General features: G+C 38.6%; 43 protein-coding genes and 4 pseudogenes. 8 read left to right on the top strand and 39 right to left on the bottom strand.

All coding sequences use genetic code 11. The features are described from left to right. Nucleotides 1–106: outer membrane beta-barrel protein (locus H7O61_RS05635; RefSeq protein ID WP_120966095.1), on the top strand; the 106-nt coding region annotated here is incomplete at its 5' end. A 140-nt stretch (nucleotides 107–246) separates the two neighbouring features. Here H7O61_RS05635 and H7O61_RS05630 read toward each other — a convergent pair. The 26 genes and pseudogenes from H7O61_RS05630 to H7O61_RS05510 all read right to left on the bottom strand — a co-directional run bounded on the left by H7O61_RS05630 (nucleotide 247) and on the right by H7O61_RS05510 (nucleotide 23,994). Continuing rightward, a complete protein-coding gene (locus H7O61_RS05630) occupies nucleotides 247–975 on the bottom strand; it encodes a TerC family protein (RefSeq protein WP_187875406.1) in 729 nt (242 codons plus the stop codon). Nucleotides 976–981: 6 nt separating this feature from the next. Further along, nucleotides 982–1,938 (bottom strand): magnesium/cobalt transporter CorA, encoded by a 957-nt coding sequence (corA, locus tag H7O61_RS05625; protein WP_000248507.1) that lies wholly within the window; start codon nucleotides 1,936–1,938, stop codon nucleotides 982–984. 15 nt (nucleotides 1,939–1,953) lie between these two features. After that, a complete protein-coding gene (locus H7O61_RS05620; protein ID WP_187875405.1) occupies nucleotides 1,954–3,162 on the bottom strand; it encodes a phosphoglycerate kinase in 1,209 nt (402 codons plus the stop codon). Between the two features lie 15 nt (nucleotides 3,163–3,177). After that, nucleotides 3,178–4,170, bottom strand: a complete 993-nt coding sequence (gap, locus tag H7O61_RS05615; RefSeq protein WP_187875404.1) for a type I glyceraldehyde-3-phosphate dehydrogenase — start codon at nucleotides 4,168–4,170, stop codon at nucleotides 3,178–3,180. 88 nt (nucleotides 4,171–4,258) lie between these two features. Then, nucleotides 4,259–4,960, bottom strand: a complete 702-nt coding sequence (gene ung, locus H7O61_RS05610; protein WP_187875403.1) for a uracil-DNA glycosylase — start codon at nucleotides 4,958–4,960, stop codon at nucleotides 4,259–4,261. Continuing rightward, nucleotides 4,957–5,679 (bottom strand): 1-acyl-sn-glycerol-3-phosphate acyltransferase, encoded by a 723-nt coding sequence (locus H7O61_RS05605; RefSeq protein WP_187875402.1) that lies wholly within the window; start codon nucleotides 5,677–5,679, stop codon nucleotides 4,957–4,959. Before H7O61_RS05605 ends, ung begins: the two co-directional genes overlap by 4 nt. Continuing rightward, nucleotides 5,666–6,829, bottom strand: coding sequence for an SH3 domain-containing protein (locus H7O61_RS05600; protein WP_187875401.1), 1,164 nt, complete (start codon nucleotides 6,827–6,829; stop codon nucleotides 5,666–5,668). The genes H7O61_RS05605 and H7O61_RS05600 overlap by 14 nt, the downstream gene beginning before the upstream one ends. A 6-nt stretch (nucleotides 6,830–6,835) precedes the next feature. Next, complete coding sequence (locus H7O61_RS05595; RefSeq protein ID WP_187875400.1) at nucleotides 6,836–8,200, bottom strand: S41 family peptidase; 1,365 nt, start codon at nucleotides 8,198–8,200, stop codon at nucleotides 6,836–6,838. Nucleotides 8,201–8,309: 109 nt separating this feature from the next. Beyond that, nucleotides 8,310–8,435 (bottom strand): annotated as a pseudogene (locus H7O61_RS07895) (DNA methyltransferase); the annotation flags it as partial. Next, entirely contained in the window at nucleotides 8,425–9,297 is an 873-nt protein-coding gene (locus H7O61_RS05590; RefSeq protein ID WP_187875399.1) for an HpyAIV family type II restriction enzyme, read from the bottom strand. The gene H7O61_RS05590 and the pseudogene H7O61_RS07895, both read right to left, overlap by 11 nt. Next, complete coding sequence (locus H7O61_RS05585; protein ID WP_187875398.1) at nucleotides 9,297–10,376, bottom strand: DNA-methyltransferase; 1,080 nt, start codon at nucleotides 10,374–10,376, stop codon at nucleotides 9,297–9,299. The genes H7O61_RS05590 and H7O61_RS05585 overlap by 1 nt, the downstream gene beginning before the upstream one ends. A 206-nt stretch (nucleotides 10,377–10,582) precedes the next feature. Further along, nucleotides 10,583–11,404: a carboxylating nicotinate-nucleotide diphosphorylase gene (gene nadC / locus H7O61_RS05580; protein ID WP_187875397.1), complete on the bottom strand. Its 822-nt coding sequence runs from the start codon at nucleotides 11,402–11,404 to the stop codon at nucleotides 10,583–10,585. Beyond that, on the bottom strand, nucleotides 11,404–12,414 hold the full coding sequence (gene nadA, locus H7O61_RS05575; RefSeq protein WP_187875396.1) for a quinolinate synthase NadA: 1,011 nt from the start codon (nucleotides 12,412–12,414) through the stop codon (nucleotides 11,404–11,406). The genes nadC and nadA overlap by 1 nt, the downstream gene beginning before the upstream one ends. Continuing rightward, a complete protein-coding gene (locus tag H7O61_RS05570; protein ID WP_021173514.1) occupies nucleotides 12,404–13,207 on the bottom strand; it encodes a phosphatidylserine decarboxylase in 804 nt (267 codons plus the stop codon). Before H7O61_RS05570 ends, nadA begins: the two co-directional genes overlap by 11 nt. After that, nucleotides 13,201–13,707, bottom strand: a complete 507-nt coding sequence (locus tag H7O61_RS05565) for a DUF6115 domain-containing protein (protein WP_000953120.1) — start codon at nucleotides 13,705–13,707, stop codon at nucleotides 13,201–13,203. Before H7O61_RS05565 ends, H7O61_RS05570 begins: the two co-directional genes overlap by 7 nt. Before the next feature lie 12 nt (nucleotides 13,708–13,719). After that, the gene (locus H7O61_RS05560) at nucleotides 13,720–14,214 is read right to left on the bottom strand and encodes a hypothetical protein (RefSeq protein ID WP_187875395.1); all 495 of its coding nucleotides are present in this window, start codon (nucleotides 14,212–14,214) and stop codon (nucleotides 13,720–13,722) included. After that, a complete protein-coding gene (gene mqnP / locus H7O61_RS05555) occupies nucleotides 14,207–15,049 on the bottom strand; it encodes a menaquinone biosynthesis prenyltransferase MqnP (RefSeq protein ID WP_231623800.1) in 843 nt (280 codons plus the stop codon). Before mqnP ends, H7O61_RS05560 begins: the two co-directional genes overlap by 8 nt. A gap of 70 nt (nucleotides 15,050–15,119) precedes the next feature. Further along, complete coding sequence (locus H7O61_RS05550; protein ID WP_187875393.1) at nucleotides 15,120–16,433, bottom strand: ComEC/Rec2 family competence protein; 1,314 nt, start codon at nucleotides 16,431–16,433, stop codon at nucleotides 15,120–15,122. Then, a complete protein-coding gene (locus tag H7O61_RS05545) occupies nucleotides 16,430–17,905 on the bottom strand; it encodes a replicative DNA helicase (RefSeq protein WP_187875392.1) in 1,476 nt (491 codons plus the stop codon). Before H7O61_RS05545 ends, H7O61_RS05550 begins: the two co-directional genes overlap by 4 nt. Nucleotides 17,906–17,915: 10 nt before the next feature. Beyond that, nucleotides 17,916–19,310, bottom strand: coding sequence for an NAD(P)H-hydrate dehydratase (locus H7O61_RS05540; protein WP_187875391.1), 1,395 nt, complete (start codon nucleotides 19,308–19,310; stop codon nucleotides 17,916–17,918). A gap of 2 nt (nucleotides 19,311–19,312) precedes the next feature. Further along, a complete protein-coding gene (gene crdS / locus H7O61_RS05535) occupies nucleotides 19,313–20,515 on the bottom strand; it encodes a copper-sensing histidine kinase CrdS (protein WP_187875408.1) in 1,203 nt (400 codons plus the stop codon). Beyond that, complete coding sequence (gene crdR, locus H7O61_RS05530; RefSeq protein ID WP_187875390.1) at nucleotides 20,481–21,122, bottom strand: copper response regulator transcription factor CrdR; 642 nt, start codon at nucleotides 21,120–21,122, stop codon at nucleotides 20,481–20,483. The genes crdS and crdR overlap by 35 nt, the downstream gene beginning before the upstream one ends. Nucleotides 21,123–21,285: 163 nt before the next feature. Beyond that, the gene (locus H7O61_RS05525) at nucleotides 21,286–22,017 is read right to left on the bottom strand and encodes a type II restriction endonuclease (protein WP_187875389.1); all 732 of its coding nucleotides are present in this window, start codon (nucleotides 22,015–22,017) and stop codon (nucleotides 21,286–21,288) included. After that, on the bottom strand, nucleotides 22,010–22,906 hold the full coding sequence (locus tag H7O61_RS05520; protein WP_187875388.1) for an SAM-dependent methyltransferase: 897 nt from the start codon (nucleotides 22,904–22,906) through the stop codon (nucleotides 22,010–22,012). Before H7O61_RS05520 ends, H7O61_RS05525 begins: the two co-directional genes overlap by 8 nt. Nucleotides 22,907–22,918: 12 nt before the next feature. Further along, nucleotides 22,919–23,122 (bottom strand): hypothetical protein, encoded by a 204-nt coding sequence (locus tag H7O61_RS05515; protein WP_001900028.1) that lies wholly within the window; start codon nucleotides 23,120–23,122, stop codon nucleotides 22,919–22,921. Beyond that, nucleotides 23,122–23,994, bottom strand: coding sequence for a class 1 fructose-bisphosphatase (locus tag H7O61_RS05510; RefSeq protein ID WP_187875387.1), 873 nt, complete (start codon nucleotides 23,992–23,994; stop codon nucleotides 23,122–23,124). Before H7O61_RS05510 ends, H7O61_RS05515 begins: the two co-directional genes overlap by 1 nt. A gap of 70 nt (nucleotides 23,995–24,064) precedes the next feature. Between H7O61_RS05510 and rpe the strand changes: the two genes are divergently transcribed. Both rpe and H7O61_RS05500 read left to right on the top strand, forming a co-directional pair. Further along, nucleotides 24,065–24,718: a ribulose-phosphate 3-epimerase gene (rpe, locus tag H7O61_RS05505; protein WP_139544604.1), complete on the top strand. Its 654-nt coding sequence runs from the start codon at nucleotides 24,065–24,067 to the stop codon at nucleotides 24,716–24,718. After that, nucleotides 24,696–25,559 (top strand): 3'-5' exonuclease, encoded by an 864-nt coding sequence (locus H7O61_RS05500; protein ID WP_187875386.1) that lies wholly within the window; start codon nucleotides 24,696–24,698, stop codon nucleotides 25,557–25,559. Before rpe ends, H7O61_RS05500 begins: the two co-directional genes overlap by 23 nt. On the opposite strand, the pseudogene H7O61_RS07890 reads toward H7O61_RS05500, so the two are convergent. From H7O61_RS07890 to H7O61_RS05465, 8 genes and pseudogenes are all read right to left on the bottom strand, one after another. Next, a pseudogene (locus H7O61_RS07890) lies at nucleotides 25,536–25,730 on the bottom strand (hypothetical protein); the annotation flags it as partial. The gene H7O61_RS05500 and the pseudogene H7O61_RS07890 overlap by 24 nt on opposite strands. A 103-nt stretch (nucleotides 25,731–25,833) precedes the next feature. Beyond that, nucleotides 25,834–26,209, bottom strand: a pseudogene (locus H7O61_RS05495) (hypothetical protein). Between the two features lie 198 nt (nucleotides 26,210–26,407). Then, nucleotides 26,408–26,994: pseudogene (locus tag H7O61_RS05490) on the bottom strand (hypothetical protein). Next, the gene (locus H7O61_RS05485) at nucleotides 26,984–27,439 is read right to left on the bottom strand and encodes a hypothetical protein (RefSeq protein ID WP_187875385.1); all 456 of its coding nucleotides are present in this window, start codon (nucleotides 27,437–27,439) and stop codon (nucleotides 26,984–26,986) included. The pseudogene H7O61_RS05490 and the gene H7O61_RS05485 overlap by 11 nt, the downstream one beginning before the upstream one ends. Before the next feature lie 326 nt (nucleotides 27,440–27,765). Then, a complete protein-coding gene (locus H7O61_RS05480) occupies nucleotides 27,766–28,062 on the bottom strand; it encodes a hypothetical protein (RefSeq protein ID WP_000539097.1) in 297 nt (98 codons plus the stop codon). A gap of 18 nt (nucleotides 28,063–28,080) precedes the next feature. Beyond that, entirely contained in the window at nucleotides 28,081–29,388 is a 1,308-nt protein-coding gene (locus H7O61_RS05475; protein WP_187875407.1) for an NFACT family protein, read from the bottom strand. Between the two features lie 2 nt (nucleotides 29,389–29,390). Beyond that, nucleotides 29,391–30,959, bottom strand: a complete 1,569-nt coding sequence (locus tag H7O61_RS05470; protein ID WP_187875384.1) for a DNA repair protein RecN — start codon at nucleotides 30,957–30,959, stop codon at nucleotides 29,391–29,393. A 21-nt stretch (nucleotides 30,960–30,980) separates the two neighbouring features. Then, on the bottom strand, nucleotides 30,981–31,865 hold the full coding sequence (locus H7O61_RS05465; protein ID WP_187875383.1) for an NAD(+)/NADH kinase: 885 nt from the start codon (nucleotides 31,863–31,865) through the stop codon (nucleotides 30,981–30,983). Between the two features lie 153 nt (nucleotides 31,866–32,018). On the opposite strand from H7O61_RS05465, the gene H7O61_RS05460 reads away from it, so the two are divergent. After that, a complete protein-coding gene (locus H7O61_RS05460; protein WP_187875382.1) occupies nucleotides 32,019–32,747 on the top strand; it encodes an outer membrane protein in 729 nt (242 codons plus the stop codon). Between the two features lie 10 nt (nucleotides 32,748–32,757). Here the strand turns inward: H7O61_RS05460 and H7O61_RS05455 are convergent, their stop codons facing one another. From H7O61_RS05455 to H7O61_RS05445, 3 genes are all read right to left on the bottom strand, one after another. After that, nucleotides 32,758–34,473, bottom strand: coding sequence for a DUF262 domain-containing protein (locus tag H7O61_RS05455; protein ID WP_187875381.1), 1,716 nt, complete (start codon nucleotides 34,471–34,473; stop codon nucleotides 32,758–32,760). A 140-nt stretch (nucleotides 34,474–34,613) separates the two neighbouring features. Then, complete coding sequence (locus tag H7O61_RS05450) at nucleotides 34,614–35,711, bottom strand: NAD(P)-dependent alcohol dehydrogenase (RefSeq protein ID WP_187875380.1); 1,098 nt, start codon at nucleotides 35,709–35,711, stop codon at nucleotides 34,614–34,616. A gap of 269 nt (nucleotides 35,712–35,980) precedes the next feature. Further along, nucleotides 35,981–37,123 carry an alanine dehydrogenase gene (locus tag H7O61_RS05445; protein ID WP_079339301.1) on the bottom strand — a complete coding sequence of 381 codons (1,143 nt, stop codon included), beginning with the start codon at nucleotides 37,121–37,123 and terminating at the stop codon, nucleotides 35,981–35,983. A gap of 203 nt (nucleotides 37,124–37,326) precedes the next feature. On the opposite strand from H7O61_RS05445, the gene rocF reads away from it, so the two are divergent. Together rocF and H7O61_RS05435 are read left to right on the top strand one after the other, a co-directional pair. Further along, entirely contained in the window at nucleotides 37,327–38,295 is a 969-nt protein-coding gene (rocF, locus tag H7O61_RS05440) for an arginase (RefSeq protein WP_187875379.1), read from the top strand. A 522-nt stretch (nucleotides 38,296–38,817) separates the two neighbouring features. After that, nucleotides 38,818–41,343: a TonB-dependent receptor family protein gene (locus H7O61_RS05435; RefSeq protein WP_187875378.1), complete on the top strand. Its 2,526-nt coding sequence runs from the start codon at nucleotides 38,818–38,820 to the stop codon at nucleotides 41,341–41,343. Nucleotides 41,344–41,441: 98 nt separating this feature from the next. Here the strand turns inward: H7O61_RS05435 and H7O61_RS05430 are convergent, their stop codons facing one another. Beyond that, on the bottom strand, nucleotides 41,442–42,149 hold the full coding sequence (locus H7O61_RS05430) for a YgjP family zinc-dependent metalloprotease (protein WP_000995262.1): 708 nt from the start codon (nucleotides 42,147–42,149) through the stop codon (nucleotides 41,442–41,444). Beyond that, the gene (locus H7O61_RS05425; RefSeq protein WP_331459577.1) at nucleotides 42,149–45,127 is read right to left on the bottom strand and encodes a type I restriction endonuclease subunit R; all 2,979 of its coding nucleotides are present in this window, start codon (nucleotides 45,125–45,127) and stop codon (nucleotides 42,149–42,151) included. The genes H7O61_RS05430 and H7O61_RS05425 overlap by 1 nt, the downstream gene beginning before the upstream one ends. A gap of 67 nt (nucleotides 45,128–45,194) precedes the next feature. On the opposite strand from H7O61_RS05425, the gene H7O61_RS05420 reads away from it, so the two are divergent. Both H7O61_RS05420 and H7O61_RS05415 read left to right on the top strand, forming a co-directional pair. Further along, the gene (locus H7O61_RS05420) at nucleotides 45,195–47,657 is read left to right on the top strand and encodes a type I restriction-modification system subunit M (RefSeq protein WP_187875376.1); all 2,463 of its coding nucleotides are present in this window, start codon (nucleotides 45,195–45,197) and stop codon (nucleotides 47,655–47,657) included. An 8-nt stretch (nucleotides 47,658–47,665) separates the two neighbouring features. Further along, nucleotides 47,666–48,865, top strand: a complete 1,200-nt coding sequence (locus tag H7O61_RS05415; protein ID WP_187875375.1) for a restriction endonuclease subunit S — start codon at nucleotides 47,666–47,668, stop codon at nucleotides 48,863–48,865. The last annotated feature ends 343 nt before the right edge of the window (nucleotides 48,866–49,208 follow it).

Below are 49,208 nucleotides of genomic sequence, written 5' to 3'. Positions count from 1 at the left end.
CTTTAAAATCCCCACAATCAACACAAGCTACTATTCTTTCATGGGCGCTAAACTAGAATACCGAAGGATGTATAGCCTTTTCCTCAATTATGTGTTTGCTTACTAGGTGGCGCAAACCCTCTTTAAAAAGGGGGCTTCATTGCGAAATGCCCCTATGCGCTTATGAGTTTTGATTAAAATTTAGTTACCGGCACTTAAAAAAAGCACAAAAACCTTTTATAAACCATTCATTCAATCTTAAAAGACCTAGCTTTTTTTCATTTTCTTTTCTATGAAAATGTTCAAGCATTCTATGAGCAAGGCAAAACCAATACCCGCATACAAATAATTTTTATCAACATGCAAATGCAAGCCTTCTAAAAACAAAAACACGCCCACAACGAGCAAAAAAACAAAGGCTAAAGTTTTGATGCGATAATGCCTTTCAATAAAATCGCCAACGATTTTGGAAAAAAACATCATCACGATTACAGATAAAATAATAGCAAGCGCCATGACTTCTAGGTGTTTAGCGATCCCAATAGCCGTGATCACGGAGTCTAAAGAAAAGACAATGTCTAAAAACATGATTTCTATTAAGGTGATGGAAAAGCCAAACGCTTTTTCTTGGCGTTTTTCTTTAGGGTAAATCTGCTCTTTTAGTTCCACTAACGCCTTAAAAGCCAAAAACGCCCCCCCTAAAAGCAGCACCACATCACGCCATGAAAAGCTCATGTCCGCTATAGCGAATAAAGATTTTTGCAAATGGCTGATGAAAAACAAACTCCCTAAAAGCCCTATACGAGCGATCATGGCTAATCCCAAGCCTAAAATCATGGCCTTATTTTGCTGGTGTTTGGGGAGTTTATAAACCATCACCGTGATAAAAATGATATTATCAATCCCTAGAACGATCTCTAAAAGCGTGAGCGTAGCCAAGGAGACTATGCCATGCGGTGTAGAAAGAGCGTCTAAGAGTGAGGATAAAAATTCCATGAAAGGCTACAACCAGCCTTTCTTTTTGAAATAAATCACCGGGAGGATCGTAGAAATCGCCATGATAATCAGCGCGAAAAGATACCCATACTGCCATTCTAACTCCGGCATGAATTTAAAATTCATGCCATAAATCGTGCCGATCAAAGTGGGGGGCATCATCGCCATGGTCGCCACAGTGAAGAGCTTGATGATTTTATTTTGCTCCACATTCACTTGAGAAGCGAACAGGTTTTGAATGTTATCAAGCGAGTTGAGATTGACCGTCGTAGACTCCACTAACGAGCTAAAATCGGTTAGAATGATATTTAAATTATTTTTAGTATCGCTATCCACTTTATTGCTCCTTAATAAAGCGGTGATAATGCGCCGTTTGTCAAAAAAGGAATCCCTTAAAGCCACATTAAATTCTTGCAAATTGGACAAGCGCACTAAAATATCATCATGCGTAGAAGTTTCTTTAAAAATGATGTTTTTACGCAACAGGCTCGTTTGTTTGTTGATCCACTCTAGGCATTCTACCCCTTTTTCAAAATACACTTCAAAGATTTTGGTTAGAATATCAAACCCGTCTTCAAATTTTTTAGGGCTAGCCAAAACCTTTTTTTGGATAGAATCAAAGATTTCTAAAGTCCCGTAATAGATCGTGAAAAGAATGTTATTAGACAAAATAAAGGTCGCCATTTCCGTGTGGAAAGTCTCATTTTCATCCTGGTTGGTGAAAAAAGCGTTGATCGTAACGCTGGAGCTGTCTTCCCAGTATTTGGTTACTGATGAGACTCGTTGGGAATGATCCGTGTTGTAGTGGATAGCGTATTCTTGGCTTAGAGTGGCTAATTCATTGGGCGTGGGGTTGATTAACTCAAACCACAACACTTCATTTTCCTCTATGTCAAAACCATTAAAGTCATTAAAGCGTTTTTTAATGACAAATTTTTGCTGCTTGAAAAACACGTTCACCATAAGCGATCCTTAGAGTTAATGACGTTTATCCAAAACCTCAAAACAAGGTAAAATTTTGCCCTCTAATAATTCCAAGCTCGCCCCCCCACCGGTAGAGATAAAGCTCATGTTATCCTTTTCGCCCGCGCGATTGATCGCATCAATGGTGTCGCCCCCACCAACGAGCGAGAAAGCGTAAGTGTCAGCGATTTTGTGGGCTAAAAAGGTTGTGCCTCTAGCGAATTCTTGCTTTTCATGCACGCCTAAGGGGCCATTCCATAAAATGGTGGGCGCACTCTCTATGACTTCAGAAAATAATTTCAGGCTCGCAGGCCCTATATCAGCGATCTTGTGTTTAGGCTCAATGTCTTGGACGGGTGAAATTTTGATGTGTTTGGGGTTGAGAATGTCATCAGTGGTAACAGCGTCTATAGGTAAATAGACTTTGACTTTTTTTTCTTTCGCGCTTTTTAATAATTCTAGGGCGTCATTGATTAGGGCGTCTTCCACAGAAGAATCCTGCACATCATAGCCCAAGGCTTTTAAGAAGGTGTTGCTCATCGCCCCGGCAATGATGAGCTTGTCTATGAGATCTAAAATGTTTTTTAATAAAGTGAGTTTGGAGCTGACCTTAGCCCCCCCCACAATCAACAATAAAGGGCGTAAAGGGTGGTTAAACGCTTGATAAAACGAATCAATTTCTTTTTTGAGTAAAAACCCGCTCACTTTTATGGGAGCGAATTTGGCGGTGCCATAAGTGCTGGCATGCTTTCTGTGGCTCGTGCCAAAAGCGTCATTCACAAACACATCGCACAAGCTCGCTAAATCTTTAGCCAGATTTTCATCATTTTCTTCTTCGCCTTTTAAAAAGCGGATATTTTCTAAAAGAAAAATCCTTGTGGGCGCGTTTTCGTTTAGGGCTTGCTTGAGTTGCACGATATTTTGAGAAAAAACCACTTCATGATTTAAGAGTCTTTCAAGGCGTTTTAAAAAAGGCTTTAAACTTAATTTTTCTTCAACCCCTTTAGGGCGGCCCAAGTGGCTCACTAAAATAATATCCTTAGCCTTGTTGTCAATACAAAATTGGATGGTGGGCAAGCTCTCTCTGATACGCGTATCATCAGTGATATTCAAATTTTCATCTAAAGGCACATTAAAATCCACCCTAATAAGCACCCTTTTATGGCTCACTTCCACTTCTTGAATGTTTTTAACGTTTTGCATAAACGACATTTTAGCTAACATGAAAAATCCTTTCTTTTAATTTTGCGCTATATATTGCGCCATGTCTATCAAGCGCTCGCTATAACCCATTTCATTATCATACCATGCCAATACTTTAGCATTTTTTTCGCCTATTGTCATGATTTGATCATCAATCACGATCGCGCTAAAAGGCGAAGAAATAAAATCGCTTGAAACAAGCCTTTCTTCATCAATGCTCACAACCCCTTTAAAGGCATGCTTACAAGCGTCTTTAAGCGCATGCTGAACGCTTGCTTTGCTCACAACTTTTTTAAAGCTCAAAGATAGATCCACTAAGCTCACATTAGGGGTAGGCACTCTAATCGCAAGGCCTGTAATCTTAGGGCCTAAATGCGGTAAGACTAGCGAAATGGCTTTGCTCACGCCGGTGCTTGTGGGGATAAGGTTTAAACCAGCCGCTCTAGCGCGGCGGATGTCTTTGTGCTTGGTGTCTAAAAGGTTTTGATCGTTAGTGTAGCTGTGGATGGTGGTTAAAAGCGCGTTTTCTACTTTAAAGGCTTCATCTAAGATTTTGAGTAAGGGAGCGGTAGCGTTAGTCGTGCAAGAGGCGTTAGAAATCACGCTTTCGTTATGGTAATTTTTATGATTCACCCCATAGACAAAGGTGGGGGCGTTTTGCGCAGGAGCGGAGATGATGACTTTTTTCACGCTGTTTTTAAGATGAGCGCTTGAAGCTTCTAGGGAATTGAATTTCCCGGTGCATTCTATGATGATTTCTGCGTTAGCGACAGAAAAATCAAGCTTGTTAATGTCTCGCTCGCTCAACACTAAAATATTTTTACTATGCCCGATATTTAAGGTTCTATTAGCGTTTAATTTGGCTTCAAAATGCCCATGCACGCTATCATGGCGTATCAAATGCAAAAGAGTTTCTAATTCAGCGGTAGAATTGATGGCTACGATTTCTACGTCTTTTCTTTGGCTGGCGACTCTTATAGCGCACAAACCGATGCGCCCGGTCCCATTGATAGCGATTCTAATTGGCATGTTTTCCCTTTATTTAAAAATTGATATTTTATCACAAATGCTTTTAAATCAAGGCATTCTTAAGGGGTTCTGCCTCATTAAGCATCAATCACAAACTGAAATCAAAATCCTTATGATAAACCTCTCTATAAGTTTTTTGAACGCTTGTAAAAACCCCACTCCCTAAAAACCCCCTAGATAATGGGCTAGGGTGAGGGGCTGTGATGATGATGTGTTTGTTTTTAGGGATTAGCGCGATCTTTTTTTGGGCGACTTTCCCTAATAACACCACGATTAAAGGGGAGATCGTTTCAAAAAGACGCATCAGTATCCTATCGCTAAAAGCTTCCCAACCAATATGCTTGTGCGAAGCGGCTTGGTTTTTTTCCACGCTTAAAATGGCGTTCAATAACAGCATGCCCCTTTTAGCCCATGCGCTCAAATCCCCACAACAAGGCATAGGCACGCCCAAATTCGCATGCAATTCTTTAAAAATATTCCTTAAACTTGGAGGAATGGGGGCGTTTTTTTCCACGCTAAAGCTCAACCCCATCGCCACCGGCAATTCTTGCTGATTTTCTAGGTAGGTGGAATGGTAGGGGTCTTGCCCTAAAAGGATGATTTTAACCGCACTAGGGGGCGTTAGATTGAGCGCATAAAACAGATTAGAGCTTCTAGGGAAAATGGTTTTAGGGCTTTTTAGGGCCTCTAAGTAGCGTTTTTCTATTTCTAAAAAATAAGGCTTTTTAAATTCGCTTTGCAAAAACTCCCGCCAAGCCAAACTCAAAGGAGCGCAGTCAAAAAGCTTCATGGTTCGCTAGGGTTTAATTCATGATAGTGTTTTAAATACTCTTTTTGCATGCGTTCTTGTAATTCTTCATACCAGGTGGGCGAGTTAAAATCAGGCGTATAGCTTTCTAGCATGACTAAACGGGTGCACGCTTTATAGGCTTCTAGGGGCTTGGAATTAAAGATTTTAATGGAATTGATTAACACCATGGGCTGGATTTTGAGCTGGAATTTTTCGGCGATGATTTTAGCCCCTTGCTTGAAAGGGAGGAATTTTTCTCCCCCTTTGCCTCTAGTGCCTTCAGGGAAAATCACTAAAGGGCGGTTTTGATCTAACTTTTCTTTACACGCTTTCAAAAGGCTCACAATCCCCTTTTTATCCTCTCTGTCAATTAAAATCATTCCGGTATCCGTTAAGGCATGCCCATAAAAAGGGATTTCACCTAGCTCTTTTTTAGCGATCCAGCAAATATTACTGGGGTGGTAGGCTTCTAAGTAAATAATGTCTAGTAAGCTTTGGTGGTTTAAGACAATGAGTTTAGCGTCCGTATCAAAAGCGCCTATTTTTTCTAAATGAACCCCGGTGAGCGTGAAAAAACATGCACAAGTTTTACGGCTAGAACGAGCGTTATTGTTTTTGCGGTTAAAGTAATTGAAAACAATGATAACAGCTAGTCCTATAGCGATCACTAAAGCCCTATAAATCGCTCTTAAACGATTGGACTTTTTATTTGACTTCATCTTTTTTGACCCATCCTATTTGTTCATGCGGCGTTAGGATTTTATAATAATCATCATGCGAACCTAAGATTTTAATCGGCATTTCATTTTTAGAAAGCCCTAAAATGGTGGAATTTTGCGTGGGCAGAATGCGGATTTTTTTATGAGCGAGCAAAATGGCTGATTTTTGCGTGAATAAAAGGTGATACAAAACAAACCCTAAGCACAAAATCCCAAGCCCTAAAAAAATGAGTTTGCGCCCAAAAATGAAGAACAGCACCAAGAAAAACACGCACAAAGCGAGCAGTGCCACGTTAGAAAAGACTAAAAAATTGTTTTTAGGAATAAGATCGCTTTGAATACCGGTAGTGTCTTGAGTGGGAATGGCTGAAAAAGATAAGGTTTTAAATTGCTTATTTGAAAGCGAGAAATAATCAAAAGAAAGGTTTTGAATAGTCTTAGGCAACACGCAATAATAAAAAACGCTCCCTTCTTTAGCCTTGATCTGGTTTAAAGAGGCATTATCAAACCCCTGTTTAATCGCTTCTTTGATGTGAAAATCTTCCCAAGTGGCTTCTTTGAACGCTATTTCCATCACCAAAATATTGTTTTTATCGTCATAATCTTTGGTTTTGTATTGCACAACTTGTAAATCTTTGGCCATGACATTCGCGTAACGAGGGTTTTTGGATAAATCCGTTACTTGCAAAGCAACTTTTGGGGCTATGGAATGATCGATGTATTTGTCTTTATTGGAAAATGCGCTCACTTCTAAGGACGGAATAATCGCTTTTACGCCCTTAATCTTGTAATAATAAGTCGCTCTGAAAAGCTCTTTTTCCACCTTTTTCCATTTAGGCATCTTGTTTAAAAGCTCAATTTGGGTTTTATCCAACCCGTCTTTGATTTTGGCTTCCAAAAACTCAGCGTCAAACAGCAATAAATCATAAGTTACGCCTATAATTTGACCGATATAAACCGGATTATTTTCCAAATCTTCTAATTGGGGGATTTTCACATAAGCCACTTTAGCCTTGATTTCTTCTGACTCAGAAGTGTTTTCAGCAACCAAAAAGCTTACCCAAAAGCTTAAAATCAAGCCAGCGACTTTAATGATTTTGATTGAGTGGGTGCAAAAACTCATTAACGATTTTTCAAATAAAAACCCCATGAGTTTTTATTTCTTCTTAGGCGCTTTTTCATCCATTTTCTCATCCACGATAGACCAGGTTTTCAAGCTGTCAATAGCGATTTTTAGCTGAATATCATCGTTGATCATTTTAGGAGTAACCTCTTTTTCCTCTTCGTTTTTCTTGTCTTTATCCGCCTCTTTGGAATTAGGGGTTTTATCATCAAGTTTTTTAAGCTCTTGCTCTAAATGGTGTTTTAAATCCGCTTCTTTCAAGCTGAATTTGTTTTCATTTTCTGGTGCTTTACCCGGATAAATCACAATATCAGGCGTGATCCCCTTAGCTTGAATGGTGCGCCCGCTCGGCAAATAGTAGCGCGCGGTCGTGATTTTAATGGCTTCGTCTTTATTGACAGGGAGTAACACTTGCACGCTTCCCTTACCAAAGGTTTTTTCACCGATAATCACGGCTCGTTTGTGATCTTGCAGTGCCCCTGCGACGATCTCGCTCGCGCTCGCTGAACCGCCATTGACTAACACCGCAACAGGCAAATTGGCATAAGGGGCTCTGCCATTAGCCTTGTATTCTAAATTTTCTTCTTTATTTTTGCCTTTTTGAGAGACTAAAACCCCCTCTTTAATGAAGAGGTTAGACAAGCCTACCGCCTGGTTTAATAACCCTCCAGGATTGCCCCTTAAATCCAACACGATCCCCTTAGCCTTAGGGTTAGCTTTTAAGCCGTCTAAAACCGATTTGGTAACATTCTTGTCAAAACCACTCACTCTCACATACAGATAAGGGGTTTTTTCAATCTTTTTCACATAGACAGAGGGGAGTTTAATGATGTCTCTAATGATGTTAAACACCAAGGGTTTTGGCTCGTTTTTTCTCACAATGGTGATCTGAATAGGGGTTTTTGGCTTGCCGCGCATGAGATTGATCGCATCATCAATGCTCATGCTCAGCGTGCTTTCGTTATTGATTTTTAAAATGTTATCGCCTGACTTAACCCCAGCCTTGTAAGCGGGAGTGCCTTCTAAGGGAGCAATAACGGTCAAAACGCCATCGCGCATGCCCACCGTGATTCCAAGCCCCCCAAATTCGCCCTCGGTTTGGGCTTGAAATTCCTTAAACTTCTTTTCATTCAAATACGCTGAATGCGCGTCCAAATTAGAGAGCAGGCCTTCAATCGCTTTAGTCATGATCTCAGAAATACTGATTTTATCCACATACTTTTTTTCAATTTCTGTAACCACATTGGAGAAACGACTGAACGCTTCCACCCTTTTAGCCGCTAATTCTTGCGGATCTTCTTTGACCGGCTTGACCGGCTTTTTTTCCTTAACTTCACCACCATGCAAACTCACCGCAAGAGAAATCGCTAACAACCCTTTAAAAAGTCGTTTTGTCATTGTTAATAGCACCACCCATTTTTGAGATTAGAAAGAATCACCTTTAAGGTTTTATTCAATTTTTGCGTTTATTCTATCTAAAATTTAGATAACATGCCCATTCATTCACTCATTTTGAGCCTAATCGGTATAATAAAAATGCGTAACTCCCCGATCCATTCACATGCAAATCGCAAAGCATGCCCGTTACAAAAAGATTAGAAATGGGGCTTACTTTAGAGCCTCTATCGCAAAGACAATAACTTTTGCGCTAACTTTGACGCTAATTGCTGATAGATTGTTTTATTTTGTTGTCTAAAATGCTCTACTAACATTTTTAAAACTTTTTGTTCTGGGAATAAAATTAACACAAGATTGAAAATTTCACCATTATCCAAAAGCTTTCTATAAATGCTTGGCGCTAAATCTTTGATTTCTTGAAAGCTCTCTGAAGGATTTTCATCAAAATTCAAACTGGGTAAATCAGGTAAGGTTTCACGCCATCGCGCTAAATGGTTTAAAACCTCATCCCAAACTTGCAAGATATTAAGATTTTCAAACAACTCCTTACCATAACACAAGCTCAAAGGCACGCCATAACCAACAGATAATTTTTGCAATTCTTCTTTATAATAATTTTGATTTTTATTCAAACTCTCATCTATAAAGTAAAAATAGCCTTGAATGTTTTTGCCATAATGATGGATTAAAGCCTCTAATTTTCTTTTAAAGTTATCTATTTGCCCTCTCTTTTTGGCGCTGTCATGGTCATCTCGCATTTTTTGTTCTATAAAATAATAGGTGTTATCTTTTTTAGCAAACTGATCTAATTCTAAAGATTCCATTTTTTCTTTACCCTTATTGTAATAAGGGATTTTTTTAGATAGAGGCGAAAAGTTATGCTCTTTTAAATACTCTTCTATTAAATATTCAAACGCATCGCCAAACTTAATCTCATGGGAAGTCAATAAATTTTGTAATAGTTTTGTTTTAGGCTTAGTGGGTCTAAAAATCCCCAAATAGCGTTCAGGATTTTCAGCAATATTTTCAAGTAATTTTGCTTTAGATGTTCCAAAGACAAAACGATTAAAAATCTCGTTAAAGGTTTGATAATCCATTAAAACTCCTTTTGGCAGATATAACGCAATTCATCTAGCAATAAAAATTGATTTTGATAATACGCATAAAAAAATTTCCAACCATTATGGTTGGTTTTATTCAAATATTTAGCGCTCATCTTATGAATAGAAGTTTCATAATTTTCATTATCCCTCACTTGTCCGTTTTCTAAAACTTGACAAATTTTTTCTTTGTTAGATGAGTATAAAAAATCTCCAATTTTTAATAATTGTCTAGAAATTAAAAGACTCATAGGGATTTTTGGGGGTTTAGTTTCTAAAACTAAATTAGTGATAAAATCGCTTTTATCCCTAGTGTTATTCAGGCGTTTTGCCGCTTCTTTGATATAAAAAGAATCTTTTTCAATGCCAATAAAATACCTATTCATAGATTTAGCCACAGCCCCCGTTGTGCCTGTGCCAAAAAAGGGATCTAAAATAATATCTTTAGGTTTAGTCGCGCTTAAAATGATTTTTTTTAAAAGCGCTTCTGGTTTTTGCGTGGAATGCACTTTCTTGCCTTGCGCGTCTTTTAATCTTTCGCTACCAATGCAAATAGGGATTTGCCAAACCGATTTTTCTTGTTTGTCATTATTAAGATACTTCATTGTTTTATAATTAAAGCTAACTTTGCTGTTTTTGTGTTTAGCACACCAAATAAGCGTTTCATGGGCGTTGCATAGTCTCTTGCCAGCAAAATTAGGCACCGGATTACTCTTGTGCCAAATAATATCATTGAGTATCCAAAACCCTAAATTTTGCAAATGAAAACCAATTCTAAAAATATTTTGAAAACTCCCTATCACACAAATACTGCCATTATCTTTTAAAACCCTTTGGCATTCTTTTAGCCAACCCAAACAAAAGGTATCGTATTCCTTAAAAGAGCCAAATTTATCCCAATGATCCTCAACGCCTTGAAATTTTGTGCCTTCAAAACGCTTCAATTCCCCCTCTGTTTGCATAAAATATGGGGGGTCAGCAAAGATAAAATCAACGCTTCTGCTAGGAAAATCTTTCAACTTTTCTAAACAATCCCCCTCTATGATAGTATTTAAGTTTTCTTTTAAAAAATCCATTATTAACTAACCTTTTATATCTGCTACTCTAATTATTTTAACACAAGCGTTTTAAGGCTATCTTAATGTTTGATCTCTGACTCTATCCTAACTGAATGCGGGTAAGACCTATTTGGTTTTAGCATTTTTTATATTTTTTCAGTCGTAAGATCTTTAATGCTTTCTAAATATTCTTTTAGCATGCTAATAACCCTTTTTTAAAGTCTTTAAGCCATTTTCATGTGCATGTCAATAAAAGTGGCTTGATGGATTAAAGCCCCTACGCTAATGGCATCTACGCCGCTTTTGGCGTAAGCGTTGATGCTCTCTAGTGAAATATTCCCGCTCGCTTCCAATAAAACAAAGGGATAATGCATATCTCTATAAGTGGCAATTTCTTTAGTCTCTAAAACGCTCAAATTATCGCACATCACAATATCCGCTCCCGCATTCATGGCGTTTTTGGCCTCTTCAAAGCTTTCGCATTCAATTTCAATTTTAGCCGTGAAAGGCAAATTTTTTCTGGCATGCGTTAAAAAACTTTTGAGATCTTTGACATGCTTTAAATGCGTGTCTTTAAGCATTAAAGCGTCATCTAGCCCTAAGCGGTGGTTGCTCGCTCCCCCATTAAGCACGGAATATTTTTCAAAGATCCTTAAAAGGGGTCTGGTTTTTCGTGTGTCCAACAAACGCACTTCATGGGAGTTTAAAGCTTCTACAAAACGACTCGTTAAAGTAGCGATCCCGCTGCTGTGTTGCAAAAGGTTTAAAAGGGTGCGCTCAACCTTTAAAAGCATGCTAAAATCCCCCCTAATCTCCATTAAAGTGTCTTTAGGCTTGAAGCGTTCTTTATCCTTAATCGTTTGAACGCATTCAATGCCAGTCATTTCCAACAACTCTAAAGCGTATTTTTCGCCTGAAAACACGCCCTCTTGTTTAGCCCTAACAAAGGCTGTGGCTTTAAAATCTTTTTCTAACACCCTTTCAAACAAATCCCCATGCCCTAAATCTTCTTTTAAAACGCATTCTAAAAAGGTTTTAATCTCCATTAGGACAACTCCATCATTTTAGTTAAAGCGAGTTTGGCCAAACGCGCCACCTCATCTTTTAATTCAATCATATTAAAAGCCCTGTGGTTTTTATAAGCCTTTAAGACTTCAAACAAATCTTTTAAAGTCGTTTCATTCATGGTAGGGCAAAGGGCGAGCGTGCTAGAAAGAATGAAAGTGTTTTGGTGGTTGCGCTTGGCTTTCAAGCGATTGACCAAATTGCTTTCAGTGCCTATGGCGACTTTTTGATGGGGGCTTAACTTTTCTACAAATTCTATGATTTGACTCGTTGATCCGCTAAAATCAGCATTTTGAACCACGCTAGGTTCGCACTCTGGATGGACAGCGATTAAAATATCCGGGTATTTTTGGCGGTAAAATTCAATGTCTTCTAATTTGAAAAGCTGATGCACCGAACAAAAGCCGTTATAACAAACCACATCAGCGTTTTTAATTTCTTCTTGGCTGTTTGCGCCTAAAATCGCGCTTTTTAAGCCATTTTCTAGGGCTAGATTTTCCCCCAAGCATTTATCCGGTAGGAAAAAGATTTTTTTATTTTGTTTTAAAGCGTGATTAAAGATCTTAGAAGCGTTGCGGCTCGTGCAAACCACGCCACCATCTTTAGCGACTTTGGCTTTCACTTCAGCGTTAGAATTGATATAAGTGATAGGGTAAAATTCTTTAACGCCGTATTCTTTTAATAAATGAACGCTTCTATCGTAGTAGTGGCTATCAATCATTCTCGCCATAGAACAGCATGAGAGTTTGGGCATGATCACTTGTTTGTTAAAGGCTAGGGCTTTGACGCTCTCCCCCATAAAATGCACCCCGCAAAACACGATGAGGTTTTTATCGCTTTGGCTTGCGATTTTGGCTAATTCCAAGCTATCGCCTGTGTGGTGGGCTAACTCTACAATCTCATCTTTTTGATAAAAGTGAGCCACTAAAAGCGCGTCTAAATCGTTCAATAATTCCACAATAGAAGTTTTTAAATCGTTATCAGTTGGCATGAAATTCCCCTATACTTTCCCCAAACTTCACGCTTTTTTCTTTCAAATCTTTAAAAGCGGTGTTTTGAATGAATAAAACGATCGTAGAGCCCATTTCAAAATTCCCTAAATTATCCCCCTTTTTAACCTTAATGGGGGGGTTATAAGAGTAGGTTTGCGTGAAACGGACTTTAGCGTTAGTTTGGATATTCTTATCAAAATTGAAACGCATTTTACCCACATTTAACGCCCCCACCGCTACAAAATACAACCTATTGCCTTGAATGTCTTTTGCAACAAGCACCACCCTTTCATTGCCCACAAACAGATTGTTGTTTTTGTTTAATGAGGGTTTATTGACCGGTAGTAATTTCCCCGCAAAATAACGAGCCTCTAAAATTTCTAAATCGCAAGGGGCGTGGTAGTGGTGGTAATCTTTGGGCGAAAGGTAAAAATTCACATAGAAAAAAGAAAGCCTTAAGGGGTTGATTTCGCCCACTAATTCATGCGCCTTATAGGGCATGCCTTTAATCTGTAGGGCGGTATCGTTGTCTAAAAAAGCGCATTCGGTGATCAAAGCGTCGCAAGGCGCAATGCAAACATTAGGGGCTTTGTCAAAGGGCCGTTCTTTTTTTAAGGAGCGCGTGAAAAGGGCGTTCAAGCTCTTGTAATTTTCCAAAGGCTCAAACTCGCTCAAATCAATTTTAAAGATCTTAACATAAAGGGCGTTGATGCCTTTTTGGATAAAAGAAGGGAATTCATAGCCAGCCACAGAGCCAAAAACCCTTGAAAGAGCGTTGCTTAAAGCTACCATTTTAACCCTGCCATGTTCAATATAAATTCCACCTCGCCCTTACTCACTTTAAACTCTTTAGAGATAGAATCCACGCTATAACCCTCTTGATACATTTTCAAAACCTGTTTTTCATTGATCTCATCGCTAGCGGCATAATGCCCCATGTCTTTGAATTTGTTTTCTAAAGTAATGATTTTTTCTTCTAAATAATCGCGCTCTTTGTCCATGGATTTTTGGATTTCTTGCAACTGGCTATAAAGGTGTGAAAGGGTCGTTTTTAATGAGCTATCCTCTTTAGCGCTTTTTTCTAAAGAAAGGCCTTCCAAACGCCCCTCTAATTCTTGCAAACGCTTAGAATAAATATAATTTTCTTGATAGGATTCGTCTAAGGTTTTTTCTAAACGCCTCATTTTATGGTAAAACTCTTTTTCTTTAAGATACAAATACCCCACCAAGCACACCAACACCAATAAAATCGCCCCTAAAACGACCATAAACAAATCATTAGAAGATAACATTACCGCTCCCGTTCATAATTTTAAGCCTTTTCTTTCGCTATGGACAATGAAAGAATCGTAACGCTTGATGTCTAAAGCGTGCATGCGCGTGATTTCTAAAAAATCTTTATCCCTAGCCACGCCAAAAAAGGCTAGGATTTTCCCCTCTAACACGCAACGCCCATAGTAAGTTTGAGGCGCTATCAGGCTTTGTTTTTTTAAGCAGATAAGCCCATGCCCTAAAGCGATGATGCGGTTATTTTGCTCCAATTCAAGCAGATTTTCTTTTAAAAGCAAGCTTTCTAATTTTTCTAGCTTGAAATACAGCGCTTTGAGCAATTCCAAAGTGTCATTTTCAACATTCAAGCGTGAAAAATCAAAGCCAGAATTTAACCAATCAAATTCTTCTAACACCGCTAAAGAATGTTTACTTTTAGAGATAAACCTTTCATAAGAGAACGACAAATCGCACTGGACTAAGCGCGTTTCAAACCCTAAAGCTTGGGATCTTAAAACCAACTCATGCATGCTTAAACCCCACATCAAGGACGATAAAAATAAAAAACACCACCCCCAAATAGCCATTACTCACAAAAAAGGCTTTAGGAATGTTTTTATAATCTCTAGCGACTAAAATCTGCTCATAGAGTAAAATCAAGGCTGAAACCCCTAATCCCAAATACGCAAAAAGCCCCCCATGATAGCATTTCACAAAACAAAGCCAACACACAAGTGCTGCAAGGTGTGAGAGCCTTGAAAGATTCAAGCACCATTTTTCCCCTAATTGGCTAGGAATAGAAAACAAACCCCTTTCTTTATCAAACTCCATATCCTGTAAAGAATAGAGCAAATCAAACCCAGCCACCCATAGCATCACCCCTAAAGCCAAAAAGACATTCCATAAAGGGATCGCTCCTAAAACCGCCACGCTTCCTGCAATGGGGGCCAAACCCAAAGCCAAACCCACGACAAAATGCGCCAAAGAAGAAAAGCGCTTGAAATACGAATACCCTCCTAAAATGATTAAAAAAGGTAACGAAAGCTTGAAAGCTAAAGGGTTAATGAAATAGCTCACCACCACGAACAAAAGAGCGTTTGAAACGCTAAAAATGACCATGCCTTTAACGCTGATTCTGCCATCCACGCTCGGGCGGTTTTTCGTCCTTGGGTTATCCTTATCAATATCCCTATCCACCAAGCGGTTAAACCCCATAGCGAAGTTTCTCGCCCCTAATAAGGCCAAAAAACAAAGGATTAAGGTTTCTAAGCCAAAAAAGAGCGTTTGATTTTTTTGATAGGAGCTTATGACCATAGCCATGAGTAAAAACATGCTAGAAAATATCGTATGCTCTAATGCGACCAACTCGCTTAAAGCTTTGATTTTGTGCGTGATTTTTTTAAGCAATTATTTGATCCCTAATAAAATGACTTTTCTAACCTACAATTAAGCTAGGCATTATAATATATTGATAGCAACAATACAAGAAAAAGCCCGCGCTTAAAACGTTCATGCTTAAATAAACTTTAAAAAAACGTGCACTTAGAATCGTTAAAAATAAATGCACCCCCAAAAGCCATAAAGGCGAAGGGATTGAAATCGTAGGGATGGTTAAAGGCATGCTTAGAACGTTATCCAACAAAGACCCTAAACCCACCGCATGCAAGAACAAACTCAAAGGGAAAAACACGATAAAAATCAAGCCTAAAGGAATGCTAAAGAGCTGGTAGGGCGAAAACATAGGGAAAAAGGCATGCGCGACAATGAGCATGTTCAAAAACACTAACACGCTTAAAGCGATCGCTTGAAACGATCGCACCAAAAAAGAAGAATCTTTAAAAAAAATTTGAGTGTGTTTTAAAAACAAAAAGATATACCACACCCCACAAACAGAAAGCAAAAACCCCACGCTAAAAAGCAATTTAGGGAGTAACGCTATTGCGATACAGCACGCTAAAATCAAAAGTTTAAAACTCAAAAGCCTTACCCCAAAAAAGCATGCCAAAAACCCTAATAAGCCCATTAAAAACGCCCTGAAAAAAGAGGGTAAAAAATCTAATAGCAATAAATACCCCAGCAAAAAAACCCACACCAAAGCCCCTATATCATAAAAAGCGTTCCTGTAAGGGAAATAGCGTTTTTGTAAGGGGGTATAAAAAAGAGAGAAAAGAAAATACACGCTCATGCTCAAAATCCCTAAATGAAACCCGCTAATGGCCAGTAAGTGGTTGATCCCTAGCGCGTTAGCCCTATCTCTTAAGTCTTTATTCAAGCTATCCCCTATAAAGAGCGCTCGATACAAATTGCCCACCAAAGCGTTGGAATGGGCGCTGTCAATGAAATGGCGCAAATGCGATTTGAAATTGTGTTTTCGCGTTAAAGAAAAAGAATAAGTTTGAAAAAAGCATGATTTTAGAGACTCTAAGAACGAGCAAGGCTTGATCTTGCCAAAAAATTGCGCGTGGCGGTATTGGAGGTTTTTTAAAGGCTCTTTAATGGTGGTGTAAAAGATCATGCCCTTAGATTGGAGTTTTAAGACAAAATAGGTTTTTTGATCTTTAGTTTTGGGGTATTGCAACAAGATTTGAGCGTTTAAGCTTGTAGGTTTTGAAAAATCAAGCTTTTGGTAATTCAAGCATTCTAAATAAAGATTGATTGCCAACAAAAGGCTTAAAAACACCCCACACCATAAGTATTCTTTGGGGGTTGAAAGAAGTTCAAACGCCCCCTGAAAAGTTTTGTCTTTCAAGTTGTAATTATATCATAATCCACTTTAGTTTCTTGCCCCTCTTCTAAATGGGAATCTATGGGCATGTCTTCATAGCGCGTGAAAGGAGCGTTAAAACGCGTATAAACCGTTCCTGTAGCCCCATTCCTGTTTTTAGCCACGATGATTTCAGCCTCTTCAATGCTGCCATTTTGCTTGTGGATACGCCTTTCTTCATTAACTTTTAAATGCAACTCTTGCGCCTCTTCAATTTTGCCTTCTTTTTTGAGTTTGTCTATTTTGTTGTCTTCAGCCCTCATTTGATAGATATAGCCTCTATATAAAAATAAAACAATATCAGCGTCTTGTTCAATCCCCCCGCTGTCTTTAATATCCGAAAGAATGGGCCGTTTATCGTCTCGGTTTTCCAGGCTGCGGTTGAGTTGCACTAACGCTATGATAGGGATTTCTAATTCCCTAGCCAAAGTTTTAAGCTCCCTTGAAATTTCAGCGATTTGCTCATGGCGCTCTTTAGTGGCTTTACTCCCTGACATGAGTTGCAAATAGTCAATAAAAGCGATACCCAATTCCTTGTGTTGGGATTTAAGCTTTCGTAGTTGCAAGCGGATTTGATCCATTCTCACGTAACTTTTATCGTAGAAAAAGAGTTTTTTTTGCGAAAGGTGATCAAAGCATTTGGCTAAATTTTCCCATTGATCATCATCAAGCCTTGCGCTCTCTAAATCATGCATGTTAATAGAAGTGAGATCCGATAGCGCCCTTAAGGCGAGTTGCTCTGCGGACATTTCCAAACTAAAAACCGCTACCCCCCTATCGTCATTGAGCGCAGCTAAGACCATGTTCATCATCAAACTGGTTTTACCCATAGACGGCCTTGCCCCTATAATGACCAAACTCCCTTGATTAAAACCGCTCGTATAATTATCCAATTGGACAAAGCCAGTCGGTATACCGGTAACTTTTAAACTCCCTTTTCTTTGGTTTTCTGTAATGAGATTCATTGCGCTTTCAAGCACTTCTTTAATACCCCTAAAGCCCTCAATCGTGCTGCCATTCAATAACGCATAGACTTCTCGCTCCACAGCGTTTAAAATATCGCTGGATTTTTGTGCGCTTTCTAGGGCTTGCTCTCTAATGGTGTTAGCCAAAGTGAAAAGCTTTCGTTTAATGGAAGCGTTTTTAATCTCTTCCACATAGGCTTCAATATTGTCTATGGGGCTTGCCGCAAAAATAGCGACTAGATCATCTTCGCTGATTTGCTTGTCTTTGGGCATTTTTTGGCGGATAAAATTCTCATCAATGGGGCAATCTTCTTCATGCAGTTTTAAAGCGATTTCAAAAAACAAGCCATGGGGCGGGTAGTAAAAGTCGCTAGGCTCTAAAACGCTGTGGATCTCTTCAATCTTATGATTGGCCAACACAATACCCGAAAGCACGATCCTTTCAATGTTTTGCAATTGTTGTAAATGCTGCAAATGCTTTAAATGATCCATTCTTATCCTTTTACAATCGTTTGATCTTTTCTATCAAATCTAGGGGCGTTAAAGCGTAATGATTCTTAAATTCTAAACCCGCTAGGGCATGCGCCAAACTTGCGTTAATGGCGGCGTCTAAAGGCGTGTAGTTTTGAGCAAGCAAGCTTACAATCAGCCCCGCTAACACATCGCCACTCCCAGCTTTAGCCAAAGCCACGCTCCCTAAATTGTTGATAAAAACCCGCCCTTGATGAGCGATTAGGGTATTAGCCCCTTTTAAAAGTAAAACCACCTTGGGGTATCTTTGAGAAAAATCCCTTGCGATTTCTAGCTTATTGTCTAACAATTCTAGCATGCTTATATTGATCCCCACTAATTTTAACAACGATAAAAACTCTTTAGGGTGAGGGGTTAAAATCGCTTCTTTTTCTAAGGCTTGCAATACCTCTTTATGATAAAAAACGCCCGCATCTAAAACGCATGGGGCTAATCCAAGCCACTTGTTAAAATCCTTTGGCAAACCCTCTAAACCCATGCCAAGAGCGAACGCGCTGAGTTTTTTAGGGAAATTTTCGCAAAAAACCAATTCTAAAGGCTTGTTATTAGAAGTTATCTCGCATTCTAACGCTTGAACGCTCACCACCCCAGATCCAAAACTTAACGCGCTTAAAGCGCTCAATAACCCCGCCCCACTATGCTTGCCTAAAAGCACATGCGCATGCCCGTAATCGCCCTTATGAGCGTTTTTTCTATCCCTTAAGGGCAGTTTGAGATCGCTTTTTTCTAGTAAAAAAGTGTCCGTTGGGATCTCATAAATTTGATTAAAAACCCCCAAATGCCCCACTTTCAATTCCCCTATATAGTCTTTAGCCCTATCGCTTAGTAAGCATGACTTGATAGCGCCCATGCTGATAGTCATGTCCGCTTTAAACGCCCTCTTATCCACCCTGCCTTTAGAATCGATCCCGCTAGGAATGTCGCAAGCGATTTTAAAGCGCGCTTTTTGAGAAAGGCTCTCAAAGTTTAAAAACGGCTCTAATTCGCCCTTAAAGTTACTCCCTATCACGCAATCTATTAACACATCGCATTCTAAATCTTCATTCTTTTCTTCCCATGTTTTGATGACTACCCCCACTTTTTTAGCCCTTTCTTTTTGCAATTGGCACATGGGGCTTTTGGCTCGTTTCATTTCAAAGACCAGCACTCTAAAACGCCCCATTAAACGCCTAGCTAACGCATAGCCATCGCCCCCATTGTCCCCACTCCCACAAAGGATAATGACCTTAGCGCCTAAAGAAGCGTTTTGTAAAACCGCCCTTTCTAAAGCCATAGCGGCGTTTTCCATTAAAATGTCTTCGCTTAAAAACAATTCTTCAATCGCCCTTTTGTCTAGGGCATCCACTTTTTCATACACTGAAAGCATCTTTATCCTTGAAAATGAATACAGAACGAATTTTCGTAAAACGATCCTTTTAAAGAGGGTTCGCTATGAATTTCTAAACGCATTTTATACTTTTCGCACACTTTTTTCACTAAATCTAACCCTATACCATAACCCAACACGCTAGAATTGAAACGCGCATAACGAACGCTTAATTCTTTAATCTTGTCTTTAGGGATTTCATACCCTAAATTTTTCACTTTCAAAAACTCGCGCGTTAGCTCTATGTGGATATACCCATGCGTGATGCTGTATTTGATCGCATTCATGAGCAAATTGCTATAAAGCGAAAGGAAATCCTGCTCTTTAGCCTTCAATTCCACTCCCACTAAATCGCTTTTAAATTCCAGCTTGTGGTAGTCTATCATCTCGCTAAAAAGCGTGTTTTCTTTGGTGATTAGGGCTTTTAAATCTAAAAGCACAAAGGATTCGCGCTCAATATCTTGCATCACCAAATAAGAGAGCGAGCGGTATAAAAAACTCATGCGCTGGATAGCGATTTTAATGCGGCGGTGTTGTTGGCTGTCTTCTAAGGTTTTTAAAGACAAGACTAAAGCGCTCATGGGGGTGTTCAATTCATGCGTGGTGTTTTTTAAAAAATGATCAATACGGGTGATTTCATTCCTAATAGGCTTTAAAAACAAACGCCCCAAAAACACACAAACCCCTATCACGCATAAAAACGCTATAACAAACACTAAAACAATATTACGATACAAAGAAGAAAAATGAAGGGGTTTAGAATTTTTAAAAAGCATTTTAGCCACGCCTAAATGGGCGAAAGTTTCATCGCTAAACAAGTAATACTCTCCCCTAAAACTAAAAAAGCCCGCTTCTTTATGGTTTTTAATCAGATCCGCGCTTTCAGGGATATTAGAATACAAAACACGCTTTTTACTATCAAAAAGGGCTATGGAAGCGTCTTTATAACGTGAAATGAGAGCGTTTAAAGCGTTGTGGTAATCCCCATGCGTTTGCATGTGTAAGGCAACCACTTCGCTAGCGATCTTAGAAGCCATTTTGTCCATGTCCATGCGTATCATTTTGATTTTTTCGTTTTTTTCATAGTTAAACGCTAAAACGCTAATCACTAGCATTAACACAAACGAAGAGCCCAAATAAGTCCCTAAAAAGAGTTTAAGGGATTTTTTTTCATAATGGGTTAAAGCGATAGCCCACCCCCTTATGCGTTTCTATGCAATTTTTACCTAAAAGCTTGCGCAACACTTTAATGTAAGTGCGTAAGGTAGAATCATCAATAGCTTGCTCCCATAAATTATTTTCTAACGCTTGAGAGCTAATGATTTGCCCCTTATGCTCTAAAAAGTATTCTAAAAGTTGGGCGGTTTTGGGTGGTAGGATTTCCTTTTTTCCTTTAATATTCAAAGAGTGTTGGTAATAAAAAATGTTAGGCATGATTTCTATGGGTTCATCATTGAAAAACCTTTTAATGCGCGCTTCTAATTCGTCTAAATCAAAAGGCTTTTTCAAATAATCGCTCGCTCCTAAATTAAAAGCGTTTTTTAAGGTAGCGTTATCCTGTAAGGCGGTAATAAAAATCACAGGTGCAGAGATTAAAAAATCGTTTTTGATGCGCTTAAACAATTCCAAGCTATTCATTTCAGGCACTTGCACGTCTAAAAGCAAGAGGTTAAAACGCTCAACCGAGAGCCTTTCATAAGCTTCTTTCCCGTTAAAAGCGCAAAACACTTCATAGCCCAAATGCTCTAAAAACTCCTTAACGCTCTCGCTTAAAAGGTAATCGTCTTCTAGTAAAAAAATCTTTTTTTGCATGGGGGTATTGTAGCGCTAATTCTATAGCCTTTATACTAAAAGCGGTTATGAAAAACCTTTTAACTTTCTTTATTTAATTTTGTTTATGAGACTGATCATCAATTTCTTTGCACTAAAAATAAACTCGTGTTTTACAAGAAATAGATAAATGGGTGCAAATATGCTAATGAGTGAGTGTTTTCAAAAATTCCAAGACATTCTGCTCTCTTAAAATGTGATTATGCGAAAAGAAGCTTTCAATCTGGTGGTGGTTAGAAAATTCCTTTTTATGCTCATAAGCTTTTCTGATGTAGGGGGCAAACCCAAAAGGGTTTTCTAAATCCTTTAAGGCGTTTTTCAAACTTTCTTCATCTTTATCTAAAGTATCAAAATACTTGAGTAAGACTTCTCTAGTTTCATAACTCAAAATATCTGAGCCTTTAAAAAAAGTGATGTCTGCATTAGCGACTCCATACACATAAATCGCATTGGGTTTAGGCAGGTTTGAATTCCACATGGAGCGAGAAGTTTGAAGATTTTTTTCACCCTTATCGTTTTTAGAAAACTTGATTTCAATCCCCACCACATGATCAAAAATAAAAACCAAAAAATCAGGGTAATTTTGTGAGCCAAAAGGCTGGTATAAAAAATGGCTTGTAAGGTTTGAAAAAGGGTTTTTAAGGGTGTGTGGGTGGTTTTTTTCTAAAACTTGCTTTTTGAGTTGGTTAAAAGCGGTTTTGATTTCTTTATTAGGCTTTTCTTCAATATGGCTTAATTCTTCTGTTAAATCGCCATTGATTTCGCTAAAGTGTTTTTTTAATTCATTCCTAAATTGGTTTTCAAACTGCTCCCCTGTGCTAGAACTTGCAAAAAACTTTCTTTTATTGGTAATTTCTTGGAACACTTTTTCAAGCATGCATTTCCTTTAATTTGCAATATTCTTCCACAAAATCATAAGTAGAAAACCCTAAAACTTGCGTGTTTTTATGAGCGAGTTTGTTAAAATCAATTTTATGGATAATCCTTAAAGCTTCTTTAGAATGGGCTTTGATGAAAAAATATTGTCGGTTTTTAATCAGTAAATTTGCATTGGTGATCTTTTCGTTGTAATCATAAAAGCCTTGTCTCACCACCGCAAAATCCCATTGGTATTTTTCTTTGTTGAAATATTTTAGGGTGTGTGGTGTGTTGTTATGAATGTAAGTAATAAAGTCACTATGGCGGATTTTTGGGGGAGCAATGATGCGCTCGTCTTTAAGATTTAGGGCGATATTTTTATGCATATAGATTTGAAAAACGCATTTCACATCATAGGGCCGTTCATTAAAAATAAAAGCGTTCTTCTCTAAATCAGCGTTTAAAACCAATTTTGCACGCTTATCAATGTGTTTTTGAATAGAATAGCGTTTGAATAAATTGGGCAAAATAAACGCTACAATAGGCACTTCGTTTAAAGATTTGTTTAAAAAATCTAGGGCTAATTTCCCTCTATACCCAAAAGGAGGGTTGCCAACAATGACACGCTTTTGGTTAAACTCAATCAATTCCAACAAATAATCTTTTTTTTGAATGCCTTGAGCTTTAGGGGCAATATCAAAGGCGTCCCAATCAGCAATCCCTAACTCTTTTAATGCATCAACAAAGCTCCCACTCCCTGCACTTGGCTCTAAAAAATGGAATGCGTTTAAGTCTAGCCCTAGATTTTGATTGATGAGATTTTTTAATAAATCCAAACAAAATCGCGCGATTTTGGGGTGGGTGTAAAAAGCGTCTAAATTCTTTTGCAAGGTAGCATTACTAGCCATTTTAATCCCATTTTAATTGAAATCAAACCCGCCCGCTTCGCCTAAACTCATGCTCTCATAAGCCGCATCCACATAGCTGTTGCGGATCTCGCATTTTAAAACCTTCTCGCATTTCAAGCAACTCGCTACTTGCTTTTCTTCTTGGCATGCTTGTAATTTCAAAAGAGCGTCATTAAAACGCTCTTCATATTCTAATTTTTTAGCGCTATTTTGCATCATTCTCCCTTTAAATATTTTTCTAAAATCTGAGCTTCATGCGGGCTAGCTAAATAGCATTCGCTTTTTTCATGGTAGCTTTCTACGCTTTGCTCTAGCAAACGCTTTTTAACCCCCTTATCAAAATAAAACGCTTCCCCTTTAGCTTTTTCAATGATCAAGGCTAAAGGAAAGACTTCAAAAAGCTTGCGCAATTTCTTTTGCGGGTAGGAAAACATTCCGCCTTTTTTGATGAGCACATGATGGACATCAGCCACCATGGATCCTGAATATCGCAAGCGGTAATTTTCTGCAAAAAACCCTTCTAAAGCCTTTTTTAAGCCCAAAGAAAAATCCTTTTGATTGCCTCCGCTAGCGACGATTTTACCCTTATTTTCTAAAACGATGGTTTCTATAAAATGAAACTTGTTTTGATAAAAAGCGTAACGATAAACTTCTTCTAAAGCCACCACCAATTCTATTTTATGCCCAAAAACCACATAAAGGCTTGCAACTAAATTTTGCGCCTTATAATCCTTTTCATAAACCCCTATAATCGTGCCTACTAAGAAATTCGCCTCCATGACTGAACTCCCGTCTAGGGGGTCATAAGCGATCAAATAAGAGCCGTTTTCTTTAGTAACAGGCGTTTCTTTTTCTTCGCTAAAAACGCTTTTGATGTTTTCTAAACTCAAAAAATTTTCTTCTAAAAATTTATCTAGAGCTAAATCCGCTTTAATAGGCGTATCCCCGCTGCTGTTTTCTAATTTAGTGTAACTCCCAGCGTCCGGCTTTTCTAAAATTTCTTGGGCTTTTTTAACCCCTTTTTCTAAAAGACTGATGATTTCTATAACGATGTTTGCATGCTTGCCTTTAAAATGTTTGTAATCCATAAAAACCCTTTTATGATTTGATTAAAGATGCTAATATTTTACTTTAAAACATTGGAAATAGGGAAGTATTTTGAAAGTAGCCCCGAGTCTTTTGAGCGCTGATTTTATGCATTTAGCCAAAGAGATAGAGAGCGTGAGTAACGCTGATTTTTTGCATGTGGATGTGATGGATGGGCATTATGTGCCTAATTTAACCATGGGGCCTGTGGTTTTAGAGAATGTTACCCAAATAAGCAAAGTGCCTTTAGACGTGCATTTAATGGTAGAAAACGCGAGCTTTTTTGTGGGATTGTTCGCTCCTTTAAAACCGCAAATCATCAGCATTCATGCAGAAAATGAAAAGCACCCCCACAGGGTGTTGCAACTCATTAGAAATTCAGGCATCACGCCAGGCATTGTCCTAAACCCCCACACGCATGAAGAAAGCGTTAAATACTTGCTAGAAAGCGTGGGGCTAGTGCTTTTAATGAGCGTGAATCCGGGCTTTGGTGGGCAGAAGTTTTTAGATCTGGTGCTAGAAAAGTGCTTGAAAGTTAAAGAATTGATCAAACGCTACAACCCTAGCTGTCTTTTAGAAGTGGATGGGGGCGTGAATGATAAAAATATCTTTGAACTCCAACAAGCGGGCGTGGATGTGGTGGTTTCAGGGAGTTATATTTTTAAATCCAAAGATCGTAAGCTGGCTATTGAAGGCTTACAGAATGTCAGACAACCTCTTGCATAAAGACATCCAAGCTCTAATCGCTCGCTTAAAGCGCCAGGATTTAAGCTTGGGCATGCTAGAAAAATCGCTCTCTCGCCTTATTCATGATGAAATCAATTTGGAGTATTTGAAGGCGTGTGGACTTAATTTCATAGAAACGAGCGAAAATTTAATCACGCTCAAAAACCTTAAAACCCCCCTTAAAGATGAGGTTTTTTCCTTTGTTGATTTAGAGACCACCGGCTCTTGCCCCCTAAAACATGAGATTTTAGAAATCGGGGCTGTGCAAGTGAAGGGGGGGGAAATCATCAATCGTTTTGAAACCCTTGTGAAAGTCAAAAGCGTGCCTGATTATATCGCTGAGCTTACAGGCATCACTTATGAAGACACCCTAAACGCCCCAAGTGCGCATGAAGCCTTACAAGAATTGCGTATTTTTTTAGACAATAGCGTGTTTGTGGCCCATAACGCTAATTTTGATTACAACTTTTTAGGGCGTTATTTTGTAGAAAAATTGCATTGCCCCTTATTGAATTTAAAGCTTTGCACTTTGGATTTATCCAAACGCGCCATTTTGTCCATGCGTTATTCTTTGAGCTTTTTAAAAGAGCTTTTAGGGTTTGGTATAGAAGTCAGTCACAGAGCCTATGCGGACGCTTTAGCGAGCTATAAGCTCTTTGAAATATGCCTGTTAAACTTGCCCAGTTACATCAAAACCACAATGGATTTGATTGATTTTTCCAAATGCGCTAACACCCTAATCAAAAGACCCCCAAGATCCAAATACCAAGAGACTCCACCGCCATTTTCTCTTTTTGAGAGGACAAAGGGCTTGTTCAATATCATAAAAGCAACCAGTTAAACGAAAGCTGTTTAATGGGCTTTGGTTAGGGGTCAAATTTAGCATATCTATTTGATACTTTTGAATGTTGCCTAGTATCTTTACTTTTTCGGTTACTTCGCACTCATCGTATATCTTTTTGTATTCTTGTATAACATTGACTTCATCGGTGTTTTTATTGTCCATGCTCATGCACTGATTATACCAAATCTAAAAAATTATGCTATAATGTCGGCGTGATTATTAATAGTAATTTCATTGCGGACTGCCCCTTTAACTAGGGGCTTTTTTGTGGTTAGCGTTGTTTAGCGACTAAATCCACTAATTGGTCATGGAGAACTTTTAACTCCGCTCCCATTCTTACCACTTGTTTCTGTAAGGTTCTCACCGCATGCGCTGTTGTGGTAATGTTGGCCGTTTAGCAACGCCATATTAGTAAGTTCCAATTCTTTTTGATGCGACAAAACCACAAATTTAAAAAATGCTTTAGCGTTTTCTCTGTTAGTCAAATCAAAAACACTAGGGTCTATACTATCAAGTTGCTTTTGTGGGTCAATATCTGTTCTATACTGCGTAACGCCATTCTTGTCTTTGTAGGCTTCTATTTTAGGCGCTCTAAAATCTGCTACTTCACCAAACAATAACGCCCCACTGACTGCTAAACCTAACATAATCGCTTTAATTTTCATTTTTTTCTCCTTTGTTAAAATAAGTATTTAATGTGTTTCCACTCGTTACTCATGCTTACATAGTAAGCGTATAGCCTTTGTCCTTTCCTTGCTTCTAAATGGACTATGCCTAACTTTTTTAATTGCTTGATAGCGCCAAGTAAGCAGTAATAATAAATTAGCCATTGCTGTTTCCTTTGCTTATAATCTAACTTTAATCACATAGCAGTCTTTAAAGATAGTCTGCGTGGGATTATTCGTATCAAATACGATTTGCTTGCCCTCCACTACATTGCTTATTAAAGACACTTTTTGAGAGCCAAAACTTTCCACTCCACTCGTTTCTAAAGTGTAGTACTGATTGGTTTTATTCCATGATATAAATTGCCTACTCGCTTGCCCTAGAAAACTCAAATCGCATGGTAAGAACACTTCCACACCGCTACCAATTTCGGCTACATAGCTGGTTTGAGTAGGGCGTAGTGTTTCATTTGTATTGAGAATGCCAATAAAAATACCATTTAGAATCTCATTTGTTTCTATAGGCGTTTCACTAATCTCTAATATATTTATATTTTGATCTATTCTTGCCAAACTGCTTTTTAGTGTGGCACTGATTTTGAGTGTTATCGGTTGTCCTACTAGTAAAGTTTCACTAGTGTTATTGACTGCAGTGAGTAAATTATCTAAATATTTTTGATGCGTTAAGAAACCTGCGATTGGTTTATTAGTTATCTCTGAATTAAAATGCCAATATAGTTAGTTGTCGCATTGAAATTAAATCCCATGTTTTACTCTTTTTAAATTTTTTTCAAGGCTTATGTTATCTCTAAATCTTACCCATCCATTTATATCGGCATAGCGTTTGCTTTGTGTCTCTTTTTCGTAGCCTTTTTCACTCTCATCCGCTTCCACTCGTGCGAGGTTTTCTTTGTCTTTTTCAATATCTTTTTTGATTGCTTCACTCATGGCTTGTTTATCCTTATCCAATGTTTCTAATGGTTGGCTCATTTGCGTGTCCTTTGTATCAATTTCACTATGCTTAAACGCATCGTTGTCTTGCTTGTCTTTTTCAACTTCGGCTTCTAGTTTGTCTTTTTCATCTTGTTGTTCCTTTGCTTCTTGCTTATCTTTAACATTATAGTCAAAAAAATTCGGTATACCCTTGTTTAGATAACGATAGTCATCCACTAAACATGGGCTGATACTTTTTTCTTGTAACGCTTGCTTCATTTTGCTATCCTTTAAGTCTAGTATGTTAAGTTTGTAATTGTCAATTGAATTTCGGTTTTGTTTATCCCAAAAGAGCGTTTCATAGTCCCCTTCAGAGAGCCTTTGCTATATGCTTTTAAAGTTATAGCTTCCATTGACATAGGTTCTACAATATCATAAATATAATAGTAAGTCAACATAAAAAATATTTTTATGTTTATTGTTTAAATTATTTTAATAGCAGAAAAAAAAGTATAAATACAATAATTAAGTAAAACCTACACCAAGTTTTACTTAAATCAAATTAGAAAAATCCGCTTAAGTTATCTTGACCCTTTAGTTTGACCCTACCCCACAATATCCAACAAATGCTCTTCATGCCACAATTCAATCTCTTCTTCTTCCAAGCCAAACGCCTTAGCCCTTTGGCTGTTTGGATAGCGGTTTTTGGAGCCTTCTTTAGGGTCTTTATCGCTAATAGCCTGCATGTTTTCTAACGCCCTTGTTTCTTGGGCTAATTCAAGCTTGCTTTGAAAGCTTTGCGCTAAATCCAGCATATCACTTCTTGCACCCTGTTGGATAGCAGAATTTAAAGGAGCGTTTTGGTTGATATAAGTTACATTGCCTAAAGCTGAAACACCCATGCTAACCTCCTTAAGTGTTTAAGTGTCCTTTAGACTAATAGTTCGGTATTTTGAGTAAATGACATTAGCTCCTTTGATGATTTTGACAAATTTTCGTTGCGTGTAGTCAATCTCGTAACCATTAAACGCATCTTTTTGCATTTTAATCAACATTTTGGCTAATTCCATAATGACCTCATCTTTAGGCGTATTCTTTTGGCAAAAAACGATCAAATGCGATCCAGGAATGTCTCGCACATGCATCCATAAATCATTCGCCCTTGCGTCTTGTAAGAGTTTGATATTCTCTTTTTGGTTTTTCCCTAAACCGATTTTAAAATCCTTATAATACAGCACTTCATACCCGTTCATCGGGCGTTTGATTTTAGAATTTTTAAAGGGCATAAACATTTCTAAAACGCTTTCTTCTGCAGCGTCTCTAACATAGTTGATTTGATTTTCCTTAAAAGCGATTTTTTCTTTCAGATTCTCTTCTTCTAAATACAAGAATTGCGATTTTTGTTTCTTTTTCTTGCTGAGAGTGAATTTTTTATTGATAAAAGCGTTTAAGGGCATGCTCTTATCAATTTCAATCATGCATTCTTTATCTTCAAAATCCTTTAAAATCACGCGATTTTCACGCCTGTTGATTAAATGCTGGTAAGTGAGCAACAATGAGGCTTGAGTTTGCAATTCTTTCGCTTCCAGCTGTAAAGTTTTAGGATCTTCTAGTTTTTCTAATTTTTCTTTCAAGCGTTCTTTTTGGGCGTTTAATCGCTTGATGATTTGATTTTTTTTGTGTTCCAATTCTTTGTGCTGATAGGATAAAAAATCTTTTTCTAAAATGTCCAACAATCCCTTAAAATCCAAATCCTCTTCTTGATGCTCGTAAATATTAGGAGGCAATGCCCCTAAAATATCGTTTTTAGCCACCCTGTCATTAAAACGAAAGGCCTCTATCACGCATTTTTCTTGATCTAAAATCATGAGGTTGGCTTTTTTAGGGATCATTTCTAAACGCAAAATAAATTTTTCACTCTTATAAGCTAAATCTTTAGCGCCCTTGATTTCTAAAATCCGATCGTTATCAATGACGTTTGCTTGTAAAATTTTGGCGTTTTTAATGAATTTATTCAAACAAAAATCTAACGCTAAAGTGTTTTTTAAAACGCTCTCTGGGGGTTTTTTGGACAAACCGATATAAGGCGCATTCAAATCCACAACAAAGGCGTGTTTTTCTTTAGAAAAAGCCTCTAATAAAAAACTAGACGCGTTCAAGCGTTTGAGAGAGAAATGGGTTTGAGTGTTTAAAAATTCGCTGAATTTCTTTAAAAGAAAAAATTTCATCATCACACCTTTAATTTTTCCTTAGCGAAAGAAATCGCGCTCTCTATATTCTCGCTCCCCCCTATCATGCGCGCGATTTCTAAAACCCTTTCTTCGTTATTAAGGGTTTTTGCAAGGCTTTTGTGGTTTTCTTTAAACACCAAAATATGGTTTTTAGCAACGGCTGGGATATGGACTTGGTGCGAAATGGCAAAGATTTGCGAATGGCTGCTCAAGGTTTCAAGGGCTTTAGAGACCGCCAAACTCTCTTCGCCGCTCAAGTTGGAATCCATCTCATCTAACACCAACACGCCTTTAAAATCCTTTAAAAATTCCATTTCTAAAAGCATGAACGCCAGCCTCAAACGGCTGTATTCCCCAGAGCTTAAGGTTTCTAATTGGGAATTTTGCAAATTTAAAACGAGTTTTTGAGCGCCTTTTTCGCTCATGGGGGCTTCTTCTAAAACCAAACTAGGGCTTTTTAAGAGCAAATCTTTCGCTTTAGCGCTTAAAAGGGCGTTAAAACCGGCTAAATACTCTTTTCTAAAGCCGCTTATTTCTTCGCACAATTTCAAGCATTCGGCTTTTAATCGCTCTATTTCTTTGTGGTAAGTTTCGCAATGATGGTCAATTTCTTTTAAGTTGTGCAGTTCGTTTTTAACATGCCCTAAGCGTTCTTTAGCATGTGCAATGCTCCCGTAATCCTTAATGATCCCGCTTAGCATGCCAAGCCTTTCTAACACCTTTTCAATATCCAAATGTTCGCACTCTTCTAATTTAGCCTGCTCTTTTTCTAACAAAGCGCCTGCCTCTAATAAAGCGCTTTTTAAAAATTCAGCGCTATGGCCCACGCTCTCTAAAGCATGCGTGATTTTGTGGGTATTTTCTAGCACGTCTAACGCCAGGGCGATCTTGTCGTTCAATTTCTCCTTACTAGAAAGCAATTTTTTCTGCTCCAAAAGGCGTTCGTATTCGTCCTCTTTTAAATCCAGCCTCTCTAATTTCATTTTTTCAAAATTCAAACGCTCTTCTAAATCCTTTTGGAAACGCTTTTTATCCTCTAATAATCGCCTTTCTCTTTCTAGCTTCTCTAAACGGGTGAATTTTGTTTCAAGCGCGTCTAAAAGGGGGCTAAACGCCTTGTTTTCGTTTTGGATGTAGCCATCTAATAAGGAGAGCATTAAAACATCGTTGAGTTCATTCTGGCTGAATCTATCGTTGGATAAGCGTTTAATAAGCCCCTTTAATAACGCTTTGAGCGTGTTTTTAGACAGGCTTGTTTGGTTTAAAAAATAGCGTGTTTTTTCTTTTTTAATCACGCTAATGACTAAGGGTTCATGCTCATCTTCTCTAAAAATGCCGTATTCTTCCGTGTCTAAAAAAGGCACGATCAATTCCACTTCAATGTTTGAAGCGTTGCTCTCTTTAAGCCCAAACGCCCCTAAAAGGCTCGCAATAAGGACGCTTTTCCCCACCCCACTAGCCCCACTAATCGCGCTCAAGCCGTCTTTAAACTCCAGATCCAGCTTTTCAAAAACGGCGTTTTGACGCACTTTTAAGCGTGTGATTTGAGCGTTATTGAAATCTCGCATGTTTTTTTACCCTTTTATTTTTTATCTTTTTTTGCTAGGGCTTTCCCCCCATAACAGCTTTTCTTTAAGCACCTTAAAATAATCCCTTGATTTTTTTTGTAAGAGCTTGGTGGTCGTGGGGCTTTTTTGAACGTATAGTTTTTGGTTAGCTTTCAAATCGTAGGTGGCTTGCCCGTCAATAACTACAAGAGCGTCTTCATGAGCGCAAAAACTCAAGCAAAATTCCGCCCCTAACACTAGGGGGCGTTGCGTTAAAGAAAAATCGCACAAGGGCGTTAAAATATAACTCTGGCTTAAAGCATGCACAATCGGCCCATGAGCGCTCAAATTATAAGCGGTTGAGCCTAAGGGCGTGGCAATGATAAGCCCATCGCCTTTATAGGTGTTAAAGGGCGTATGGCCCGCACATGCTTTGATGTCTAAAACCCCTAAAGCTTTTTTTTTAGCGATCACGATTTCATTGATCGCATAAAAAGAAGTGTTTCCAATACGGCCCTCCAAAGCCAGATGCTCTTCTAATTTGATCCTGTTTTGCTTGAGATCTTGTAAGAAATCTTTCAAGCCATTCAATTCAACCGCGCTCAAAAACCCTAAATTCCCAATCCTCACCCCAAAGCATGGCTTATTGTGAGCATGCGTCATTCTTAAAGCCCCTAAAATCGTGCCATCGCCCCCTAAACACAAAAACGCGTAAGCTTTTTCTATCAATCGTTCGTCTTTTGCCCCATCAAGGCTATCAATCATAAAGCTTTCAAACCCCTCATCTTCTAAAAGCGTTAAAACCCATTCTTTAGCCTGCTCTAGCTCTTTAAAAAGAGCGTTTTGATAATGGGTGGGCCGCACAAACACGCCGATAGTTTGAAGTGAATCTTTCATGCGTATATTGTAGCTTAAAGCTTGAAACAAAATTTTAAAAAAGGGGGTTTTAATTGCTTTTTTATCATCTTATGTAAAACTCTTAAAAATTTTTATTTTGATCAATGTTTCATTTTTTAAACTTTTTTAATTGTTTTTTGGGTATTCTTTTTAAGAATTAAGCATTATGTTAAGGAATTATCCATGAAAAAATTTTTTTCTCAATCTTTGTTAGCCCTTATTATCTCTATGAATGCGGTATCTGGCATGGATGGTAATGGCGTTTTTTTAGGGGCAGGTTATTTGCAAGGGCAAGCCCAAATGCATGCGGATATTAATTCTCAAAAACAAGCCACTAACGCTACTATCAAAGGCTTTGACGCGCTCTTAGGGTATCAATTTTTCTTTGAAAAACACTTTGGCTTACGCCTTTATGGGTTTTTTGACTACGCTCATGCCAATTCCATTAGGCTTAAAAACCCTAACTACAACAGCGAAGCGGTGCAAGTGGCTAGTCAAATTCTTGGGAAACAAGAAATCAATCGCTTAACAAACATTGCCGATCCCAGAACTTTTGAGCCGAACATGCTCACTTATGGGGGGGCTATGGATGTGATGGTCAATGTCATTAATAACGGCATCATGAGTTTGGGGGCTTTTGGCGGGGTGCAATTGGCCGGCAATTCATGGCTTATGGCGACGCCGAGTTTTGAGGGCATTTTAGTGGAGCAAGCCCTTGTGAGTAAAAAAGCCACTTCTTTCCAATTTTTATTCAATGTGGGGGCTCGCTTAAGGATCTTAAAACATTCTAGCATTGAAGCGGGCGTGAAATTCCCCATGCTAAAGAAAAACCCCTACATCACTGCAAAAAATTTGGATATAGGGTTTAGGCGCGTGTATTCGTGGTATGTGAATTACGTGTTCACTTTCTAGGGGCACTTCCCTAGAGCGCTAACACGCTTTCAATGATTTGAATCAACTCTTCTTTTCTTTTTTCTAAACTTGTGGGCGTCCATTCTGTGTAGCGGCACACATCGTTTTTAGTCATATCATAGCAAGTCATCACCTTAAAAGTTTTCTTATTGTCTAGCGCGATAGTTTTCCCCATGTAGATTTCTTTTTTCTCTTTGAAATCTTGGTTTAAAACTTGGCTTAAAGCTTTGGTGTTTTTCTTGCCTCCTAAAAGCGTGAGGTTGGCTAAAGAATGCGTGTATAACCCTCTCTCTTCTTCGCTAAAGTCTTTCACCCATTGGCTTGAAGGATCGGGGTTTTCGGGCAGAATGCGTTCAACATGCAAATCGTCATCCATTTTAATGTAAGCGGGGTTAGCGTTATCGCTCATGAAATATTCCACTAAAATGAGAATGGGCTTGACCCATGAATTTTTTTTACCAGATTTACCAGCGAAGTAGAATTTTTCATACAATCTGCTGTCTTGTAGGTTGTCCCTAAAGCGTTGCGTGATATTTTTATCATCTAAATATTTTTTCACAATAGAAGCGATATTTTCAATGCTTTTCTTTTCTTTTAGGGCATTAATGATATTGCAACAAGTTTGGCTGCGTGTGGTTTTTGTCTGCCCTGTAACCCAATCTTGGTAGCAAAACTTGACCAACAACTCCTTTAAAGCCTCTATGTCTTGATCGCTATAATGGTGCAATATGCTAGCGCACAAAATAACATGCCAATAATCATCGTCTTTATAAGAGAGCAAGTAGGCATGCCGGTCTTGCATTTCTAACACTTCGCAATAAGCGTTGTAAAAATCCTCTACGCCCTTAAGGTATTCTAAGGGGGTTTTGTTAAGCTTGTTAAACCAAGTAACGAGCCTTTTTTCCATTTTTTCTTTAGAAGTTACCGGATTGAGATAGGTTGAATACCAGCTGAATAAGGTTTCTATTGTTAAATCATTGTCTGAACATTTTTGGCTTAAATCATTCCAACGAGACACAAATTCTTCTCGCTCATGCTCTTTAGCGTGTTTTAACAATTCCCCCTTAAAAATATCCGTCGCATTCAAAGCCAAACCCCTAGCGTTTAAAACATTAAAAATCCTTAACGCCTTGTCTGCATCAGGGCAAGTGATGGTGATAAAGACGACCTTAAAATACAGCCACTCAATGAAATCGTTAATGTCTTCAATCTCTTTTTTTCTAAGATAGTTTTTTAAACAGATCGCATTCTTTAGGTAATTATTCTTATTGTTGCTTATGGGAACATCATTGAAAGAAGTTAAGGCGTATTGAAAATCTTTTTTAGAATTAAACCCCATAGCGTTAAAATTCAACCAATCTTTTTTCCCATACTTAGTAATCAAGCTTTCTTGCAAATAGTCTTTGTGTTCTTCGGTTAAACGCTCAGAATAGAGGGTGGCTAAAACTTTTGCCAGCAGAATGAAAGTGCTTAAGCGTTGCTGGCCATCCACAATATCATAGGTTTTGGCTTTTTTAGGATCTTCGCTGATTAGAATTAAAACTAATGAGCCGCAAAAATAATCGCTTTCTCTGTCATCTTCATAATTAAAAAACAAATCGTCTAAAAGCTTTTCGCAGTTTTCTTCTGTCCATTGATAAGGGCGTTGGTAGATAGGGATTTGATAGTAGAGTTCGTCTTTTAAAATATCCCTTAGGTTGAGATCGTTGCTTTCAATTTTGGCCATAAAAACCCCTTGTATTGTTTGGGGTAGATTATAACATTAAAAAGTGTTTTTTTTTTTTTTGAAATATTTCTACATATTAAGACGCATGGTTTTTGTTAGAACAGACAGAAAAGAACCCCTAATTTAGGGGTTTTTGGGGTTTATTTCTTAAAATTTTCCATGGATTTTTTCATGTCAATCACATAGCGGAAATTCCCTTGCCCGTTTAAGAGTTTGTCCCAAGTCGCATCAATTTCTTGACCGGTAACTAGCTCAATCTCAGGGTAAATGCCATGCTTGACGGAAAAATCCATCATTTCTTGGGTTTCTTTCACGCCCCCAATCCAAGAGCCATAAACCTTATGATTTCCTGAAAACAGCACCAAATCGCCAAAATCCAAATTCCTTTGCGGATCTTTTGGGGGGATACCCACAATCGCCACTTCACCGCCATATTTTAATAATTTCGTGTAAGCGAGCAAATCATATTGCGTGGGAATGCTAGAAACGATTAGATCAAATTTTTCTTTGCATTCTCCCACGCTTGTATAAAAGTTAGTCGTGCCTAGTTTTTGAGCCATTTGCTTTTTCTTGTCGTTCCTTGCGAACACGCTCACTTGCGCTCCCATAGCCACGGCGTATTTTAAAGTCATATGCCCCAACCCGCCAAAGCCAGCGATACCCACTTTAGAGCCTTTAGTAACTTTAGAAAATTTTAAAGGCGAATACACGGTGATGCCCGCGCAAAGCAAGGGGGCTGCCTTGTCTAATGGGGCTTCTTTAGGGATAGAAATCACAAAGTTTTCGCTCACCACGATATTGTTAGAATACCCGCCATAAGTAGGCTCATTATTGTGGAAAGAATCTTCCCAGCTGTAAGTGTAAATGGTTTTGTTGTTTTCGCACCATTGTTCTTGGTGTTCATGCTTACAGGTATGACACTCACCGCAAGAATTTACCATACAACCCACTCCAGCGTGATCGCCTACTTTAAACTTCGTTACCTTAGAGCCAACTGCGCTCACTACCCCAGCAATCTCATGCCCAGGCACCATAGGATAAATTCCAGGCAACCAATCGCTATGAGCGAAGTGGATATCCGTATGACAAATTCCTGAAAAATGGGTGTCAATGACAACATCGTATTCGCCCATGGCATGGCGGCTATGCTCCCATTCGTGGAGCTTCCCGTCTTTGTTGTCTATCGCAAAACCTTTAAAAGGCACTCGTTGGCTGCTACAATTGCAAGCGTTATGCATAAAAACTCCTTAAAACATCAAAGTATCATTCAGTCTTATTTGTAGTTTTAACAACAAGGAAAAAAGGGATTTTTGTGTGTTTCTGTAACCGTCAAACAGGTTCAAAAGAAGAGTGTTTGTGTGTTTCTGTAACCGTCAAAAATTTAACAAAAACTATTAAAGGCTAAATGTGAAAGGATTTTAAGGGATTTATGCTTAAAGCTTTCTTAAGCTAAAGAAAAACCCTTACCCTAAAGCGGCCTTTAAAACCCTTGCTAAAGCTTATTTTTTTAAAGCTCCTTTAAAATCTCTAGAGGCGATTTGAACGCTAAATTGAACGCTTTAGCGATGCCTTCTTGGGTGATATAGCCGTTATAAGCGCTCAAGCCTCCAAGCGTGTTCGCCACGATTTTAGTGTTGGCTGTTAAAAAACCCTTCAAGCCATGCTCTAAATAATACAACAAATACGGCACGCTCGCATGGCTATAAGCCGTAGAGCTCGTTTTAGCGACAATCCCTGGCATGTTCGGCACGCCATAATGCAACAAGCCCTCTTCCACATACACCGGGTTAGAATGGCTTGTCTGGCGTATGGTCTCTATGCACCCCCCTAAATCGCAAGCCACATCAATGACTACCCCTTGTTTTTGCATGTATTTTAAATGCCTTCTTAAGATCACTTTAGGGGTTTGGCTCGCTGTAACCAGCACCGCTCCCACTAGCCCCACCGCCCCGTTTAAGGCTTGAATGATATTGGCTTCATTCACGCTTAAGACTTCTAAATCATACAAATGATAATAGGGGTGGTTTTGTAATTTAGCGTAGTCTAGTTCTAAAATCGTTACTTTAGCCCCCATTTGGCTTAAGACTTTCGCGCTCTCCATGCCAACCACACCGCCTCCAACCACGACGATTTTAGCCCTTTGCGCACCCGATAAACCCCCTAGCATGACCCCCTTACCCATAAAGCCCTTAACATGCTCTAAAGCCAGTAAATAATGCTGGACTAAATGCGCAGCCAACCTCCCAGCCACCACGCTCATAGGCGCTAAAATAGGGTAGTCGTTTTTAGGCCCGGCGATGGTTTCAGTGCAAATAGAAGTGATTTTTTTATTAATAAACATTTCGCACAAGCTTTTTTGATACGCTAAATCCAAATAACTAAACAGAGTCGCTTTTTCTTTTAGCAAAGGGTATTCATGCTCTAAAGGCTCTTTGCATTTGACCACCAAATCCTGCCCCCACGCCGTTTTAGGATCCACGATTTTAGCCCCCACGCTCTCATACGCTTCGTTACTATAACCGCTATTAGTGCCCGCACCATTTTCCACTAAAACCCCCACGCCCTTTTGCGTGATTAGCGCCACATCATCAGGCACCAAGGCCACTCGTGATTCCAAATCCATGCTTTCTTTGACTAGCCCAATAGTCATGTTAATCCTTTAAATAGTAGTGTCAGTTATGATTATATTCGCTCAATAAGATTATTTGAGTGTTTTTCTGTCAAAAACTTGAATGGTTTTACTCTTTTACACAATGAAATTGTTCTATTTATTATCCATTTGCTTATTAATAATTGATTGTTGATTTTAGTTTAGAATAAAAAATACGAGTGGGGATTTAAAGGAGTTATAAAATGATTTTAGTAGGATTAGAAGCGGAGTTAGGAGCGTCAAAAAGAGGCACCGATAAAGGGGTTAGGCGTTTGAGAGAGGCTTTAAGCGAAACGCATGGCGATTTAATTAAAGGCATGCAAACAATCACTCAAGAGCGGTGCGTGCTTTATAAGGAGTTTAGATACGCTAAGAATTTTGAAGATTACTACCTTTTTTGTAAAGAAAATCTGATCCCTTGCATGCAAGAAGTGTTTGAGAAAAAAGAATTCCCTTTGATTTTAAGCTCAGAGCATGCGAACATGTTTGGGATTTTCCAAGCCTTTAGGAGCGTTCATAAAGACAAAAAAATAGGGATTTTGTATTTAGACGCGCATGCGGATATTCATACGGCTTATGACAGCGATACAAAGCACATTCACGGCATGCCTTTAGGCATGGTTTTAAATCGTGTCCGTAGCGGGGTTAATCGCATGAGCGAGAGCGAAGAAAAGGCATGGCAAAAGCTTTGCTCTTTGGGGTTAGAAAAGGGAGGGTTAGAAATTGATCCTAAATGTTTGGTGTATTTTGGGGTAAGAAGCACAGAACAGAGCGAAAGAGATGTGATTAAGGAATTAGAAATCCCTTTATTTAGCGTGGGTGCGATAAGAGAAAACATGCAAGGAGTGGTTCAAAAAACCAAAGAATCATTAAAAGCGGTGGATATTATTTACCTTAGCTTGGATTTAGACATTATGGATGGCAAGCTTTTCACTTCTACCGGCGTGCGTGAAAATAACGGGCTGAGTTTTGATGAATTAAAGCAATTACTGGGCTTGCTTTTAGAAAATTTTAAAGACCGATTAGGGGCTGTTGAGGTAACCGAATACAACCCCACGGTGAGTGCCAAACACAATAACGAAGAAGAAGAGCAGGTTTTAGAAATCTTGGATCTCATCATCAATAGCTGTAAATTTAAAGATAAGAAGCAATCTTTAGCAAGGAGTTACTGATCGCTTTTCAAACCAAAGATAAAAGGTTGAAAAAGTTGAAAAATGAAACCAACAGCAAGAGGCACCAAGAAAGAATGAGAGTAAAACGCTTTTGACAAAGGATTTTAAGACTAAAAATGGTAATACACACAAACATAAAAAAGTAATAATCTAGGGCGTTAGCGCTTTTGAGATCACTTAAAGCTTAGGCCTAGATTATCAGCTTATGTTTTGTTCTATAAGAGGCAGTGTTTAGATGGAAAGTTAAACCGCTTTGAGCGTCAAAGAATGTCTTGTGCGTTTTGAGAACGCATGCAAGCTATCTGTGTGTCAAAAATGGGTATTTTCTACTAAAACCAAGCGAAATCAAAAAAAAAAAAAAGATTTTCATGGAATTAATAAAATTTTAAGAATTTTTATGATAAAATTCCGTGCATTATTAAGTTTTTTTTGTTTTTATTACTTAATAGGCGTTCGTTTTTGGTGTGATTACTTGAAAAATTTAAATCATTTTTTAATCTCTCAAAACATAAGGAGTTGACGTTGCATAAAAAAGTTCTGTTGGCTTTAACTGCCAGCTTGATTTGCCAAGAGTCTTTGTCCGCCAAGGAAAAAGACTACACTTTGGGCAAGGTTTCTACTGCCGGCAAAAAGGATAGATCCGATTATTCTGGGCAGGTCAATTTGGGTTATAGCGGGATTACCGCGCCTAAGAGTTGGCAAGATGAAGAAGTGAAAAAATACACAGGAAGCCGCACGGTGATCTCTAATAAAGCGCTCACCCAACAAGCTAACCAAAGCATTGAAGAAGCTTTACAGAATGTCCCCGGTCTGCAAATTAGGAATGCGACAGGCGTAGGGGCTATGCCCACTATCCAAATCCGTGGCTTTGGAGCTGGAGGTTCAGGGCATAGCGATGCGACGCTCATGTTAGTTAATGGTATTCCTGTTTATATGGCCCCCTACGCTCACATTGAGCTAGACATTTTCCCTGTTACCTTTCAAGCCATTGATCGCATTGACGTGATTAAAGGTGGAGGCAGCGTGCAATATGGGCCTAACACTTATGGGGGTATTGTCAATATCATCACTAAACCTATCCCTACTCAATGGGAAAACCAAGCGGCTGAAAGGATCACTTATTGGGCTAAGGCTAGAAACGCCGGGTTTGCCGCTCCCCCTGATAAAACCGGCGATCCTTCTTTTATCAAGTCTTTAGGCAACAACCTCCTCTATAACACTTACGTGAGGAGTGGAGGGATGATCAATAAGCATGTGGGTATCCAAGCGCAAGCTAACTGGGTTAGAGGACAAGGCTTTAGGGACAATAGCCCCTCTAATATTTCAAACTATTGGCTAGATGGGATCTATGACATCAATGAAAGCAATGGGATTAAAGCCTATTACCAATACTACGATTTTGCTATCGCTCAACCGGGATCACTCAGCGAGCAAGATTACAAAATAAACCGCTTCGCTAATTTGCGCCCCTTAAACCAAAAAGGCGGACGCTCACAACGCTTTGGGGCTGTGTATGAAAACCGCTTCGGGGATTTAGACAGAGTGGGCGGGACTTTTAGCTTCACCTACTATGGGCAGTTGATGACTAGGGACTTTCAGGTGAGTTCTAGCTACAATAGCGCTAACATGGTTACTTGTTTTAGCGAAGCGGCATGCAGGGCGGCAGGACTTCCGGCAGGGTATAACTTGGCTGTGCCTTATTATGCCACTAACTACAATGGTTGGGCAGAAGTAGAAAACCCTGTGCGTTCCATTAACAACGCTTTTGAGCCTAAAGTGAATTTGATCGTCAATACCGGGAAAGTCAAGCAAACCTTTATCATGGGCTTGCGTTTCATGACCACCACTTTTTTACAGCGCCAATACTTAAACACCAATGAATGCGCCACCAAAACGAGCGGTGAGGGGGCAGGCTTCTTGTGTGAGGGCGCTAACGTGATGAGCGGTTGGAAACCCCACATCAAGCATGGCGTTTATAGAAACTGGAATAACTGGCGCAACAATTACACAGCAGTTTATTTGAGCGATCGCATTGAAGCTTGGGATGGGCGCTTTTTCATCGTGCCTGGTTTGCGCTACGCTTTTGTGCAATACAACAACGAAAATGCGGCTAACTGGGTGCAAATCCCTGAGAAGGATTTAAGAAAAATCAAGCACATGAACAATTGGATGCCCTCAACCAACATTGGCTTTATCCCTGTGCAAGGCGATCACAATGTGCTTACCTACTTCAACTACCAACGCTCTTTTGTTCCGCCTCAATTAGATGTTTTGAGCTATGGAGGAGCGGAGTATTTTACCCAACACTTTGACACTGTGGAAGCAGGAGCGCGCTACACCTATAAGGATAAGTTTAGCTTCAATGCGGACTATTTTAGGATTTGGGCGCGCGATTTTGCCACCGGGCAGTATTCAGTCTATACAAGCGGCCCTATGAAAGGTAATGTGCGCCCCATTAATGGCTATTCTCAAGGCGTGGAGCTAGAATTGTATTACAGGCCTATTAGAGGGTTGCAATTCCATGCCGCTTTCAACTACATTGACACTCGTGTAACCAGCCATGGCCCTTTAACAGACTTGAACGGGGATGTGCTAAAAGGGACTAGCTATAACAAGCATTTCCCTTTTGTAAGCCCTTTCCAGTTCATTTTTGACGCTCGTTACAATTGGCGTAAAACCACCATTGGTATTTCTAGCTATTTTTATAGCCGCGCTTATAGCGGGATTAGCAACAACGCAGCAGGAGGCTATTATGGGATGCAATATTATAGTGGGGGGAACAACTATGAAAGCGTTCTCAATAGCGGTTATCAATGCGAAGCTTGGTGTATGACCCAACATGAAGGGCTATTGCCTTGGTATTGGGTGTGGAATATCCAAGTGAGCCAAATTTTCTGGGAAAACGGAAGACACAGAGTTACAGGAAGTTTGCAAATCAATAATATCTTCAACATGAAGTATTATTTTACAGGGATTGGCTCTAGCCCTGCAGGCTTGCAACCTGCACCTGGAAGGTCAGTTACAGCGTATTTGAACTACACTTTCTAAAGGCTTTAAAAAGGAGGGGGATTATTACTCTATAATGAGCCGCTCAAATGAGCCGCTTAGCGGTTTCACTGATTTCACTAATATTGTGGAGCATTCATTTAAGAGCGCTCCAAATAAGTTTCTTTGAGGCTGGCCTTAGCCCTTTGCCAATCAGGCAAATACAAACTCAGCAAATCCCTAAAATATTCGTTATGGTGGCGCGCTTTGAAATGCAATAATTCATGCACAACCACATATTCAATGCCCTTTCTAGGCGCTTTAGCCAATTCCAAATTAAAAAGTAAGGTGCGTTTAGCAATATTACAACTCCCCCATATCCGTTTCATTTTCTGGATTTTAAAGCTTTGTATGCTTTCGTTTAAAATCTTTTCGTATTGGTTGATGTAGGTTTGTATTTTTTCTCTTAAAACTTGTCTGTAGTAGTTTTCTAACACTTTTAAGCGGTTTTCTAAGCTTGTTTTTTGATGGACATGCAAGATTAAATATTTAGGGCTTTGGAGGACGAAGTGTTTTTTTATAGTGTGTTCAATCTTTAACAAATAGCGTTTCCCAAAAAGATAATGGCTTTCTCTCTCTAGCATTTCCCTTTGGCTCTGTCTGTTTTGGTTTAAAAAATTTTGTTGCTGTTCTTTTATCCAAGGGAGCCTTTTAATCAAAGAAAGCCTAAGGCTCTCATCGTTTAGAGCTAGGGGGCAAGACACATGCACAGAGCCATCAGGCGGGCAAACGCTAACGTGTAAATGCTTAATATCCTTTTTTTCTATAGCGATGTTGGTATTATTTAAAGTCAAACAATAAGCGTTCATTAATGATACTCCTTTATGTGTTTGGCTAAATTAAAGACGTTTTCTAACAAAACCTCATCGTTTATGATTTTTCTTAAAGCGATTTTAAGGTTTTTTTCTTTTTGATTATGCCCCACCCAATCGCCTTTTTTATTACCCCTAATGCATGCGTCTGTTTCTAGGGCTAAGGCTTCATTTCCATCTAAATTATCATAGAGGGTTTTTAAAGCGTTAGTGTTGATCTTTTTAGGGTAATTTCTATCTTCTTTATCAATAACTTTTTTGGCTAAGTCGTGGATTTGTTGCAAGTATTCTAAATAGGTTAATTTCTTTTCTCTAAACTGGAGAATCAAATCGTTTAAAAGCGAAGATAATTTTTCGTAATACTTAGGATCGCTCGCTTCTTTTTCTATAATGCGTTTTCTGGTGTTGTTAGCGATGCTTTCTGCCATAGAGCTTTCATTTTTAAACGCTTGAGACAGCGCCTTATTAAAATCATCAATATCCATTTGGGCTAAAACTTCGCACAGCCCTTGATCTTCTATTTGGAATAACACCTCGCTATCCGTGGTTTTAATGTAAGCATCTAAGATCCGGCGCATGTCTTCATTGTAGCTTTTTAAATCCACGCTATCCCCACTACTCAAGCCAACCACCTTTTGTAAATGCCTGTAAAATTCCGCTTCTTGTTTGATTGGTTGCATCTCTTCTTTAGAATGAATGGGCTTTTCTAAGTTATTCAATTCCACAAACATTCTTAAAAACGCGCCAACAAGCTGGTAAAACAACCGCCTTTTTTGAGCGTTTTTTTCTAAATTATCCCCACAAAAATAAGCGATATAATCCTCTTCATCTTTTGGCTCTTTCACGCTTTCACAAAGCGATCTCAATTGCCCTCTAGTTTCTTCTAATTTTTTCTTAATCTTTTGGGATTTGTCAGAGATCAGCCCTTGAATGTCTCCTCTTTCATAGTTTTCAAACGCTTTATTGGTGTAATCGCTGTGCGCTTCTTGTAGGCTATCAAACAAATCCTTATAGTCTATGATACAGCCAAAATCCTTATCTTCACTATCCAATCTATTCACCCTGCACACCGCTTGAAAAAGCTTATGATCTTGCATTGTCTTATCAATATATAAATAAGTGAGGCTTGGCGCATCAAAACCGGTCAATAGCTTATCCACCACGATCAACAGCTTCATTCTATTAGGCTCATTAATAAAACGCTCTTTAACTTTTTCTTCAAACTCTTTGATTTGATTAAGGGCTTTTTTCTCATCTTTTTCATCAAAAAAGTTTTGCAGCATTGTGCAATAAGTGCGGTATTTGTAACTCTCTTCGCTCTCATCGCTCCCGCAATCTTTCAAATCAGCGATATTGGGTTCATAGCTTGTGATCACAGCCACCTTATCCTTTAATTCTGTTTCTAAAAAGAGTTCAAAATACCGGCATGCGTTATACACGCTTTCAGCCACCAGCATGGCATTCCCCTTTCCATTCCTTAATCTTGGGAGTTTTGCCATATCCAATACAATATCTTGCACAATGCGAGCTAATCTGTCTTTAGTGGAAAAAACCTTTTGCAAATTAACCCATTTCTTTTTAAGCTCTGTTTTAGCCTCATCACTCAAGCCTTGGGTTTTCAATTCAAAATATTCGTCTAGCTTTACAGGGTCGCTGACATACTGATTCACGCTTCTGGCTTCATAATTTAAATCCAGCACCACCCTATCGCTAACGGCTTCATTAAATTTATAGCAATGGATGTAATTCCCAAACACTTCCTGGCTTGTCTTTTTCTCTTGTTTCAATAAAGGCGTGCCGCTAAAGGCGATAAAAATCGCATTAGGGAGCAGGCTTTTCATGGCTTTATGCAATTTAGCGCTTTGGGTTCTGTGGCATTCATCCACTAAAACAACCCATTCCTTTAAAACATGTTGTTTTTTTAAATCTTCTAAGTCGTTGTCATCAAACTTATGCACAAGCGAGCCAACCAAAAATTCCTTATTTTCAAACAGCGTGCTCAATAAATCCTTCTTGCTGTCTGTGCGATAAAGATCCTCGCCTATCCCACTAAACACGCCTTGAATTTGAGCGTCTAATTCCCTCCTGTCCGTAACGATTAAAATCCTTGCTTGTTGGATATTCCTTCTTAGCCATTGAGTGAGCCACACCATAGTAAGGCTCTTACCGCTGCCTTGCGTGTGCCAGATAATCCCCCCTTCTTTTCTTTGGATAAATTCTTGCGTTTTTTTAATTGCAAAATACTGGTGGAACCGGGCGCATTTCTTTTGCCCCTTATCAAAAATCAAAAAATAATGGATAAAATCTAAAAACCTTTTTTTATCCAAAAAGCATTCAATCGTTTCAAACAAATTTTTTTGAACGCCCTCTTCTTTCCAAGAAAGGTAGTATTTTTCTTCAGTTTCTATGACGCCATATTTTAGCCCTTGACTTTCATTGCCCGCCATAACCAATTGGATCGTTTTAAAAAAATCTCTAATAAACTCTTTCTTCTGGTTGTCTAAATTTTGCCGGATACCGCTTTCCACGCTCACGCTGGATTTTTTCAATTCCAGCACCCCTAAAGCGATCCCATTAACGTAAAGCACGATGTCCGGCCGCTTCATGTTTGGCCCTTTAACGCTCACTTCTTCAGCCACGCTAAATTCATTTTGAGAAACGTCTTTCCAATCAATGAGATAAGTCGTTTGAGTGTTTTCATTCTGGCTTATTTTAGTTTTCACGCCATAAATCAAAAGATCGTAAAATGTTTGATTCGCTTCGTATAAATCGTTTTTTAAAGCGTCATGGATTTTCTGCTCAATTTTACGCCACCTTTCAGGCTCAATTTTTTGATTTTTAATTAGCCATGCTTTCAAGCTTTCTTTATTGATGTTTTCATTATCGCTCTTTGTTAAATCCCCTAAATACGCATAGCCCATGCTTTTAAAAGTTTCTATGACTTGTTTTTGAACTTCTCTTTCTGTTTTCATTATAAACCCCTTAAGAACGCTTTTTACCGCTTTATATTATAATCCTAAAAACAAAATAGGGCGGTTAAAAATGGCGATCAAAAAAAGCGAATTGTATAGCTCTTTATGGGCTGGGGCGGATAGTTTAAGGGGCGGAATGGATGCGAGCGAGTATAAAAACTATGTTTTGAACTTGCTTTTTTTAAAATACATCAGCGATAAAGCCAGAAATGACGCTAAAAACAATACTTATAGCGAAATAGAAGTGCCAAAAGGGTGTTTTTATGAAGACATTCTCGCTTTAGAGGGCGATAAGGAAATAGGCGACAAGCTCAATAAAATCATCGCCAAGATCGCAGAGCAAAACGACTTAAAAGGCGTGATTGACAGCGTGGATTTTAACGATAACACCAAGCTTGGAGAGGGTAAAGCGATGATAGACACCCTTTCTAATTTGGTTAAAATCTTTGCCGATTTGAGTTTGGGCGCGCATGGGGCTTTAGACGATGATTTATTGGGCGATGCCTACGAATATTTAATGCGCCACTTTGCCAGCGAATCCGGTAAATCCAAAGGGCAGTTTTACACCCCTAGCGAAGTTTCGCTTTTATTGTCCCTTTTGCTTGGCATTGATGCAAACACCAGACAGGATAAAAGCATCTATGATCCCACTTGCGGGAGCGGTTCGTTATTGTTAAAAGCTTCTAGCCTGGCGGGCAAAAACGGCTTAACTATCTATGGTCAAGAAAAAGACATTTCCACAACAGCCCTTTGTAAAATGAATATGATTTTACACAATAGCGCTGATGCTGATATTGCTAAAGGGGGTTCTAGCACCCTTTCTAACCCCTTTTTTATTAAAAACGGCATGCTGCAAACCTTTGATTATGTCGTGGCTAACCCTCCCTTTAGCTTGAAAAACTGGACTGATGGGCTAAGCATAGACCCTAAAAGCAAGCAAGTCATTAACGATAGTTTCAATCGTTTTGAAGACGGCACGCCCCCTGAAAAAAATGGCGATTTCGCTTTTTTGCTCCATATCATTAAATCTTTAAAAGACACAGGCAAAGGGGCAGTGATTTTACCCCATGGGGTGCTATTTAGGGGGAATGCTGAGGGTGCAATCAGAAAAAATCTTTTAACAAAAGGCTATATTAAAGGCGTGATAGGCCTAGCCCCTAATCTTTTTTATGGCACTTCCATTCCTGCATGCGTGATTGTTTTAGACAAAGAAAACGCACGCGCCAGAAAGGGCGTTTTTTTGATAGATGCGAGCAAGGATTTTAAAAAAGACGGCAATAAAAACCGCTTAAGAGAGCAAGATGTCCAAAAAATGATAGACACTTTTAACGCTTTAAAAGAAATCCCTTATTATTCCAAAATGGTAAGCCTAGAAGAAATTAGCGCTAACGACTATAACTTGAATATCGCACGCTACATTGCCGCCAAACAAGAATCAGAAAAAGACTTGTTCGCTTTAATCAACAGCCACAAGGCTAGTTATTTGCCCAAAAACGAAATAAAAGCCTACGCCCCTTATTTTCAAGTGTTTAAAGAGCTTAAAAACACGCTTTTTAAAAAAAGCGATAAAGAGGGTTATTACGCTTTAAAAACAGAATGCGAAAACATTAAAGATCTAATCACCCAAAGCTCAGAATTCCAAGCTTTCCACGCTTCTGTTTTGAGCGCTTTTGACCGATTGGAACTATCCACAACTTTTAATGATTTAGAGCCAGGTTTTAACCCAAAAACCCTCATAGAAAGCGTTTGTCAAAAGGTTTTAAAAGAATTTGAAAAAGTGGGAATTTTAGACAAATACGGCGTGTATCAGCTCTTCAAAGATTACTACAACGAAGTCTTGCAAGACGATTGGTTCCTCATCTCATTCAATGGCTTTAGAAGCGCTAAAGAATTAAGGAAATTAACCCCCCTAAAAGACAAAAACAAAAAGGCCAATTATTTAGAAGAGCCGGATTTTATCGTTCAAAAAACCTACTACAAAAGCGATCTAATCCCTAAAAACTTGATCAAACAACGCTTTTTTGAAAAAGAGCTTAACGAATTAGAAGCATTAGAAAACGCCCTCAACAAAAAAGAGGCTCTTTTAGATGAATTTATAGAAGAGCATTCTAACGAAGAAGGGCTTTTTGATGGATTGAAAATCAATGAAAGCGTTTTGAAAAAAGAGCTAAAAAACGCCACCGATTTAGAAGATAAAGAAATCCTAAAAACCGCTTTAGAATGGCTAGAAGCGAAAAACAAGGCGCTAAAAATGAAAAATAAAGCTTATGAGGAGCTGGAATTAAAAGCATTCCACCAGTATAAAAACCTTAAAATCAATGAAATCAAGGATCTCATCATCAAAGACAAATGGCTCAACAGCTTGAAAAACGCCCTAGAAAACAAGATCCAAAAACGCATCAACGCTTTTGCTAGCGCCCTTAATGGAATCATTTCAAGCTATTCTAACAGCTTGTTAGAACTAGACAAAGAAGTCAAAGAGAGCGAATCAAAAGTTTTAGAGCATTTGAAAGATTTGGGGTTAATGGGGTGATGAAACGCATGGACGCATTAACAACGCCCTCAAATTGGCAAAAAGTAAGGCTTGGGGATATTGCCGAGATTAAAAGGGGAGCATCGCCTAGACCTATTGAAAATCCTAAATGGTTTTGCGCTAATTCTAATGTAGGGTGGGTAAGAATTTCAGACATTTCAAAAAATAGCCGTTTTCTATACAAAACAGCCCAAAAACTTTCTAAAAAAGGCATTGAAAAAAGCAGGTTTGTTAAACAAAATAGTTTGATTATGAGCATGTGCGCGACAATTGGTAAGCCTATTATCACTAAAATTGATACTTGTATTCATGATGGTTTTGTAGTTTTTGAAAATCCAAAAATAGATTTGAATTACTTATATTATTTTTTATGTTATATAGAAAAAGAATGGCTAGAAAGTGGGCAACAAGGCTCACAAGTAAATTTAAATGTAGATTTAATTAAAAATAAAGAAGTTTTCTGCCCCAAAGATTTAAACGAACAAATCGCTATCGCTAACATTTTAAGCGATGTGGATCGTTATCTTTGTGCATTAGACGCTCTCATTCTTAAAAAAGAGGGCGTTAAAAAAGCTTTAAGCTTTGAACTATTGAGCCAAAGAAAACGCTTGAAAGGCTTCAATCAAGCCTGGCAAAAAGTAAGGCTTGGGGATATATGTGAATTTGGCAACGGAGGGGCTTATGAAACCTTAATAGTAGAAAACGGAAATTTTAAACTAATAAGTTTAAATAGTATTGATATTGATGGCAATTTAAAAAATACAATGAAACGAGTTAATTTTTATGATAATTCATTAAAACAAGATGATATAGTCATGGTTTTAAGCGATGTTGCTCATGGAGATTTTTTAGGGCTTTGTGCAGTTATTCCTAGTAATGATTATGTATTAAACCAACGCATGGGAAGACTTAGAAAAAAGAATGATTGTATCAACATTTTATTTTTAAGATTGTATATCAATGCAAATCAAAAATACTTCAAAATGCAAGGTCAAGGCAGTTCGCAATTGAATTTATCTAAAAAAGCCATTGAAGATTTTGAAATCCTTTTACCCCCTCTAAACGAACAAGCCGCTATCGCTAACGTTTTAAGCGGTTTGGATAGTGAAATTGCCAATCTTAAAAACAAAAAACGCCAGTTTGAAAACATCAAAAAAGCCTTAAACCACGATTTAATGAGTGCTAAAATCAGGGTTTTAAACAAATAAAACGCCCCAAAAGTCAAGGGCAAACCCGCTTTTTAAAGGAAACCCCTAAGCTTTTAAACTCAGGGGAACTTTGGCTAATACATTACTTTTCTATGGAAAAGATCACTTTAAACCCCTTAAAAGAGATTTTAATGTATAATACTAACCAAGAGTTTTTATCATGTCTTCTTCGCATGATAAACCCTTCTTAAGTTGGAATTTGCCCCATAATGCAACTATGGGGCGTGATGAAATCCTACAACAAACCCCCTTAAAACTTTTAATTTTACAAACGCTAAAACAAGATTAAAAAATTGAATGAAAAGATAAAGAAATAATAAACGCCCCAAAAGTCAAGGGCAAA

The organism is Helicobacter pylori (assembly GCF_014496965.1).
GTDB lineage: Bacteria > Campylobacterota > Campylobacteria > Campylobacterales > Helicobacteraceae > Helicobacter > Helicobacter pylori_CZ.
The sequence above is the reverse complement of the archived record's forward strand: the minus strand, read 5'-3'. Positions and strand labels throughout refer to the sequence as shown.

Bases quoted from the DNA above. Each gene is read 5' to 3' on its own strand.
- H7O61_RS05630 (WP_187875406.1), bottom strand. From the start codon at position 975: ATGGAATTTTTATCCTCACTCTTAGACGCTCTTTCTACACCGCATGGC.
- corA (WP_000248507.1), bottom strand. From the start codon at position 1,938: ATGGTGAACGTGTTTTTCAAGCAGCAAAAATTTGTCATTAAAAAACGC.
- H7O61_RS05620 (WP_187875405.1), bottom strand. From the start codon at position 3,162: ATGTTAGCTAAAATGTCGTTTATGCAAAACGTTAAAAACATTCAAGAA.
- gap (WP_187875404.1), bottom strand. From the start codon at position 4,170: ATGCCAATTAGAATCGCTATCAATGGGACCGGGCGCATCGGTTTGTGC.
- ung (WP_187875403.1), bottom strand. From the start codon at position 4,960: ATGAAGCTTTTTGACTGCGCTCCTTTGAGTTTGGCTTGGCGGGAGTTT.
- H7O61_RS05605 (WP_187875402.1), bottom strand. From the start codon at position 5,679: ATGAAGTCAAATAAAAAGTCCAATCGTTTAAGAGCGATTTATAGGGCT.
- H7O61_RS05600 (WP_187875401.1), bottom strand. From the start codon at position 6,829: ATGGGGTTTTTATTTGAAAAATCGTTAATGAGTTTTTGCACCCACTCA.
- H7O61_RS05595 (WP_187875400.1), bottom strand. From the start codon at position 8,200: ATGACAAAACGACTTTTTAAAGGGTTGTTAGCGATTTCTCTTGCGGTG.
- H7O61_RS05590 (WP_187875399.1), bottom strand. From the start codon at position 9,297: ATGGATTATCAAACCTTTAACGAGATTTTTAATCGTTTTGTCTTTGGA.
- H7O61_RS05585 (WP_187875398.1), bottom strand. From the start codon at position 10,376: ATGGATTTTTTAAAAGAAAACTTAAATACTATCATAGAGGGGGATTGT.
- nadC (WP_187875397.1), bottom strand. From the start codon at position 11,404: ATGGAGATTAAAACCTTTTTAGAATGCGTTTTAAAAGAAGATTTAGGG.
- nadA (WP_187875396.1), bottom strand. From the start codon at position 12,414: ATGCCAACTGATAACGATTTAAAAACTTCTATTGTGGAATTATTGAAC.
- H7O61_RS05570 (WP_021173514.1), bottom strand. From the start codon at position 13,207: ATGGTAGCTTTAAGCAACGCTCTTTCAAGGGTTTTTGGCTCTGTGGCT.
- H7O61_RS05565 (WP_000953120.1), bottom strand. From the start codon at position 13,707: ATGTTATCTTCTAATGATTTGTTTATGGTCGTTTTAGGGGCGATTTTA.
- H7O61_RS05560 (WP_187875395.1), bottom strand. From the start codon at position 14,214: ATGCATGAGTTGGTTTTAAGATCCCAAGCTTTAGGGTTTGAAACGCGC.
- H7O61_RS05545 (WP_187875392.1), bottom strand. From the start codon at position 17,905: ATGGATCATTTAAAGCATTTGCAGCATTTACAACAATTGCAAAACATT.
- H7O61_RS05540 (WP_187875391.1), bottom strand. From the start codon at position 19,310: ATGCTTTCAGTGTATGAAAAAGTGGATGCCCTAGACAAAAGGGCGATT.
- crdR (WP_187875390.1), bottom strand. From the start codon at position 21,122: ATGCAAAAAAAGATTTTTTTACTAGAAGACGATTACCTTTTAAGCGAG.
- H7O61_RS05525 (WP_187875389.1), bottom strand. From the start codon at position 22,017: ATGCTTGAAAAAGTGTTCCAAGAAATTACCAATAAAAGAAAGTTTTTT.
- H7O61_RS05520 (WP_187875388.1), bottom strand. From the start codon at position 22,906: ATGGCTAGTAATGCTACCTTGCAAAAGAATTTAGACGCTTTTTACACC.
- H7O61_RS05515 (WP_001900028.1), bottom strand. From the start codon at position 23,122: ATGCAAAATAGCGCTAAAAAATTAGAATATGAAGAGCGTTTTAATGAC.
- H7O61_RS05510 (WP_187875387.1), bottom strand. From the start codon at position 23,994: ATGGATTACAAACATTTTAAAGGCAAGCATGCAAACATCGTTATAGAA.
- H7O61_RS05500 (WP_187875386.1), top strand. From the start codon at position 24,696: ATGTCAGACAACCTCTTGCATAAAGACATCCAAGCTCTAATCGCTCGC.
- H7O61_RS05485 (WP_187875385.1), bottom strand. From the start codon at position 27,439: ATGAAGCAAGCGTTACAAGAAAAAAGTATCAGCCCATGTTTAGTGGAT.
- H7O61_RS05480 (WP_000539097.1), bottom strand. From the start codon at position 28,062: ATGGGTGTTTCAGCTTTAGGCAATGTAACTTATATCAACCAAAACGCT.
- H7O61_RS05475 (WP_187875407.1), bottom strand. From the start codon at position 29,388: ATGAAATTTTTTCTTTTAAAGAAATTCAGCGAATTTTTAAACACTCAA.
- H7O61_RS05470 (WP_187875384.1), bottom strand. From the start codon at position 30,959: ATGCGAGATTTCAATAACGCTCAAATCACACGCTTAAAAGTGCGTCAA.
- H7O61_RS05460 (WP_187875382.1), top strand. From the start codon at position 32,019: ATGAAAAAATTTTTTTCTCAATCTTTGTTAGCCCTTATTATCTCTATG.
- H7O61_RS05455 (WP_187875381.1), bottom strand. From the start codon at position 34,473: ATGGCCAAAATTGAAAGCAACGATCTCAACCTAAGGGATATTTTAAAA.
- H7O61_RS05450 (WP_187875380.1), bottom strand. From the start codon at position 35,711: ATGCATAACGCTTGCAATTGTAGCAGCCAACGAGTGCCTTTTAAAGGT.
- H7O61_RS05445 (WP_079339301.1), bottom strand. From the start codon at position 37,123: ATGACTATTGGGCTAGTCAAAGAAAGCATGGATTTGGAATCACGAGTG.
- rocF (WP_187875379.1), top strand. From the start codon at position 37,327: ATGATTTTAGTAGGATTAGAAGCGGAGTTAGGAGCGTCAAAAAGAGGC.
- H7O61_RS05430 (WP_000995262.1), bottom strand. From the start codon at position 42,149: ATGAACGCTTATTGTTTGACTTTAAATAATACCAACATCGCTATAGAA.
- H7O61_RS05420 (WP_187875376.1), top strand. From the start codon at position 45,195: ATGGCGATCAAAAAAAGCGAATTGTATAGCTCTTTATGGGCTGGGGCG.
- H7O61_RS05415 (WP_187875375.1), top strand. From the start codon at position 47,666: ATGGACGCATTAACAACGCCCTCAAATTGGCAAAAAGTAAGGCTTGGG.